The organism is Lysobacter tyrosinilyticus, assembly GCF_054779815.1.
On sequence record NZ_BAAGXN010000001.1, the window covers coordinates 569,560 to 626,505 of the forward strand.

The 56,946-nt window shown below is 66.3% G+C and carries 50 protein-coding genes and 1 tRNA gene (1 of these 51 only partly in view); 18 read left to right on the forward strand and 33 right to left on the reverse strand.

The features are described 5' to 3' along the window. Window positions 1-33 precede the first annotated feature (33 nt). Window positions 34-2,493: a spermine/spermidine synthase domain-containing protein gene (locus tag ACYVGK_RS02390; protein WP_460731623.1), complete on the forward strand. Its 2,460-nt coding sequence runs from the start codon at window positions 34-36 to the stop codon at window positions 2,491-2,493. Between the two features lie 82 nt (window positions 2,494-2,575). Here ACYVGK_RS02390 and ACYVGK_RS02395 read toward each other — a convergent pair whose 3' ends face one another. From ACYVGK_RS02395 to ACYVGK_RS02405, 3 genes are all read right to left on the reverse strand, one after another. After that, entirely contained in the window at window positions 2,576-4,780 is a 2,205-nt protein-coding gene (locus ACYVGK_RS02395; RefSeq protein WP_460731624.1) for a primosomal protein N', read from the reverse strand. Window positions 4,781-5,271: 491 nt separating this feature from the next. Continuing rightward, window positions 5,272-5,610 (reverse strand): DUF4286 family protein, encoded by a 339-nt coding sequence (locus ACYVGK_RS02400; RefSeq protein WP_460731625.1) that lies wholly within the window; start codon window positions 5,608-5,610, stop codon window positions 5,272-5,274. Next, window positions 5,607-6,773, reverse strand: a complete 1,167-nt coding sequence (locus tag ACYVGK_RS02405) for a DUF3667 domain-containing protein (protein WP_460731626.1) — start codon at window positions 6,771-6,773, stop codon at window positions 5,607-5,609. Before ACYVGK_RS02405 ends, ACYVGK_RS02400 begins: the two co-directional genes overlap by 4 nt. Before the next feature lie 204 nt (window positions 6,774-6,977). On the opposite strand from ACYVGK_RS02405, the gene ACYVGK_RS02410 reads away from it, so the two are divergent. Both ACYVGK_RS02410 and sppA read left to right on the forward strand, forming a co-directional pair. Next, window positions 6,978-8,336: an MATE family efflux transporter gene (locus ACYVGK_RS02410; protein WP_460731627.1), complete on the forward strand. Its 1,359-nt coding sequence runs from the start codon at window positions 6,978-6,980 to the stop codon at window positions 8,334-8,336. A 257-nt stretch (window positions 8,337-8,593) separates the two neighbouring features. Further along, window positions 8,594-10,501, forward strand: a complete 1,908-nt coding sequence (gene sppA, locus ACYVGK_RS02415; RefSeq protein ID WP_460731628.1) for a signal peptide peptidase SppA — start codon at window positions 8,594-8,596, stop codon at window positions 10,499-10,501. Between the two features lie 64 nt (window positions 10,502-10,565). On the opposite strand, the gene ACYVGK_RS02420 is transcribed toward sppA, so the two are convergent. Beyond that, window positions 10,566-10,808 carry a hypothetical protein gene (locus tag ACYVGK_RS02420; protein WP_460731629.1) on the reverse strand — a complete coding sequence of 81 codons (243 nt, stop codon included), beginning with the start codon at window positions 10,806-10,808 and terminating at the stop codon, window positions 10,566-10,568. Window positions 10,809-10,891: 83 nt separating this feature from the next. Between ACYVGK_RS02420 and ACYVGK_RS02425 the strand changes: the two genes are divergently transcribed. After that, window positions 10,892-11,671: an SDR family oxidoreductase gene (locus tag ACYVGK_RS02425; RefSeq protein WP_460731630.1), complete on the forward strand. Its 780-nt coding sequence runs from the start codon at window positions 10,892-10,894 to the stop codon at window positions 11,669-11,671. A gap of 92 nt (window positions 11,672-11,763) precedes the next feature. Here the strand turns inward: ACYVGK_RS02425 and ACYVGK_RS02430 are convergent, their stop codons facing one another. From ACYVGK_RS02430 to ACYVGK_RS02450, 5 genes are all read right to left on the reverse strand, one after another. After that, window positions 11,764-13,446 (reverse strand): sensor histidine kinase, encoded by a 1,683-nt coding sequence (locus ACYVGK_RS02430; RefSeq protein WP_460731631.1) that lies wholly within the window; start codon window positions 13,444-13,446, stop codon window positions 11,764-11,766. Between the two features lie 15 nt (window positions 13,447-13,461). Then, window positions 13,462-15,009 (reverse strand): ATPase domain-containing protein, encoded by a 1,548-nt coding sequence (locus ACYVGK_RS02435; protein WP_460731632.1) that lies wholly within the window; start codon window positions 15,007-15,009, stop codon window positions 13,462-13,464. After that, entirely contained in the window at window positions 14,961-15,389 is a 429-nt protein-coding gene (locus tag ACYVGK_RS02440; RefSeq protein ID WP_460731633.1) for a hypothetical protein, read from the reverse strand. Before ACYVGK_RS02440 ends, ACYVGK_RS02435 begins: the two co-directional genes overlap by 49 nt. 183 nt (window positions 15,390-15,572) lie before the next feature. Further along, window positions 15,573-15,938, reverse strand: coding sequence for a hypothetical protein (locus tag ACYVGK_RS02445; protein ID WP_460731634.1), 366 nt, complete (start codon window positions 15,936-15,938; stop codon window positions 15,573-15,575). Between the two features lie 58 nt (window positions 15,939-15,996). Beyond that, window positions 15,997-16,212: a hypothetical protein gene (locus ACYVGK_RS02450; RefSeq protein WP_460731635.1), complete on the reverse strand. Its 216-nt coding sequence runs from the start codon at window positions 16,210-16,212 to the stop codon at window positions 15,997-15,999. A 360-nt stretch (window positions 16,213-16,572) separates the two neighbouring features. Here ACYVGK_RS02450 and ACYVGK_RS02455 point away from each other — a divergent pair, with 360 nt between their 5' ends. Then, complete coding sequence (locus tag ACYVGK_RS02455) at window positions 16,573-17,388, forward strand: CHAD domain-containing protein (protein WP_460731636.1); 816 nt, start codon at window positions 16,573-16,575, stop codon at window positions 17,386-17,388. Window positions 17,389-17,434: 46 nt separating this feature from the next. Here ACYVGK_RS02455 and ACYVGK_RS02460 read toward each other — a convergent pair whose 3' ends face one another. The 4 genes from ACYVGK_RS02460 to ACYVGK_RS02475 all read right to left on the reverse strand — a co-directional run bounded on the left by ACYVGK_RS02460 (window position 17,435) and on the right by ACYVGK_RS02475 (window position 20,014). Continuing rightward, a complete protein-coding gene (locus ACYVGK_RS02460; RefSeq protein WP_460731637.1) occupies window positions 17,435-17,986 on the reverse strand; it encodes an NADPH-dependent FMN reductase in 552 nt (183 codons plus the stop codon). Between the two features lie 203 nt (window positions 17,987-18,189). After that, a complete protein-coding gene (locus ACYVGK_RS02465; RefSeq protein ID WP_460731638.1) occupies window positions 18,190-18,615 on the reverse strand; it encodes an OsmC family protein in 426 nt (141 codons plus the stop codon). 22 nt (window positions 18,616-18,637) lie between these two features. Beyond that, window positions 18,638-19,039, reverse strand: a complete 402-nt coding sequence (locus tag ACYVGK_RS02470) for an OsmC family protein (protein ID WP_460731639.1) — start codon at window positions 19,037-19,039, stop codon at window positions 18,638-18,640. Window positions 19,040-19,150: 111 nt separating this feature from the next. Continuing rightward, window positions 19,151-20,014 carry a pirin family protein gene (locus tag ACYVGK_RS02475; RefSeq protein ID WP_460731640.1) on the reverse strand — a complete coding sequence of 288 codons (864 nt, stop codon included), beginning with the start codon at window positions 20,012-20,014 and terminating at the stop codon, window positions 19,151-19,153. 137 nt (window positions 20,015-20,151) lie between these two features. Between ACYVGK_RS02475 and ACYVGK_RS02480 the strand changes: the two genes are divergently transcribed. Further along, window positions 20,152-21,057, forward strand: coding sequence for a LysR family transcriptional regulator (locus ACYVGK_RS02480; RefSeq protein WP_460731641.1), 906 nt, complete (start codon window positions 20,152-20,154; stop codon window positions 21,055-21,057). A 21-nt stretch (window positions 21,058-21,078) separates the two neighbouring features. After that, a complete protein-coding gene (locus ACYVGK_RS02485) occupies window positions 21,079-21,864 on the forward strand; it encodes an alpha/beta hydrolase (RefSeq protein WP_460731642.1) in 786 nt (261 codons plus the stop codon). Window positions 21,865-21,867: 3 nt separating this feature from the next. Here the strand turns inward: ACYVGK_RS02485 and ACYVGK_RS02490 are convergent, their stop codons facing one another. From ACYVGK_RS02490 to ACYVGK_RS02540, 11 genes are all read right to left on the reverse strand, one after another. Then, window positions 21,868-22,563 (reverse strand): DUF4124 domain-containing protein, encoded by a 696-nt coding sequence (locus tag ACYVGK_RS02490; protein WP_460731643.1) that lies wholly within the window; start codon window positions 22,561-22,563, stop codon window positions 21,868-21,870. Continuing rightward, the gene (locus tag ACYVGK_RS02495) at window positions 22,563-23,261 is read right to left on the reverse strand and encodes a DUF4124 domain-containing protein (RefSeq protein WP_460731644.1); all 699 of its coding nucleotides are present in this window, start codon (window positions 23,259-23,261) and stop codon (window positions 22,563-22,565) included. Before ACYVGK_RS02495 ends, ACYVGK_RS02490 begins: the two co-directional genes overlap by 1 nt. Window positions 23,262-23,391: 130 nt before the next feature. Beyond that, window positions 23,392-24,006, reverse strand: coding sequence for a DUF1579 domain-containing protein (locus ACYVGK_RS02500; protein ID WP_460731645.1), 615 nt, complete (start codon window positions 24,004-24,006; stop codon window positions 23,392-23,394). 91 nt (window positions 24,007-24,097) lie between these two features. Then, entirely contained in the window at window positions 24,098-24,661 is a 564-nt protein-coding gene (locus ACYVGK_RS02505) for an L-threonylcarbamoyladenylate synthase (RefSeq protein WP_460731646.1), read from the reverse strand. Window positions 24,662-24,680: 19 nt separating this feature from the next. Continuing rightward, window positions 24,681-27,167 (reverse strand): DNA topoisomerase I, encoded by a 2,487-nt coding sequence (locus ACYVGK_RS02510; protein WP_460731647.1) that lies wholly within the window; start codon window positions 27,165-27,167, stop codon window positions 24,681-24,683. A gap of 200 nt (window positions 27,168-27,367) precedes the next feature. After that, window positions 27,368-28,402: an RDD family protein gene (locus ACYVGK_RS02515; RefSeq protein ID WP_460731648.1), complete on the reverse strand. Its 1,035-nt coding sequence runs from the start codon at window positions 28,400-28,402 to the stop codon at window positions 27,368-27,370. Between the two features lie 10 nt (window positions 28,403-28,412). Beyond that, complete coding sequence (locus tag ACYVGK_RS02520; RefSeq protein ID WP_460731649.1) at window positions 28,413-29,132, reverse strand: pilin; 720 nt, start codon at window positions 29,130-29,132, stop codon at window positions 28,413-28,415. 23 nt (window positions 29,133-29,155) lie between these two features. Further along, window positions 29,156-29,914 (reverse strand): GYF domain-containing protein, encoded by a 759-nt coding sequence (locus ACYVGK_RS02525; protein WP_460731650.1) that lies wholly within the window; start codon window positions 29,912-29,914, stop codon window positions 29,156-29,158. An 83-nt stretch (window positions 29,915-29,997) separates the two neighbouring features. Beyond that, entirely contained in the window at window positions 29,998-30,486 is a 489-nt protein-coding gene (locus tag ACYVGK_RS02530; RefSeq protein WP_460731651.1) for a DUF494 family protein, read from the reverse strand. Window positions 30,487-30,570: 84 nt separating this feature from the next. Beyond that, on the reverse strand, window positions 30,571-31,737 hold the full coding sequence (gene dprA / locus ACYVGK_RS02535; protein WP_460731652.1) for a DNA-processing protein DprA: 1,167 nt from the start codon (window positions 31,735-31,737) through the stop codon (window positions 30,571-30,573). A gap of 208 nt (window positions 31,738-31,945) precedes the next feature. Beyond that, entirely contained in the window at window positions 31,946-33,094 is a 1,149-nt protein-coding gene (locus ACYVGK_RS02540; protein ID WP_460732428.1) for a LysM peptidoglycan-binding domain-containing protein, read from the reverse strand. Between the two features lie 275 nt (window positions 33,095-33,369). On the opposite strand from ACYVGK_RS02540, the gene def reads away from it, so the two are divergent. From def to ACYVGK_RS02560, 4 genes are all read left to right on the forward strand, one after another. Continuing rightward, on the forward strand, window positions 33,370-33,891 hold the full coding sequence (def, locus tag ACYVGK_RS02545; protein ID WP_460731653.1) for a peptide deformylase: 522 nt from the start codon (window positions 33,370-33,372) through the stop codon (window positions 33,889-33,891). 154 nt (window positions 33,892-34,045) lie between these two features. Continuing rightward, window positions 34,046-34,966, forward strand: a complete 921-nt coding sequence (gene fmt / locus ACYVGK_RS02550) for a methionyl-tRNA formyltransferase (protein ID WP_460731654.1) — start codon at window positions 34,046-34,048, stop codon at window positions 34,964-34,966. Further along, entirely contained in the window at window positions 34,963-36,258 is a 1,296-nt protein-coding gene (gene rsmB / locus ACYVGK_RS02555) for a 16S rRNA (cytosine(967)-C(5))-methyltransferase RsmB (RefSeq protein WP_460731655.1), read from the forward strand. The genes fmt and rsmB overlap by 4 nt, the downstream gene beginning before the upstream one ends. A 69-nt stretch (window positions 36,259-36,327) precedes the next feature. Then, a complete protein-coding gene (locus ACYVGK_RS02560) occupies window positions 36,328-37,992 on the forward strand; it encodes an ArnT family glycosyltransferase (RefSeq protein ID WP_460731656.1) in 1,665 nt (554 codons plus the stop codon). A gap of 85 nt (window positions 37,993-38,077) precedes the next feature. On the opposite strand, the gene ACYVGK_RS02565 is transcribed toward ACYVGK_RS02560, so the two are convergent. Beyond that, window positions 38,078-38,878, reverse strand: coding sequence for a glycosyltransferase family 2 protein (locus ACYVGK_RS02565; RefSeq protein ID WP_460732429.1), 801 nt, complete (start codon window positions 38,876-38,878; stop codon window positions 38,078-38,080). On the opposite strand from ACYVGK_RS02565, the gene ACYVGK_RS02570 reads away from it, so the two are divergent. Further along, on the forward strand, window positions 38,874-39,926 hold the full coding sequence (locus ACYVGK_RS02570; protein ID WP_460732430.1) for a CDP-glycerol glycerophosphotransferase family protein: 1,053 nt from the start codon (window positions 38,874-38,876) through the stop codon (window positions 39,924-39,926). The genes ACYVGK_RS02565 and ACYVGK_RS02570 overlap by 5 nt on opposite strands. A gap of 71 nt (window positions 39,927-39,997) precedes the next feature. Here ACYVGK_RS02570 and ACYVGK_RS02575 read toward each other — a convergent pair whose 3' ends face one another. From ACYVGK_RS02575 to ACYVGK_RS02585, 3 genes are all read right to left on the reverse strand, one after another. Then, on the reverse strand, window positions 39,998-41,467 hold the full coding sequence (locus ACYVGK_RS02575; RefSeq protein ID WP_460732431.1) for a PH domain-containing protein: 1,470 nt from the start codon (window positions 41,465-41,467) through the stop codon (window positions 39,998-40,000). 118 nt (window positions 41,468-41,585) lie between these two features. Continuing rightward, entirely contained in the window at window positions 41,586-42,095 is a 510-nt protein-coding gene (locus ACYVGK_RS02580; protein WP_460731657.1) for a PH domain-containing protein, read from the reverse strand. Between the two features lie 2 nt (window positions 42,096-42,097). Further along, window positions 42,098-43,027, reverse strand: a complete 930-nt coding sequence (locus ACYVGK_RS02585; RefSeq protein WP_460731658.1) for a lauroyl acyltransferase — start codon at window positions 43,025-43,027, stop codon at window positions 42,098-42,100. A 121-nt stretch (window positions 43,028-43,148) separates the two neighbouring features. Between ACYVGK_RS02585 and dtd the strand changes: the two genes are divergently transcribed. The 4 genes from dtd to ACYVGK_RS02605 all read left to right on the forward strand — a co-directional run bounded on the left by dtd (window position 43,149) and on the right by ACYVGK_RS02605 (window position 48,721). Continuing rightward, window positions 43,149-43,589: a D-aminoacyl-tRNA deacylase gene (gene dtd, locus ACYVGK_RS02590; RefSeq protein ID WP_460731659.1), complete on the forward strand. Its 441-nt coding sequence runs from the start codon at window positions 43,149-43,151 to the stop codon at window positions 43,587-43,589. Between the two features lie 180 nt (window positions 43,590-43,769). Continuing rightward, window positions 43,770-45,632: an RNA polymerase sigma factor RpoD gene (rpoD, locus tag ACYVGK_RS02595; RefSeq protein ID WP_460731660.1), complete on the forward strand. Its 1,863-nt coding sequence runs from the start codon at window positions 43,770-43,772 to the stop codon at window positions 45,630-45,632. 636 nt (window positions 45,633-46,268) lie between these two features. Next, complete coding sequence (locus ACYVGK_RS02600; RefSeq protein WP_460731661.1) at window positions 46,269-48,611, forward strand: GH92 family glycosyl hydrolase; 2,343 nt, start codon at window positions 46,269-46,271, stop codon at window positions 48,609-48,611. Between the two features lie 34 nt (window positions 48,612-48,645). Next, a tRNA-Ile gene (locus ACYVGK_RS02605) sits at window positions 48,646-48,721 on the forward strand. A gap of 243 nt (window positions 48,722-48,964) precedes the next feature. Here the strand turns inward: ACYVGK_RS02605 and ACYVGK_RS02610 are convergent. The 5 genes from ACYVGK_RS02610 to ACYVGK_RS02630 form a co-directional block, all read right to left on the reverse strand. Continuing rightward, window positions 48,965-49,618 (reverse strand): hypothetical protein, encoded by a 654-nt coding sequence (locus ACYVGK_RS02610; RefSeq protein WP_460731662.1) that lies wholly within the window; start codon window positions 49,616-49,618, stop codon window positions 48,965-48,967. Window positions 49,619-49,646: 28 nt separating this feature from the next. Continuing rightward, window positions 49,647-50,432 (reverse strand): DUF899 domain-containing protein, encoded by a 786-nt coding sequence (locus ACYVGK_RS02615; protein ID WP_460731663.1) that lies wholly within the window; start codon window positions 50,430-50,432, stop codon window positions 49,647-49,649. Window positions 50,433-50,625: 193 nt separating this feature from the next. Next, a complete protein-coding gene (locus tag ACYVGK_RS02620) occupies window positions 50,626-51,039 on the reverse strand; it encodes a GFA family protein (RefSeq protein ID WP_460731664.1) in 414 nt (137 codons plus the stop codon). A 167-nt stretch (window positions 51,040-51,206) separates the two neighbouring features. After that, window positions 51,207-51,884, reverse strand: coding sequence for an NHL repeat-containing protein (locus tag ACYVGK_RS02625; protein WP_460731665.1), 678 nt, complete (start codon window positions 51,882-51,884; stop codon window positions 51,207-51,209). A gap of 45 nt (window positions 51,885-51,929) precedes the next feature. Next, window positions 51,930-53,150 (reverse strand): helix-turn-helix domain-containing protein, encoded by a 1,221-nt coding sequence (locus ACYVGK_RS02630; protein ID WP_460731666.1) that lies wholly within the window; start codon window positions 53,148-53,150, stop codon window positions 51,930-51,932. A gap of 1,068 nt (window positions 53,151-54,218) precedes the next feature. Between ACYVGK_RS02630 and ACYVGK_RS02635 the strand changes: the two genes are divergently transcribed. Together ACYVGK_RS02635 and ACYVGK_RS02640 are read left to right on the forward strand one after the other, a co-directional pair. Next, window positions 54,219-56,351: a type I secretion system permease/ATPase gene (locus tag ACYVGK_RS02635; protein WP_460731667.1), complete on the forward strand. Its 2,133-nt coding sequence runs from the start codon at window positions 54,219-54,221 to the stop codon at window positions 56,349-56,351. A 24-nt stretch (window positions 56,352-56,375) separates the two neighbouring features. After that, on the forward strand, window positions 56,376-56,946 hold the 5' end (the start) of the coding sequence (locus tag ACYVGK_RS02640) for an HlyD family type I secretion periplasmic adaptor subunit (RefSeq protein WP_460731668.1). It continues 827 nt past the right edge of the window; only the first 571 of its 1,398 coding nucleotides appear in the window; it begins with the start codon at window positions 56,376-56,378; the stop codon falls past the right edge of the window.

Sequence of the window (56,946 nt, forward strand, 5' to 3'; positions counted from 1 at the left end):
GGGTGAGGAACAACAAACAACTGGGAATCGAGCATGCCTCCCCGTCGCGCCCTCACCCTTGCCATCGCACTGGTCTCCGCCGGTGCGCTCGCCTACCAGCTCCTGCTGATGCGCTGGCTGGCGATCGCGCATTGGCATCCGTTCGCCGTGATGATCATCAGCCTCGCGCTGCTGGGTCACGGCGCGAGCGGCACCTGGCTCGGCCTGTGGCTGCCGTCGGCGCGACGGCATTTCGACCATTGGTTCCCGGCGGCAGCGTTGCTGTTCGCGCTCAGTGCGGTGGTAGTGCTGGAGCTGGCGCGACGGGTCCCGTTCAACGGTCTCGAGCTGGTGTGGAATCCACGGCAGTTGCTGTGGCTGAGCGCGTTGTACCTGTTGCTGGCGTTGCCATTCTTCTTCGCCGCGAGCTGTTTCGGCCTGGCTTTCGTGCAGCGTGGCGACGACATCCCGCAGTTGTACGGCGCCGATCTGCTGGGCGCCGGAGCCGGTGCGGTGCTCGCGGTGACGCTGCTGTGGTTGCCGGTGGAACGCGCGGTGGTGCTGGCCGCGGCTTGCGGCGTCCTGGCCGCGGCCGCCATCGCGCCGCGCAGCGCCGTGCATGCGCTGGCGCTGGTGCTCACGACAGGCCTGCTGACTGCGTTGCTGGCGACGCGCGCGCTGGCGCCGGCGGTCAACGAGTACAAGGGATTGGCGAAGAACCTGCTGCTGCCCGGTGCACGCGTCGTGGCTGAGCGCCATGGCCCGTATGGATGGCTGACGGTGGTGGACAGTCCGCGCGTGCCGTTGCGGCATGCGCCCGGGTTGAGCCTGGCGAATACGCAGGAGCCGCCGCCTCAGCTCGGCGTGTACACCGACGGTGACGCGCTTGCGGTGATCACCCGCAAGCGTCAGGCCGATTCACTCGCCTATCTGGGCCAGATGACCTCGGCGTTGCCGTACCGCCTGCGCCAGCAGCCGCGCGTGCTCGTGCTGGGCGGCGGCGGTGGCGCGGATGTGCTGCAGGCGCTCACGCTCGGCGCGCGCACGGTCGACGTGGTCGAAGTCGATCCGCAACGTTTGCAGCTGGTGCGCGAGAGCTTCAATGACTACGCCGGACATCTCTACCGCGATCCGCGTGTGCGTTTGACGGAGGCCGAGCCGCGCGCCTTCGCGCGCGCCAAGGCGCGGCAGTACGACCTGGTCGTGCTGGGCAGCGGCGAATCGTTCGCGGGTGGCGGTGCCGGCGTGCAGGCGTCGAGCGAACAGTACGCGTTGACCGTGGAGGCGCTGAGCGACTACCTGCAACTGCTTGCGCCCTACGGACTACTGGCGATCACGCGTTACAGCAAGCAGCCGCCGCGCGACGAACTCAAGTTGTGGGCGACCGCCATCGCCGCCATGCGCGCGAGCGGGCGCGGCGACCCGCAGCGACGCATGGTTGGGATCCGCAGCTGGGATGCGAGCACGTTGCTGATCGAGAAGGGACGCTTCAGCGGCGACGAGATCGTGCAGGTGCGCGCCTTCGCCGATGCCAACAGCTTCGATCCGGTGTACGCCCCCGGGCTGAGTGCTGCTGACGCCAACCACTACAACGTGGTCGAGCACCCGTACCTGTACCAGGGCGTGCAGGCCTTGCTGTCGCAGCGCGGCGCGGCCTTCGTGCGCGACTACAAGTTCGCGATCGCGCCGGCAACCGATGACCGCCCGTACTTCGGCAATTTCTTCCGCTGGCGCAGCTTGCCGGAACTGTGGCGGCTGCGCGCGCAAGGCGGCGCAGTGCTGCTCGATTCGGGCTACCTGCTGCTGTTGGGCGGGCTGGCGCAGGCGGTGCCTATCACCCTCGTGCTGGTGCTGTTGCCATTGCTGAAGCGGCGCAGTGCGACGACGCCGAAGCCGGCGCATCGATTGCGCATCGCCGGCTACTTCATCGCGCTCGGCTTGGCCTTCCTCATGATCGAGATCGCCACCCTGTCGCGACTGACGCTGCTGGTCGGTCATCCCTTGCTGGCGGCGGCTACCGGCCTGGCCGGCTTCCTGACCTGCGCGGGTGCCGGCAGCCTGTTCGCGCAACGTGTGTTGCGGTGGATCCTCATGCACGTGCCTGCGGCAAAGCTGGAGGTCGCGATCGCACGTCGCGTGCGCATGGCGGTATTCGCGATCGCGCTAGGACTGTTGTGGCAATTCGAGGTGTTCGCCGCGGCGTTCGAACGTGGGGCGAGCTGGCCGGTGGGCGCCCGTGCAGCGGCCGGATTGCTCGGGCTTGCGCCCTTGGCATTCGCGATGGGATTGCCGTTTCCGCTCGGCCTCGCACGCTTGGCGCGCACGCAGCCGGACTTCGTGCCATGGGCGTGGGGACTCAACGGCTGCGCTTCGGTGATCGCCGCGATGGCGGCGTTGTTGTTGGCGATGGCGGTGGGGCTGCACACGACCTTGTTGCTCGCGCTGGGGTTGTACGTGGGTGCGGCGTGGGTGTGGCGGGCACCGGAAAGACGTCAGACCGACACCGCTTTGTAGAGCGGAGCTTGCTCCGCTGCTTTTTCTTCCGGCAACCCGAAGAGCAGCGGAGCAAGCTCCGCTCTACAAGGACGAGCGTGGCTCAGTACAGATCCACGGGATCCACGTCGAGCGACCAGCGCACCCGGCGCGCTTCGGGCGAAGCATGGATCGCCGGCAATGCCGCATCGAGCGCGAGATGCAGGCGGCGCCGGTCACTCGACGACAACAGCAATTGCGCGCGCTGGAAGCCGGCGCGACGCGGCATCGGCGCGGGCAGCGGGCCGTGCAGTTCGAGCGTCGGATCGGCCTCGCGCAGCGCGGCCTTGGCCACTTGCAGGAAGGCATGCGTGGCGTCGAGCTGCTTGGCTTCCGCGCGCATCAGCGCGAGGTGCGCGAAAGGCGGGAAGCCGGCCGCTTCGCGCTGCTCGAGTTCGGCGGCGGCGAAGGCGGGATAGCCGCCGCTCAACAGCGTTCCCAGCAGAGGATGCTGCGGATGATGCGTTTGCAGCAGCACCTCGCCCGCCCGTGCGGCGCGGCCGGCGCGGCCGGCGACCTGGATCAGCAGCTGCGCGAGCTTTTCCGGCGCACGGAAGTCGGCGCTGAAGAGGCCTTCGTCGACGCCCACCACCGCGACCAGGGTGAGGTTGGGCAGGTCGTGGCCCTTCGCCAGCATCTGCGTACCGACCAGGATGCCGGGCTGCTCGCCGAATTCGCGCAGCAACTGCTCCAGCGCATCGCGTCGCTGGGTAGTGCCGCGATCGATGCGCAGCACGGGGACGTCGGGAAAACGCTTGGCCAGGGCTTCTTCGATGCGTTCGGTGCCGGCGCCCTGGGCCTGCAGTGCGAGCCCGCCACAATCCGGGCAAGCATCCGGCGCGGGACGCCGCGCGCCGCAATGATGGCACTGCAGGCGGCGGCCGCCGGCGTGCACGGTCATCGGTGCGTCGCAGCGCGTGCACTGCGCGCTCCAGCCGCAGTCGTGGCACAGCAACACCGGGGCGTAGCCGCGCCGATTCTTGAACACCAGCGCCTGGCCGCCGTTCTTCAGGGTCGCGGTGACCGCATCGAACAACTCGGGCGACAGGCCCGCCTCGAGCGGGCGCTTGCGTACGTCGCACACGCGAACGCGCGGCGGCTGCGCCACGCCCGCACGGACGTGCAGGCGCAGATGCGCGTACCGCTCCGCCTGGGCATTGCGCAGCGATTCCAGCGACGGCGTCGCGCTGCCGAGCACGATCGGAATGTCCAGCGCCTTGGCCCGCACCAGGGCGAAGTCGCGGGCGTGGTAGCGAATGCCGTCGAGCTGCTTGAAGCTGCCGTCGTGTTCCTCGTCGATCACGATCAGGCCGGCGTCGGGCAGCGGCAGGAATACCGCCGAGCGCGTGCCCACAATCACGCGCGCCTCTCCGCGCAGGCACGCGGCCCAGGTGCGGGCGCGCTCGCCGTCGCCCAAGCCCGAGTGCAACGCATGTACCGGCACGCCCAGGCGTTCGCGGAAGCGCCGCAGTGTCTGCGGGGTCAGGCCGATCTCGGGTACCAGCACCAGCGCCTGCTTGCCGCGTGCGAGGCAGTCGGCGATGGCGTGCAGATAGACCTCGGTCTTGCCGCTGCCGGTGACCCCGTCGAGCAGGAACGGCTGGAAGCCGGGCGTCGCGAGGATGGCGTCGACTGCCGCCTGCTGCTCCGGATTGAGCGCGGGGGCCGGCCGCGCCGCGCCTGCGCGATGCGCCTGCCCGGCGCCGGGCAGGCCCGGCGCGACGACCCGCTCAACCAGGCCACGTTTGAGCAGGGCCCGCGCCGCACTGCGCCAGTCGTCGAGCAAGTCGGCCAGGGCGTCCTCATCGCGGGCGGTTTCGGCTAGCAGCTCCGCCAACCGGCGCGGCTTGCCACGCAGGCGCGGTACCGCGGTTTGGCCGGCTTCGCTCAGCCGCCAAGCCCACGCATGCGTGTCGGGCAACGGCTCGCCCTGGCGCAGCACCGCCGGCAGCGCGGTCGCGAAGACTTCACCCAGCGGCGCATGCGTGTAACGGGCCAGCCAGCGCAGCGAGTCGTGCAGTTCGCCGTGCAGCAACGGAGCCCCGTCCAGCCTGATGCCGGTCTTGAGCTCCGCGCTCGTGGCTTCGGCGGGGCTCACGGCGGCGACCACGCCCACCAGTTCGCGGCTGCCGAATGGCACCCGGACCCGCACTCCGACGTCGCCCGGCACTGCCTCTCCCCCATCCGGGCGGTAGTCGAACAGGCGCGGCAGCGGCACGGGCAGCGCCACGTTCCAGACGATCGCGGGGGCGGGGGAAGAGTCGGCCATCAGGCGGGCTGAAGCGGGTTCAGGACCGCATCGTCGCAGGTCGCAGTCGCGTCCGGGCGGACGCGTTCAGCCGCTCCGGTCCCCGGTCGGCCTTCACGCACATTGCAGTTGCGCGGCATTCCTTCCATAAACTTGACGTAGATCACGCAACTATCGGAAGTAAAAGGGGAATCCGGTTTATCCACATGAGTTGTGGATAAGTCTGTGGAGTCATGCTGCGAAGACGCGCGCAATGCCGTAAACACAAGCGCCCTGCGTAAGTTGGTGAAAAAAGTGCCAACGCAGTTATAAGCTTTAAAATCAGATAGTTAGGCGTGAAACACTGCGGTCATTCGATGCTGGCGCAGCAAAATCCCCGTGTGAATGACAGAGTTGTTACTGCTGTGCACAACTGTTCTGCGCGCAGGCCGCGCCACGCTTGGGAGAGCGCCAAATCGCGCGCTGTCAAGCCGGGATTTCGCCGGTTCAGCGCGTTGATTTTGTGACGGCTGTCAAGCTCGTTCGAGCCCGGCCAGGACCCGTCGCGAAGCGGTGAATCGCCCGCCGAACCGGGCCTGCCCCTCGGCACGCAGGCGCGGCGCATGGTCGGACAGATAGGCGCCCAACGCGGCCGGTCCGGACAACCGGTATTGCACACACAGGCTGGCGCGCCCGGCCTCGGCAGGGGGATCGGTGACCTCGAGAAGGCGTGCACCCAGGAAGCCGGGCAAGGCGCAGATCTCGTCCACGTGCTCCCGCAGCCACGCCAGGTACTCGTCGCGCAGGCCGGCTTCGAGGTCGATGTTGACCTCGTACACCACCGCTCCGATGGGGTCGGTTGTGGCGCTCAATGCGTGATCCCCGCCAACACCGCGCCGATGCTCGCGATCATCACCAGCACCGTATAGATGACGCCGATGATCAGATAGCGGATCGCGGCCAGTATCCAGATTTCGCCGTAGACGCGTTTCTGGGTCAGGAACAGCCAGGCGGGAACCCACAGCCATACGCCGGCCATGACCAGCGCGGTGGGTTTGTCCAGCCAAGACGACAGGTCGGACAGCGAGCTGAGCAGGAGCAGCGTCAGCATCGCGATCAGCAGGAAAGCGTGGCTGTACAGCGCGACCACCAGATGCTCGAGGTAGCGGCGCCCGGTGCCGAGGTAGCAGACCTTGAGCAGCAGCGCGAACACCGGCATCAACAGGAACAGCGAGGTCGGCAACGCTCCCAGGACGGCCTCGAGGTAAGCGCTGGGCTCGCCCTGCATGTGCCGGATGTTGACCTCGGCGCGTGCCACCTTGTGGTTGAGCCAGCGGTTGACGAACCCGGGGAGCCAGCTGATTCGATACGGATTGGTCTGTTCGTTCCAAGGCTTGCCGTTCGCGGTGAACGAGACGCTGCCCTCCTCCCCGATGGCCGGGGGGTTGGCGTCCCCCTTGCTGGCAGCGGGGGCGGGCGACACGGCGCCTGTGGCGCCCGTCTTCTGCCGGCGACGCAGGTCGTCGATGCGCGATGCCGCGGCGCCCTCGATCCGTGCGCGCGTCGCGATCAGGCCGGCATTGACCCCGGCTTCCTTGTGCGCCTCGCGCTCCTCGCCTTCCAGCTCCTTGAGCGTTTCATTGCGCAGCGCGACCACCTCGGCCTCGGTCTGCAGATTGTTGAAGGAATTGCCGTTGAACTTGAACGCGTTGTTGTCGAGGTCAATGGTGAGCCGCGCGACGAAGAACGTCAGCACGCTGAGGATCAGGAACAGCCGCACCGGCGGCAAATAGCGCGCGCGCTGACCGGCCAGGTAGTTGATCGCGATGCGCCCCGGCACCATCAGGTCGCGCAGGCTGCGGAATACGCGGCCGTCGAGATGCCAGAAGGATTCGAACAACTCTTCCACCGCGTGGCCGAAATGCCGCGTCGGACTGTGCACCGACTGTCCGCATTCGTAGCAGTAGTGGCCCAGCAGCGGTGTGCCGCAGTTTTCGCATTTGGCCGGCGTGTTTTGCGCGATCCCCTCACTCATGCCGAGCCCCTGTGCCGTCATCTGCTGCCATTGCGAGGCGGCTAAGATAGCCGCCGCCCCGCGGCTTCGGTAGAGCCGCGGAACGTTCCAAGCCGCGGCGGCGGCTGAGAACGGTGAACCACGAAGCTTGAATAGCCATCAATAGCGACAGCTTCAGTCTTGCCGCCTCAAAAGTCGCTGTAGACGTTTCCGGTTTCCTCCCCCATGACCATCGAATCCACCCTGCCGGCCACGCCGCGCTTCGCCAGCGAAGTGCGTACCACCGCTGTGCTCGCCGCGCCGCTGGTCGCCGGGCATGTCGCCTCGGGCTTGATCGGCTTTGTCGACAGCGTGATCGCCGGTCACCACAGCACCGCGACCCTGGCGTCGGTTTCGATCGGCACGGCGTTGTTCTGGCTGCCGATGATGATTCCGATGGGCACGTTGATGTCGTTGCCGCCGGCGGTGTCGGAACTGGACGGTGCCGGTCGCCGGCACGAAGTCGGTGCGTTGTTCCGCCAAGGCCTGTGGCTGGCGGCGATGCTCGGCGTGTTGCTGTTCGGTTTCCTCACCGTGCTCGCGCAGCTGCTCGAACCGATGGGCATCGCACCGGCGATCCGCCCCGGCGCGATCGCGTTCCTGCACGGCATCCGCTGGGGCGTGCCGGGTTTCACCCTGTACCTGACCATGCGCTACCTCAGCGATGGGCTGCACTGGACGCTGCCGACGATGCTGCTGGGCTTTGGTGGCCTGCTGGTGTTGGTGCCGCTGGGCTATGCGCTGACTTACGGCCTCGGCGGCCTGCCCGCGATGGGCGCGGGCGGCCTGGGCGTTGCCTCGGCCATCATGATGTGGGCGCAGGCGGTGGCCTTCGCGACCTATCTGTGGCGCGCGCGGCGCTTCGCCGATCTCGACCTGTTCGAACGCTTCGACCGTCCCCACGCCGACACCCTGCGCGGCCTGCTGCGTACCGGCCTGCCGATCGGGGTGACCGTAACCATGGAAGGCGGCCTGTTCATCGCGACCGCGCTGCTGATCGGACGCCTGGGCGCGGTTCCGGCCGCGGCACACCAGATCGCGATCAACATTTCTGCGCTTTGCTTCATGGTGCCGATGGGCGTGGCCGAGGCCACCACGGTGCGTATCGGCCATGCGCTGGGCCGCAACGACGCGTTCGCGCTGCGGCGCGCGGCGCTGGCCGGCTACGCGATCGTGCTCGGTACGCAGGCGCTGTCGGCGCTGGTGCTGCTCACCGCCAACGACTTCGTCGTCCATTTCTACACCGCGGATGCCACGGTGGCGGCGCTGTCGGCGTCGTTGCTGCTGTTTGCGGCGGCGTTCCAGTTCCCCGACGGCGTGCAGGTGCTCTCGGCCGGGGCCCTGCGTGGGCTCAAGGACACCAAGATGCCGATGCTGTTGGCGGCGCTGGCCTACTGGGGCATCGGGATGCCGGTTGGTGCGGGCCTGGGGCTCGGTCTGGGCTGGGGCCCGCGCGGGATGTGGGTCGGGCTGATCTGTGGCCTGAGCGTGGCCGCGCTGCTGCTGTGTACCCGGTTCTGGCGGTCCAGCGCCCGCGCCTTGTAGAGCGGAGCTTGCTCCGCTGTTCGCCGGGGGGCGAAAAAGGCAAAGACAGCGGAGCAAGCTCCGCTCTACAAAGCTTTCTGGTTCCCGAACGGGTGGGTTGCGGTCCCCCGCACGTTATTGGCTGGCGTCCCTGGATGGCCTGCCAAGCCGCCCATACATGACAGGGACGCCACCGGCTTGAGGTCACGATGACCTGTGGCGGGTGAAACCGTAGTGCCGGGCAGGTAACCTGCCGTCATCGTTCTGGAGTCAAGTGCATGAATACCGCTTCCCGTCGCGGCCCCTTCGCCGAGTTCTTCGTCGGCCTGTGGAACGTGATGAATTTCACCCGCCGGTTGATCGTCAACTTCATCTTCTTCGGACTGTTGCTGCTGTTCCTGATGTTCCTGCTGGCCGTCATCGGCGCCGGCGGCGGCAAGCCGCTGCTCGACGACACCGCGCTGGTGATCGAACCCACCGGGCCGCTGGTTGAGCAGTTCAGCGCCGATCCGGCCGAACGCGCGCTCAAGCGTGCGTTGGGCGATCACAACAACGATGAGATCCAGCTGCGCGACGTGCTGCGCGTGCTCGACGCGGCCAAGGACGACAAGCGCATCGAGCGCGTCGTGCTCAAGCTCGACCGCCTGCAGGGCAGCGGCGTGGCTTCGCTGCGCGAAGTCGCGCGCAAGCTGGCCGAAGTGAAGGCCAGCGGCAAGGAAGTGATTGCTTACAGCGAGACAATGGATCAGAAGCAGTACCTGCTCGCCTCGCAGGCCAGCGAGGTCTATCTGGATCCGATGGGCGGCCTGCTGCTCGAAGGCCTGGGCCGCTATCGCCAGTACTACCGCCAGGGCTTGCAGGACAAGCTCGGCGTCGACGTGCACCTGTTCAAGGTCGGCGAATACAAGTCCGCGGCCGAACCGTACGTGCTCGATGCCGCTTCGCCGCAGGCCAAGGAAGCCGATCTGTTCTGGATGAGCGATGTGTGGCAGCGCTACCTCGGTGACGTGGCCAAGGCGCGCAAGCTCGATGCGACCAAGATCGCCGAAGGCATCGACCAGATGCCGGCGGGCATCGCCGCCGCGCAGGGCGACCTTGCCAAGTACGCGTTGCAGCAGAAGCTGGTCGACGGCCTGAAGACCGCTGAGGAAGTCGGCGACCTGCTGGCCGAACGCGGCGCTGCCGACAGCGATGCCGAAGACGGCTATCGCCAGATCGCATTCGACGACTACCTCACCCACCTCAACGCCAAGCGCAGTCCGGTCGATCCGCGTCCGCAGGTAGCGGTGGTGGTGGCCGAGGGCGAAATCAACGGTGGCGAGCAGCCCCCGGGCCACGTCGGTGGCGTGTCCACTGCCGCACTGCTGCGCCAGGCACGCGACGACGACAACGTGAAGGCGCTGGTGCTGCGCGTGGATTCGCCCGGTGGCGAAGTTTTCGCCAGCGAGCAGATCCGCCGCGAGATCGCCGCGCTCAAGCAGGCCGGCAAGCCGGTCGTGGTGTCGATGGGCGATCTGGCCGCATCGGGCGGTTACTGGATCTCGATGAATGCCGACAAGATCTATGCCGACGAATCGACCATCACCGGCTCGATCGGCATCTTCGGCCTGATCCCGACCTTCTCGCGCGCGCTGGACAAGATCGGCGTGCATAGCGACGGCGTCGGTACCACCAAGTTCGCCGGCGCCTTCGACGTCACCCGCCCGCTGCAGCCGGAAGTCGGCCAGGTCATCCAGACCGTGATCGACAAGGGTTACCGCGACTTCACCGGCCGCGTCGCCGCCGCGCGCAAGCGCAGCGTGGAGCAGATCGATGCGGTCGCACGCGGTCGCGTGTGGAGCGGTGCGCAGGCGAAGGAACGCGGCCTGGTCGACGACTTCGGCGGCCTGCAGGTAGCGATCAACGATGTCGCCCAGCGCGCCAAGCTCGGCAAGGCCGCCGAGTACCAAGTGCGCTACATCGAGAAGGAGGCGCCGCCGTTCGCGCAGCTGTTCTCCAACTTCGCCAGCAGCCGCATCGGTGCGCAGTGGCTGCACGATTCCAGCTTTGCCCAGGGCATGGCCCAGGCGCTGCTGCCGCGCGTGGCGCCGCAGACCGCGCAGGACCTGCGCTTCCTCGAAAGCGCCACGCAGCCGACCCACGGCGTGCCGGTGAAATCACTGGCGTACTGCTTCTGCGGATTGTGATTTCGACGACGCACAAAAAAGCCCGGCATTGCCGGGCTTTTTTGTTGGGCGAAGAGGGTGGAGGTCAGCCGCCTTCGGCTTTGTCGATGGCTTCCTGGCGCTGCTCTTCCTCCTTCTGCATGTCGTCCCGAACCTTGCGGGCCCGGTCCACGGGCGCCTGGATCATCTCCGGCATGTCGGTCGCGCCGTTGCCCAGTCCGTCCGGTTTGGCGGATTGCGGCTCGACCGGCCGTTCCTTCTCCGGCGGTTGCGGTTTCGAGCAGGCGGCGAGCGCCAGCAGCACACAGCACAGCAGCAGTCGAAGCATCGTGGCGTCTCCGGTCGGGGCTGCGGCTATCCTACGCCGGTCGCGCGGGCGCAAGACGTGACCGCGGTAGCGAGGAGAACGGCATGGATCCCAAGCGTTGGCGGCTGGACGGACAGCTGGCCCTGGTCACCGGCGGCAGCGCCGGCATCGGGCGCGCGATCGCGCGCGAGCTTTTGGGGTTCGGCGCCGACGTGCTGCTCGTTGCGCGCGATGCCGCGGCACTGGACTCGACGCGCAGCGAGCTGAGCGAGGATTTTTCCGGTCGTGAGATCAACACCTTCGTCGCCGATGTCGCCGACGACGAGCAGCGCCGTGAACTGCTGGACTGGGTCGAGGACTACAGCGACGGCAGCCTGCACATCCTGGTCAACAACGCCGGCGGCAACGTTACCAAGCCCGCCAACGACTACACCGAAGACGAGTGGCGGCAGATCTTCGAGATCAACCTGTTCTCGGCGTTCGAACTCTCGCGCTACGCGCATCCGTTGCTGACGAAGCATGCGGCCTCGAGCATCGTCAACGTCGGCAGCGTTTCCGGCGTCACCCACGTGCGCAGCGGCGCGCCCTACGGCATGAGCAAGGCGGCGATGCACCAGATGACCCGCAATCTCGCGGTGGAATGGGCCGAGGACGGCGTGCGCGTGAACTGTGTGGCGCCGTGGTACATCCGCACGCGCCGCACCTCCGACAAGCTCGCCGATCCGGATTACCTCGACGAGGTGCTGCTGCGCACGCCGTTGGGCCGCATCGGCGAGCCGGAGGAGGTCGCCGCGGCCGTCGCATTCCTGTGCCTGCCAGCCTCGAGCTACGTCACCGGCGAGTGCATCGCGGTGGACGGTGGCTTCCTGCGTTACGGGTTTTGACGCGCACGCTCTTGAGTAACTGCGTCGGCCAGAAGCGGCCCCTCAGCCGTCAATCGCCGCGTCTGCAGAAGAAGTGCGGCATCCGTCTGCGGCTAGGCCGCGTGTTTGCGAGGGACCCGTTTGCGAGTCTGATTGCGGCCGCGACGAACCTGCGGCGGGTGTGTGTCATCCAGAGGGAGCGTGACAACGAACTGGCTGCCAAGCCCGGTACCCGCACTGGTCGCGACCACGGTGCCGCCATGCGCTTCGACCAACTCGCGCACTACCGTAAGTCCAATGCCCAAGCCCACGCCGTTGAATCCAATGGCGTGCGTGTCTTGCACGAACGGCTCGAAGATCTTGGGCAAGGCTTCGGCGGTAATCCCGATACCGTTGTCAGACACGGTCATCACAAGGGCACCGTCCCTCACGACGACCGAAAGTCCGATCTCGCCGCCATTGGGCGTGTACTTGGACGCGTTGTCGAGCAGGTTCCGCAGGATCTGAGCGAGGCGGATCGGATCTCCCTGCATTTCAAGAGCGCGCGCGGGCACATGGACGCTGAAGCGCTGCAGACGGGTGTCCATCGCAGGCCGGCAGGCATCGACCGCCTCGTCGATGATGCCGGTCATGTCGACCAACTGGTGTTCCAGCCTTAGCTTGCCGGTGCTGGCGCGGGAGACGTCGAGCAGGTCACTCACCAGTCGCACCATGTGCTCGACTTCGTGTTCGATGATGGCTTGATAGCGCGGCATTTCTTCCGCACGCACCAAGCCGAGCATTTCGGCCGCAATCCGAATGGGCGTCAGTGGGTTGCGCAGTTCGTGCGCCACGACGGCCAGGAACTCCTTCTGCTGGCGCTGCGCCAGTTCTGCGGCGGCTTGCAACTCCTGCGCGCTGAGCGCAGCCAACACGAGTTCCCCGTTCGCTTCCCGCAGTTGCACGTATCGCCGCTCTCGCTCGGCCGCTGCAACTTCGTAGTGGATAAAGGGGTGCTGCAACGACGCAAGTGCCGGCAAAGGCAGGCTTCGTGCACTTGCGGGCTCCTCGCCATGAAAGACGAAACTACCGCCCCCGAGCCGCTTGGCGCGGTACATGGCGGCGTCCGCGCGGTCAATTAGCGTGTCGGCATCTTCGCCATCATCAGGGTAGACGCTGATTCCGATGCTCGCGGTGAGGCGCAGCACGTGATCGCGTACACGGCTGGGGACGGCGAGGGCCGCGATCACCTTGTCGGCGACAATCGCTGCGTCGGGTGCGTGGGACACCTCGGTGAGCAGGATCAGGAACTCGTCGCCACCGTAGCGGCTGACCATGTCCTCGTCGCGAACCAGTGACACGAGACGATGCGCGGCCAGCCTGAGCACCTCATCGCCGGCGGCGTGGCCGAGCGTGTCGTTGATCTGCTTGAAGTTGTTGAGGTCCAGGAACAGCAGTGCCATCCGGGTGCCATGACGCTTTGCATAGGCGATGGCACCCGCGAACCGGTCAAGCAGTCGTACCCGATTAGGCAATGCCGTCAACGTGTCGAGATCGGCCGATCGCGACAGTTCTTCCAGTGCCCGCGACGCGGCCTCGGCATCGCTCTGGGCACGCAACGCGGCAAGCACCAATTGCTCGTTGGCCTGGAGCAACCGGGCCGACTGGCTGCTGTCCAGGAGGTGCTCGGCCTCGACCACTTCCCGGTGCAAGCGCGTCAGCGCCGCACGCGCCTGCTCGGCTTGCTTCCGCAACTGGGCGAGTTCGCGCTCGGCCTTCGTCATGGCGCGGGTTTTTCGGGGCGGGGCTTTGTTCATGGCGACATGACTCAGCTATTGCCCGGCGCCCTCGATCGGGCCTGACAAATCGGAGGCACGCTTTCTCGTCGGCCTGCCGCCGAGCAGACCTTCCTGGTCGGGGAGCATCTCGCCGATGCGGATGCCGTCGTCGTCGATGCTGAACTCGCGCAACTCGTCCGAATGGGGGCTCGCCCGTACCTTGACCACCGCCATCACGCGCCGCAGCCGGCTGTCGACCTCGATGTAGCGCTGCACGATGATCGCGTCGGTCAGGAAAGCGGTCCCATACGGGCTGAAGCGCAGATCGGTGTAACGGTCCTCGAGCTCGGAGGTCATCAGCACGGTGACACCTGCGCCCGTCAGAGCGGTGACCAGGCGCAACAGCGATTCGCGAAAGTCTTCTCGAAAGGTCGGCGCCAGGGCGAGCTCGAACGCCGAGAGAGAATCGATGACGACGCGACTCGCTTTGAGCCGGCGGATTTCGTTGAGCAGCAACAACACGATCTCATCGATCGAAAGATCGGGCGCGCGACTGTCCACCAGTCCCACGCGGCCGCTTTCGATCAGGTCGGTAAGCACTCGGTTGCGCGATCGGTTGGGACGCTGCTCGAAGACCGCAATGACGCCGGTTTCCCCGCAGCGCGCCCCCTCTGCCAGGAAGGCCGCCGCGAGGATGCTCTTGCCCGATCCCGACGGCCCGGCCACGAGCATTGAGTAACCGCGCGGCAAACCGCCGCCCATCATGTCGTCCAGGCGCGGCACGCCCATCAGAAGACGCGGACCGAGCGATCCCGGACTCGCTTCGGCATGCGCGGGAAGCGCCACGCGTGCGGGCGCGAACACTTCCAGGCCGGCCGTGCCGATGCGGAACGTGTGCAACCCCGGCAACGTCGGTTGCCCGCGCATTTTCATGATCTCCATTTTGCGAACCATGGAGTTGCGCTGCACGCTCTGGCGCAGCCAGATCAGTCCATCGGCTACCGTGAGCACCGGGTTGGCGTCGGTTTCGGTGTCGGTGTCGGTGAAGTACTCGCCGATCAGGAAGGTCGTGGCCTGCCAGCTGGTCATCAGCATGCCGAGCTGCTGCACGAATTGCTGCAGATTGTTGTGCGGGTTGCCCTCGCCACGGCTCGCGTGCACCACGGATCGGAAGGAGTCCACGAACACCAACGCAGGGCGGTGCGCCTCCACTTCGGCGACGATGCGCTGCAGCACCTGGTCGAGGTCGCCTGCCGATGCATCGTCCGACAGGTTGATGAAATGGATCGAGCGGTTAATCAATCCACTGTCGAAGAAATCGAACTGCTGCTGGTAGCGCAGCATCTTCAGGGGGGGCTCCCCCAGTACGGTGAAATAGAGCGCCGGGCGCTCGGGCGTCGCCAGCGCGAACATCATTTGGTGCGCCAGCGTGGTCTTGCCGCAGCCGGGTGGCCCCGCGATGAGGTTGAACGAGAACTCCGGCAATCCACCGCCCAGCACCTCGTCCAGGCCCGGCACGCCGGTGGCCAGGCGGTTGATGGTCACTTTGGAGTTCATGGCGAGGTGTCCTGCGCGGTCGGGCCGCTTGAAAAGTGGGCCCATACGGGACGAAGCAATTGCTCGGTGAGCGCGGGCCCCACCAGGCTGGCCAGCAAGTCATGGAACGTCAGCAGAAAGGCACTACCCGCCGCGGCGGCGTCGGTGCTGTTCTGCTGCGCAAAAACAGATTTCAGCGCGGCCAGATCCACGGCCGTCGGAACCCCTTCATGCATGCCCGCCAGCCACGGGTGGTCAGGACCGATGAGGTAGAGGCTGCGCTTGAAGAGCATGGCGACGCCCCGCTGTCCGACGATGGGGCTCAGGACGGCTTCAATTTCTTGCCACGCCGACACGATGGCGTCGGCAATTTGCGCGGCATTCGCACCGTTTTCGACCCGGCCTGCAAGCGTCGTTGCGATCCGATGGCTCTCTGGACTTTCCACAGGGGACCAGTCATGACCGTTTGGTACGTATTCCGATACTACGCCCTTGCACTCCCCGGCGCCCGAAAGGCTCCGGAAGAGGCGTCACCTCCGCGGCAAAAGAGCAAGCGCAATTCTTCGTTGCCTTCCAGCTGGGAGGCCATGACACCGCGAGTGGCTGCTGGTGGTGTCCATTGGCACCGCTCATTGGCTGCTGCCCTCCACGTGGAATCTGTGCAGGACGCGATGCGCGACCGGGGCGAGGATGACGCCTGCCGCGAGGATGACTGCCAAGCCGCAGTAGAGCGCATACAGTCCGGCAAAGAGCTTGCCGCCAGCGGTAACCGGCACATCGACCGGACCCATGCCCCCCAGGAGCATGGATGCGTTTAGAAAGGCATCGATCCAGCGCAAATCTTCCAGCGTGTGGTAACCAACCATGCCGATGAGGAGCGAAATGGCAATGAGCGCGATGGCAATGATGCCGCTGTGAGCAAGGCGGACAAGAAATCGTCGCAGAGGTATGACGGGTTGAGCCCGATGCTCGAAGATTGGAAGCACCTTATTCACCGATGGCTTTACGCCTGAATTAAGCCGATCCGCGAAGCGGCTCGACTTGCATGAATGCTCACGCGTTGTTCGCGGACGACCAAGCCTCTAGCTGTTCCACGGCAAATGTCGCGTTCTCGTATGCCTCAACGGCAGCTTCGGCAAGCTTCTTCTTTCTATCGCCGGATGCGCGACCACCATCTGTGTGCTTGGTGGCCAGCTCCGCCATTCGTTCCGCGACCTCGCGGTCCAGGAATCGAGCAAATACAAGCTTGTAGACTTCGTTGCGATCCACGATCGTCTCCTCGAAAAATGCCTGGCGCCGGGATTACGCCAAGCGACAAAGGTGCCTTCGGCACGAATGAGCTGTTACGGCTTTCGTCACTGACCGTTGAACCAAAAAAGTTTCCATTCACCTCGAAGCCCAGAGTCACTGAATTGGCTCTGAGCTCATTTCGCGAGTCATTTGCGCCATGGCCTCAAAATAAGTGGGCCACGAACATTGTGTTGGGCCAATGAATCCCGGAAGAGCTCAGGCGCCCAACGGTCGGCGCGAACACCAGGCCGGCAGACCGAAGCCTGACGTGTTCCAGTGCAGCCAAGTCGGCACTCCCTGGCAAATGCCTGCGATGTCCGATGGCGGTACGCTGAGGCCATGACGCCCCATTCGCCCGGACCGGTGTTGCGGGATTACGTGCTGGCGGAATTCGGCGCGGCACGGGACGCTCTGGAGCACCGCGGTGCGCGCCTGCACGCGGGTGTGCACCGCGCCCGCAAGGCGATCCGGCGGATCCGTGCGGTGCTGGCGCTTGGGGCGGACGTGTTGGATCGCGAAGGCAGTCGGCTCGAACACGGCTTGCGCCAGGTCAACCGCGGCATGTCCGAACTGCGCGATGCGCATGCGCTGGTGGAGACCCTGGAGCGATTGCTGCCCATGGCCAGCGACGACGCTACCCGGCGCCTGTTGCGGCGATCGCGGCGTGCCGCCGCGCAGCGCCGCGCCCGCCTGGGTCGCAGCACCCGGCAGGTGCGAAAGGTGGATGAGGCGTGCTCGGGGCTGAAGGCCTTGCGTGAAGTTGCGGCAGAGCTCGATTGGGAGGGCATCCGGGGGACGACGCTCGCCGCAGCCCTGATGGCGGACGAGATACGGATGTCAGCGGTCTGCGCGCAGGCCCTGGACGTGGGCGCGGACGCGGACTGGCATCGGTGGCGGCGACGGGTGCGCACGCATCTGCAGCAGCAGCGTGCGTGCGCGTTGGCAGGCGTCGGCGCCGGCGTGAGCCGGTACGAACAGAGCCTCGCCGAGCAGATGGGCGCTATGCAGGATCTGAGCCTGCTGCTGTCGCAGTGCGGACACGGCTCCGCTCTTTCCAAGCCGGACCGCAAACAGCTGCGTCATTTCGCCGAGGCGACGTTGGCCCGTCAGCGCGAACGCATCGCCTCAGTGGTGCGCATGACTTCGCCGTGCTGACGGAGTGCTTGCGACGGCCTGTCGCAGCGCAAGCGGAAATCCATCGTCAGGATTGAATGGAGTGGGCGAAGCCCTGCACGAACTCGCCCAGCATCTTGCGCGTGGCGTCGTCGGCGAGTTCACCGTTCGCATCCATGAGCGTATGCGCGCGCGACACCTGCAGGCGGCCACCGGACCAGTAGCGCACCCGCAGCGTGCGCAGCACCGGCAGCCACGCGTTCTGCGCGAGGATCGTGCCGAAGCCACCGGGCGAAGCGCCGATTACCGCGAACGGTCGGTCGCCGAACACGCGCGGAATGTCGTCGGCGGGACGCGACAGCCAGTCGATCGCATTCTTGAACACGCCGGGGATGCCGTTGTTGTACTCGGGCGTGCACAACAGCACGCCATCGCTGGCGACGACGCGTTCCTTCAATGCCGTCACCGTCGCGGGCAGGCCTTCGCGTTGCTCGAGATCGCCGTCGTAGAGCGGAATGCCGTGCAGGGTGGCGATGTCCAATTGCACGTCGGGACCGGCTACCGACTGCGCCGCGCGCAACAGCGCAGTGTTGAAGGAGTGGGCGCGCAGGCTGCCGGAAATGCCGAGGATTCTGATCATGGGGAGGCTCCTGTAGAACTTCGTCGCGTCAGGCTGACGCAAACGCAGGCTGGATTGGCTACATGGCTCTCCTTCTCCCCGCGATGCGGGGAGAAGGTGCCCGAAGGGCGGATGAGGGGCGCTTTGCCTTTTGGCGCAGCCCGCCCCTCACCCTGCATTGCTACGCAATGCTGTCCCTCTCCCCGCAAGCGGGGCGAGGGATGCTACGTCGTGGTCGTCGGTGCAGACGCAAGCGCCGTATCGATACGCACTTCACCGACCAGCACGTTGTGGATCGGACAGGCGTTGGCGACCTGCAGCAGGCGCGTGCGCTGTTCCTCGCTGAGTTCGCCACGCAATGCGATGCGACGGGTGATGTCGGTGCCGGAGGCGGGCTTGCCCTGCGGGTTGTATTGCAGTTCGACCTCGACGCCGGCCAAGGGCCATTGCTTGCGTGCGGCATACATCTGCAGCGTGATCACCGTGCAGGCGCCCAGGCTCGACAGCAGCAGCCGTGTGGGATCGGGACCGACGTTGCCGCCACCCTTGTCCTGCGGTTCGTCCGCGGGCCAAGCGTGGCCGAGGTCATCGCCGAGGGCGACGCTGTAGGGCGTCGCGCCGCTGCGTGCGGTGACGGTGGAAATGGCCATGCGTGAAAGTCTCCTTGTGTGCTCAGGTGCCGCGCGCGCTGGTAATCACCGCGCCTTCGCGCATCGCCTTGGTGACCGGGGTGTTGGCGACGATCTCGAGCAGGCGGCTCCATTGCTCGTCGCTCAGCGGCTGGTCCGAATGCAGGGTGCGATGCACGTGCGGCTTGCCGTCGTCGTCGAAGCTCAGGGTGAGTTCGGCGCGGAATTCGCCCAGGTTCCAACCCTTGCGCTCCGCATACATGCGCAGCGTGATCGCGGTGCAGGCCGACAGCGAGGCGAGGTAGTAGTCGAACGGCGCGGGCGCCGCGCCCTGGCCGCCCAGGGCCTTGGGTTCGTCGGTATCCAGGTCGAAGCGGCCGACATGGATGTGATGCAGATAGTGCGTATCGGTGGAGGCCACCGTGGCCGTGTGGGCTTTGTTCACTGGTTGCTCCTGCGGCCGCGTAGCCGGAACGCTACGCCTTCTGCGCGTGTTGGGGAATCGGTGCTGCGATGACGCCGGTCTTGCGACCGGCGCCTCGCAGCGTTGCAGCAGTTACTGCATGCGACCGAACTTGCCGCCGTTGAAATCGACGATCGCCTGGCTGATCTCGTCCTGCGTGTTCATCACGAAGGGACCGTAGCCGACGATCGGCTCGTCGATCGGTTCGCCGCTCAATACGAGCAGGGTCGCATCGCTGTTGGCTTCGATGTGCACGTCGCGGCCATCCAGGCTCAGCGTGACCATCTGCGCCTCGCGCGCGACCTGGCTGCCGTTGACCTGCACCGTACCCTTGAGCACCACCAGCGACAGCGTGCGGCCCTCGGGCAGGGTGAAGTCCACGGCGTGACCCTGGCCCAGACGCACATCCCACACGTCGATCGGAGTGAAGGTGCGCGCGGGACCGCGGTGGCCGGCGTATTCACCCGCGATCACGCGGACCTTGCCGGCACCTTCGGCCAACTCGACGCTGGGGATCTCGACGTCGAGCAAGGTCTGGTAGCCCGGTGCGGCCATCTTGTCCTTGGCCGGCAGATTGACCCACAGCTGCACCATTTCCAGCGTGCCGCCGGCGCGGGTGAACTCCTGCGAATGGAACTCCTCGTGCAGGATCCCCGAGGCCGCGGTCATCCACTGCACATCGCCCGGGCCGATCTTGCCGCCCGCGCCAGTGGAGTCGCGGTGTTCGACCTCGCCTTCGTAGACGATCGTGACCGTCTCGAAGCCGCGGTGCGGATGCTGGCCGACGCCGCGCGGCTGCGCGGCCGGTTCGAACTTGTACGGGCCGGCGTAGTCGAGCAGCAGGAACGGGCTCAGGTGCTGGCCGTGGCTGCTGTAGGAGAACAGCGAGCGGGCCGGGAATCCGTCGCCCACCCAGTGCGGGCGCGGGGCGCTGTAGATGCCAAGAATCTTCTTCATAGCGACTCCAACCTTTGCGCGGGGGCTGCGGAATGCGGCCCTTCAGCGTTGCGGAAACGATATGACTGCAACGATGGCGCCGGTAGATCGGCGGATTTATCCTCAGAGTCCTATTTGGTGAACACTGGGCCGGGGCGATGCAGGACCTCAACGACCTCTATTACTTCGCCCAGGTGGTCGAGCACGGCGGCTTCGCCCCGGCCGGACGCGCGCTGGGGATGCCCAAGTCCAAGCTCAGCCGGCGCATCGCCCTGCTCGAGGAACGCCTGGGCGTGCGCCTGATCCAGCGTTCGACCCGCCACTTCTCGGTCACCGAGATCGGCCAGACCTTCTACGCGCACTGCAAGGCGATGCTGGTCGAAGCCGAGGCGGCGCAGGAGGCGATCGAGGTGACGCGCTCGGAGCCGCGCGGGATCGTGCGCATGACCTGCCCGGTGGTGCTGCTCGACGCCACGGTCGGACCGATGCTCGCAGAGTTCATGGTCGAACACCCGCATGTCGAGATCCATCTGGAGTCGACCAATCGCCGGGTCGATGTGATTGGCGAAGGCATCGACGTCGCGCTGCGCGTGCGTCCGCCGCCGTTGCAGGACAGTGACCTGGTGATGCGCGTGCTCGCCGAGCGCAGCCAATGCCTGGTGGCGAGTCTGGCTCTGATCGAACGCTACGGCATGCCGCAAGGCCCGGCCGATCTGTCGCGCTTTCCCAGCCTCGACCTCGGCGTGCCGCAGAACGAGCACGTGTGGAACCTGATCGGTCCCGACGACGCGCACGCGTCGATCTATCACCGGCCGCGCTTCATCACCCGCGGCATGCTCGCGCTACGCGATGCGGCGGTGGCCGGCGTGGGCGTGGTGCAGCTGCCGACCATGCTCATCCAGGCGCAGTTGGCGAGTGGCGAACTGACGCGGGTGACGCCGGAATGGCGGCCACGGCGCGAGATTGTGCATGCGGTGTTCGCGTCGCGTCGCGGGCTGCTGCCGTCGGTGCGCGCGCTGATCGACTTCCTCGCGGCGCGTTTCGCTACGCTGGACAATGACTGAGTCGCCACACCCGGGAACGACATGCCACGGCTTGCCGTACTGCGAATCGCGTTGAAGATCTTCATCCCGCTGGCATTGATCTATGCCAGCCTGATCGTGCTGTTGTACGTGCGACAACGCGACATGATGTATTTCCCGCAGCTCACGCGGACGGCGGCAGCGGATGCTGATTTCGTGCTCGAAAGCGACGGATTGCAGTTGCGAGGTTGGGTAATCAATCCCGGTCGTGCGCAGGCGATCCTTTACTTCGGCGGCAATGCGGAATCGGTGGAGCGCAATCGCGACGATTTCGCCCGCTGGTTCGAAGGCAGCACGGTCTATCTGTTGCCCTATCGCGGCTATGGCGCCAATGCGGGGACGCCGGAAGAGCGCGGGCTGTATCGCGACGCGCTCGCCCTGTACGACCAGGTGCACCGGCAGCAACCGCAGGCGCGCATCGCCGTGATCGGACGCAGCCTCGGGAGCGGGGTCGCGAGCTATGTGGCCGCGAGTCGGCTGGCGTCCCGGCTGGTCCTGATTACGCCGTTCGACAGCATGGCGGACGTGGCGCAAGCGCATTACCCGTGGCTGCCGGTGCGGCCGCTGGTGAAGGATCGTTACGACTCGGTCGCGCACCTCGCCCGCTATGGCGCACCGGTGCTCATCGTTCGTGCCGGTCGCGATCAGGTGGTGCCGGCGGCGAATACGCGGCGGCTGATCGCATCGTTGCCTACCCGGCCACGTGTGCTCGACTTGCCCGAAGCCGATCACAACACGGTGCAGGACTTTCCCACCTATGGCGCGACCCTGGCCGCGTTCCTGCGGTAGGAATTACTGCTTGCCGCAGGTGCTCTCGCGCACCGCGCGGGTCAATCGCTGCACTTCGGCCTGCGCCTTCGCGCGGTCCTCGCTCGCGCCGAAGCGCAGCGCCGATTCGGCCGCGCGCAGGCGTCGGTGCCAGGCATCGCACAGCGCGCCATCAGGCACGCGCTGGCATTGGTCGATCTTCATCTCGCAGGCCGCGGTGTTGTTGCCGCCTTCGATCACGCCACCCAGCCCCGTGGTGTTCAAGGTGACGCAACGCGGCTTGGGCTCGCCGTCCTCGCTGAGGTAGGTGTCGTTGTCGCTGGTGCGGCACTCGTACAACCAGGGCGGCGGCAGACGATCCTCGTCGGTGATGGTGGTCTCCGGCTCCTGTTCCGGCTCCGGCGCGGCCGGGCGTGGCGCTACCGGCGGCGTGCGCAGCGCCGGTGGCACGTGCACCGGCGTGGTTGGGGTTGGCGAAGTCACGAACGGCGGCGGCGCCGACGTCGGCGCGGCTTCCATCACGCGTCGTTCCTGCTTGCTGCCTTTCGGGCAGGGCGTGCCGTTCTGGATGGTCAGCGCACCGCTGGCGTCGGTGCAGCGATAGATCACGACGCCCTGTGCTGAAGCAGGCATCGGTGCGGACAAGACGAGGGCGAGGGCTGCGATCGCGCCGCTCCACCACTTTGTTGCGGTGGCACGGCGCAGAGGAATAACGGGCATCAACTGTCTCCGCAGTCGTTGGCCAGGCGCGCATCAATGCCGCGGGTTTCGCGGTCGATCTGCGCGCGTTCGCTGGGTTGGGCGATGTTCCAGCGACGGTTGAGCTCAAAACGCTCGTCGCGCAGGCGGTCGCAGACTTCGGCCTGCGGCAGACGATGGCATTCGTCGTGCACCCATTGTCCCATCGGCACCGCCGGTACGATCACGCCCGCCGGCGGCGGGTTTGGATTTGGCTCGCCGATGCGCACGCGGCCGCTGACGCCGCCGTTGCGGAAGCCGACGTTGGCGCTGAGGCCACCACCGGAGCGGATCGGCACTGCCGGATAGCCGAACGTCCACAGCGGCTCCCAGCGCGCGCGGCCTTCGCCGGTATCGCTGGTGTAGCGCTCACCATCGGCGCCGAAGCATTCGTAGAGGGGCTGCGGCGGCGTCACCACGATGTAGCGCGGGGCCGGTTCGCGTGCAGGCACGGCGGGCGCGGAAGCAGCGGCAGCCGGCAGCGCGCGCGGCGGCGGGTCGGTGGGCCGGACCATGCTGCGCGATTCCTGCTTCTCGCCGGCGAGGCACGGCGTGTCGCGCAGGGTGAGGTGGCCCTTGGTGTCGGTGCAGCGGTAGATGGTCACGTCGGCGGCCTGTGCGGATCCCTGCGCCAGTAGCGCGAAGGGAAGCAGCAGCAACACGTGGCCGGGACGTTTCATGGCGGCATCTTGCGCCCGACCGTGCGTGCAGGGAAGTCGATACCGGCGGATGTTGCTGCGGGTTCAGCGTGTCGGCCCGCAATGGAGAAGGGCCGCAGGCGCGGCCCCTTCTCGACGTACATCGCGTGGCTTACTTCGCCCGCACGTATTCGATCTGCATCGACTTGCGTTCCTTGCCGTCGCGCGTCTCGTACATCTCGAAGTTCACATGGTCCGCATCGACGACACGCACCACTTCGCGGATCGGCACCAAGGCGCCGTTCTGCATCGGATCGGCCATCTGCGCCTGGTAGGCGTAGGTCTTGCTCGCCGGATCGTAGTCGCCATGGGCGACAAACAGGCCGGTCGACATGTTGTCCGACCAGGTGCTGAAGTACTTGCCGGTGACGTTGTCGTAGCCGATGTAGCCCACGCCTTCGAACGGCTGACCCATGGCCTGGCCGGTGTAGTCCATGCGCAGCTGGCGGCCGCCGAGCACGGGGGTGTTCACCGACTTGCCGGTCTCGGTCTGCGGCTTGGCGGACGGATCCATCCACGAAGTCATCTTCGTATTCCAGGTGCCTTCGAAACCGGCGATCAGCTGCTGGTGCTTCTCGTTGGGAGTGGCAGCCTTCTGCCAGGCTTCCATTGCCGCCTGCTGTTCCGCGCTCATCGGCGGCGGCGCGGCGACCTTCTTGTCCTTGGCGAAGGTGGGCAGCGCGAGTGCTACGCCGAGCGCGAGCACGGCCAGGTGACGGATCTTCATGTGCTTCCTCTCCTTTGGAAACGGCCAGGTACGGCCGACGGCGCAACCTACGCCGCGCGTCGTTAAGGGAGCGTGCGTCCAGGAAGGGGAATTACAGGCGCAGTACGGCGCCGGTCGCGGCGTCGCGGATCGCAGTGGGCGCGGCCTGGCCGCCGGTTTCGCCTTCGCACACGCCATCGAGCTGTGCGAGCAGCAGCGGATCGAGTTGTCCGCGGTCGTACGCGGGTGGTTCGCCAGCGCGATTGGCGCTGGTCGAGACCAGCGGGCCGCCAAAGGTTGTGCACAAAGCCGCCACGATCGGATGGGCGCTGACGCGTACCGCCACGCCTGCATGGGCGCCGGTGATCCAGCGCGGCACGCGTGCGGTGGCCGGCACGATCCAGGTGTTGGGACCCGGCCAGCTGGCTTCGACGAGGGCACGGCGTTCGCCGGCGAGCGCATCCCAGTCGAGCAGACCGTCGAGTTGCGCACGCTGCGCGGCGATCAGGATCAGGCCCTTGGCGACATCGCGCTCCTTGATCGCCAGCAGGCGTTGCACCGCCGCTTCCTGCAAGGGATCGCAACCCAGGCCCCACACGGCTTCGGTGGGATAGGCGACCACGCCGCCTTCCCGCAGGACGCGGGCGGTGGCGACGACAGTGAGCGATGCGGTCATGCGGCGAAGGCGCGGCGGGTTACGCCTTCGCCTTCTTTGCGACCTTCTTCACCGCCTTCTTCGCGACGGCCTTCTTGGTCGTCGCCTTCTTGGCGGCCTTCTTTGCCACCTTCTTGGCGGTGGTCTTGGCCGGCTTCTCGGCTGCGGTCTTCTTGGCCGCTGCCTTCTTCACCGCCGGTTCCTTCTTCGCCGCCGTCTTCTTGCCGAAGCGGCCGCGCATTGGCTTGCCGGTTTCTTCCATCAGCTTGATCACTTCCTCCAGCGTCAGCGACGCCGGTTCGCGATCCTTGGGAATGCGGCCGTTGAGCTTGCCATCGCTGATGTACGGACCGAAGCGGCCGTTGAGCACCTGGATATCGCTGCCCGCGAATTCCTTGATGATCCGGTTGCGCGCGATCTCTTCCTTTTCTTCGATCAGGAACACCGCGCGGGCGAGGTCGATCGCATACGGATCATCTTCCTTCTTCAGCGAAGCGTAGGTGCTGCCGCGCTTGGCGAACGGGCCGAAGCGGCCGATGCCGACCGTCACCAATTCGCCATGGGATTCGCCGAGCTTGCGCGGCATGTCGAACAGCTTCATCGCATCTTCGAACGAGATCGAATAGATGCTCTGGCCGGGCTGCAGCGAGGCGAACTTCGGCTTGTCCTCGTCCTCGACCGTGCCGATCTGCACCATCGGGCCGAAGCGGCCGATGCGCGCGCTGACTTCCTTGCCGCTGTCCGGATCGACGCCCAGCACGCGTGCGCTGCCGGCGTCGGTGCGGTCGACCGATTCGGTCTTCTCCTCGACCAGTTCCTTGAACGGGATCCAGAACTTCTCCATCAGCGGCACCCATTCCTCTTCGCCGCGCGAGACGGCGTCGAGTTCGTCTTCCATCTTCGCGGTGAAGTCGTAGTCGACGTACCGGGTGAAGTGGCTGCTGAGGAACTTCGATACCGCGCGGCCCACGTCGGTGGGACGGAAGCTGCGGCCTTCCATCTCCACGTACTTGCGGAACAGCAGGGTCTGGATGATCGAGGCATACGTGGACGGACGGCCGATGCCGTATTCCTCGAGCGCCTTCACCAGCGCGGCTTCGGTGAAGCGCGGCGGCGGCTGGGTGAAATGCTGGTCGGCGTGGATGCGATCGAGCGGTACGCGGTCGCCGATCTTCATCGCCGGCAGCTTGCGGCCTTCGTCGTCGTCCTCGGCGGTCTTGGTGTCCTTGCCTTCCTCGTACACGGCAAGGAAGCCCGGATCGACCACGGTGGTGCCCGATGCGCGGAAGCTGTGTTCGGAACCGGCGGCGAGATCGACCGACACGGTGTTGAGCGTGGCCGGCACCATCTGCGAGGCGACGGCGCGCTTCCACACCAGTTCGTACAGCTTGCGTTCGTCATCCGAGAGGAAGCGCGCCACCTGCGAGGGCGTGCGCAGCGCCGAAGTCGGACGTACGGCTTCGTGCGCTTCCTGCGCGTTCTTCGACTTGGTGGTGTAGGCGTTGGGCTTGTCCGGCAGCGCGCGGGTGCCGTAGTCGCGCGCGATCACGTCGCGGATTTCGCCCAGCGCGTCCTGCGACAGACTGACCGAGTCGGTACGCATGTAGGTGATCAGGCCGACCGTGCCTTCCTCGCCGATCGCCACGCCCTCGTACAGTTTCTGCGCGACCTGCATGGTCTTGCGCGTGGTGAAGCCGAGCTTGCGCGCGGCTTCCTGCTGCAGCGTGGACGTGGTGAACGGCGCCGCGGGGCGGCGCTTGCGCTCCTTGCTGGCGACGTCGGTGACGTGCAATGCACTGCCGGCGGCCTTGACCAGGCGCTGGCGTGCAGCTTCGGCGTCGTTGCCATTGGTGATCGTGAACTGCTCGAACTTCTTGCCGTCGAGCTTGGTCAGCTTGGCGGTGAAGGCTTGGGTTGGATGCGCGCACTCGGCTTCGACGCTCCAGTATTCGCGGGCGACGAAGGCTTCGATCTCTTCCTCGCGCTCCACGATCATGCGCAGCGCCGGCGACTGCACGCGGCCGGCGGACAAGCCGCGCTGCACCTTGCGCCACAGCACCGGCGACAGGTTGAAGCCGACCAGGTAGTCCAGCGCACGCCGCGCCTGCTGCGCGTCGACCAGGTCACTGGCGATGTCGCGCGGCTGGGTCATTGCCTCCTTGATCGCGCGCGGGGTGATCTCGGTGAACACCACGCGCTGCAGCGTCTTGCCCTTGAGCAGACCGCGCTCCTTGAGGATCTCGGCGATGTGCCAGCTGATCGCCTCGCCCTCGCGGTCCGGGTCGGTCGCCAGGTACAGCGCGTCGGCGCCCTTGGCGGCCTTGGCGATGGCGTCGACGTGCTTCTCGTTCTTTTCGATCAGGTCGTAGCGCATGGCGAACCCGTTTTCGGGATCGACCGCGCCCTCCTTGGGCACCAGGTCGCGCACATGGCCGTAGCTGGCCAGGACGGTGAAGTCCTTGCCGAGGTACTTGTTGATCGTCTTGGCCTTGGCGGGCGACTCGACGATGAGGAGATTCTTGGCCATGGGGATTCAGATCCGGGCGTTCCGAGACTAGGGGGAGGAACGCCAAACGACAGCAGAGAAGGCAACGCCCGGGGCCGGGGCCACGGGCGTCAGGGGGATTTCCTTTTTTAGTGGAATCACGACGCGACCCAGCCTGTCAAGCTGAACCGGCCGGAGCGGGACACGTGTCGCGTCTCCTGGTGTGAAGCCGGCCGCTCCGGTTAGTGCGCGCCGGCGGCGATGCCGAAGGCGATCAGGGCGGCGATCAGCAGGAAATAGCCGATCATCAACACGCCCGCGATCACGATGATCACCACCGTTACCGTACCCAGCTCGCGGCGCTGGCGCTCCGGGTGGGCGGTGAACGCCCACTGGTCGACCACCAGGGTGCTGGCGACAATGTCGTGCAGCGCACGCTTGCGTTCGGTGAAGCCGGCCATGATGTAGCCGATGCACAGGATAATGCTGCTGAGGATGGTGGCGAAATAACGACCGATACCCCGGGCGAAACTGATCCGCTGCCCATCGTCATCGGTCACCTTGATGCCCACGGCCATCTTGCCCAGGGTGGCCTGGCGTTCCGACGAATGCATCCACGCGTAGTACACCGCCTGCATGGCGATCGGCACCAGCAACATGCCGAAAATGAAGCCGAACAGGCCCGCACCGGCGATCATCGCGCCGGGATCGCTGCGCGACGCGAAGCCCGCGCCAACGCCGAATCCGGCCATCACGATCATCTGCACCACCCAGGTGACGATGCCGACCACGATGGAGTCGATGAATACGGCGGCGAAACGCTTCCAGAAGCCGGCATAGACCACTTCACCCCCTGCGACGTAGTCGCTGCCGACGTGGATGGCGGCCCGCGGCGGCGCGTAGGGCGACTGCGGTTCGGCCACGGCATACGGGTTGGAGCCCGATGCGAGCGTGGCGGTCACGGCAGGGTTGGAAGAGAGCGTGCCCAGCGTCGGATCGGATGCCGCGCCGACTGCCGGAGCCCGGCCGATCGGTTCGGCCATCGCATACGGATTGACGCCGGCCGACAGCGGCTTGGCCTCGGCGGGCGTCACGCCGGCGGCTTCATTCAGCGCCAGGGTCATGACTTCACGCCAGGCGCGCCACTGCGGCATGCCTTCGCGCCACACCAGGGTGTCGGGCTGCATCTGGCCGGCGTGATGCAGCTCGGCCAGGTCGCGCGCTGCGACAGGGCCGAGGCGGTTGCGTTCGTAATCGCTGTAGTACCACTGGCTCATGTCGACTGACTCAGTTGGAATTCGGGTTCGCGCGGCATTGCGGTGGGCGGAGACGGTTGGGCAAATCGCCGCCGCTGCAATCCCACTCTGAGGCATCCGCATCGGCGGCCTCGAACAATAGCGTCTTGCCGTCCAGTGCGCCGGGACCGCGCAGGCTGATTTCGAACGCGCAATGGCCGCCTTCCAGCGCGCCCACGCGCACGCTGGCTACGCGCGGGCTCTGGGTGAGCGGGGTCAATGCGGACGCGATGTCGGTGCTGTCGTTGTCAGGGCAGCCGTCCTGGCTGGCGGCGTGTTCGGCAATCGCGATCTTGAGTGGCGTGGCGAGCGAAAACACTTCACTGAGCTTCGCGCGCTGCGTGTAGTCGTTGTACGCCGGGATCGCGATCGCGGCGAGGATGCCCAGCGTCGGGATCGCCAGCGCGGCGCAGACGATCAGGGCGATCATGCAGCCGGACATGCCCTTCTTCGGTGGTGCCGCGCGGTAGGCCGCAGCCGGCGCCGCGGGAGCGCTCGTCGGCATCGGCGGCGGCACGCTGGCGTCGGGGATGACCGAATCGATGTCGAGTTCGAAGGCGACGCGCTCGAGTGGCAGCCACTGCACCATGCCCTCGCACCAGACCAGGTTGTCGCGGCGCAGGCGGCGCTGGCGGTAGTGCTCGCGCAATTCATCCGCACTGATCGGGCCGATGCGATTGCGGGCGTCGTCGGAGTAAAACCATTGGGTCATCCGGAAAGGCTCCTGGGTGGTCTTCAGCCGCCACGGCGGCATTCGTAGGGACGGTAGCGTTCGGGCATCGAGCCGCCGGTGCACGTCCACTCGAAGCGGCCGGCATCGGGATAGCCCTCATAGCGCAAGGTCTTGCCATCGATCGGTTGGCCGTCGACGTTGAGCGCGAGTTCGAAGGCGCAACCGCCCTCGATAGTGGCGAAGCGGACTTCCGCCGAGGCGCGGCGAAGCAGGTCCTGGCGCATCTGCACGACGCGCGGGTCCTCGTTGTCCGGGCAGCGACCGGTACGCAGCGCGTAGTCGCCCACGACCCGCTTCAAACCGATCGACATTCCGGTCAATGTGCCCATGCTGTCGGCGCGACGCGCGTAGTCCTTGTAGGCGGACTGCATGAACGAACCCACGACGAGCAACGCCGGAATGCCCAGCGCGCCCAGTGCGATCAGCACGATCGCGGTGGTGGAGAGGGTCTTCTTCTCGCGCAGCGGCGCGCGCGTGTATTTGCCGCGTGGCACCGCAGCGCTCACTGCAGGCGCACGTGGCGCGATCAGTGGCGGAGCGGCAGAGGAGGGCAGCGATGGCGGGTGGGACGAATCGGTCTCGAGGCTGGCGAGGCCCAGTTCCGGCGCCATGCGTTCCAGCGGCTGCCACTCACGCAGGCCGTGGTGCCAGACCAGGGTGTCGCGCTGGATCCGGCGGTCGTGAAAGCGCTTGCACAATTCTTCGGCCGACAGCGGGCCGACGCGACCCTCGCTGGGGTCGTGGTAGTACCAATCGATCATTGCCTCCCCCCGAGGCCCGTCCCTGAAGCGGATTGGTTACCGCTGCAGGGACCCAGCCCAGGCGTCCGGCGGCAAAACCGTGACTAATGTACCGGTTCGGGCTCGTCGGCGAACATCTGGGTCTCCATCCAGGCGTACGCCGCTTCGCTGCCGGGCTGGTTGAACAGCACCATCAGCACGACCCACTTCAGGTCGTCGAGGTCGAGCTGGTCCTGGTCGAGCGCCATCGCGCGGTCCAGCACCAGTTCGCGCTGGTCGGCGTCGAGGATGCCGTGCTGTTCCAGGAACAGCAGGAAGCCCCGACATTCAACGTCCAGTTTGTCGAGTTCCGGTCCGAAATAGACGCGGGTGGGGCCGCCGACACGCGGGGTGGCCGTGCTGGGGCGCTGCGAAGCCAGCGCGTCCAGCCATTCAAAGGCCTTGTTGATTTCGGCGGGACTGAAGCCGGCCTGGCCGAGTTCCTCGAAGAGGGGGCCGCTACGGAGCGAATCGTGGTCGCGGACGAGATCAGCGTCCTCGGTGAAGTAGTGCTCGAACAGGTACAGCAGGACGTCCAGGATGCTCTCTTTCATTTCCCTCGGCCTGCGCCGCTAGCGGCGCGATGGGCGGGTTGGGGCTTACAGGGGTGCCGCAAGAACCGTGCCTCGCAACGCGGATCAACGACTCCGGTGGTACCGGCCGTGCAGCGTGGTTATCCGGCCGTCAAGCTCCATGAGCAGCAGCATGGAGGACAGTTCGGCAGGCGTCAATCCGGTGCGTTCCACGAGTTGGTCCATACCTGTAGGGTCGTAGCCGAGCGCCTTCCACAACTTCTGGTAGTCGGCGTCTTGGGATGAGAGGTCGCTCGGAAGTGCCCTGGAACCATCGTGGCCGGCCGGTGTGACAGCGACTTGGCAGCTCTCGACGCCAGATATGGGGTGGCGCAGGCGCTGCCGCAAGTCGGCCGCCAGCTCTTGGGCCATGGGGGCGAGCGCGGTAACCACATCGCTGGCCGATTCGACCAGGCTGGCGCCGTCGCGGATCAGCCGGTGGCAGCCACGCGTCAGCGGATTGTGGATCGAGCCCGGCACCGCGAAGACCTCGCGTCCGGCTTCGACCGCCTGACGCGCGGTGATCAAAGCCCCGGAACGCTCGGCAGCCTCGATCACCAAAGTGCCCAGCGTGAGTCCGGCGAGGATGCGGTTGCGGCTGGGAAAGTGTTCCGCACGCGCTCCGGTGCCGGGCAGGTGCTCGCTGACGACGGCGCCGCCGGCGGCGATCCGTGCATGCAGTTCGGCGTGAGCACGTGGGTAGGCGATGTCCGGACCGGTGCCGACGACGGCTACGGTCAGCGCCTCGGCGACGAGCGCGGCTTCGTGCGCGGCGGCATCCACGCCGGCGGCCAAGCCACTAGCCACGCCGAACCCTGCGTGTGCAAGGGCACGGGCGAAGCTGGCGGCGTTGTCGCGGCCCCCCGGCGTCGCCGCGCGACTGCCTACGATCGCCACCATGGGATGCCACAGCCGGGTTGGATCGCCGGCGACAAACAAGGCGACGGGCGCGTTGGGCGCGCGCCGCAACAGCGGCGGATAGTCAGGATCGTTCCAGCCGAGCAGGTGATGATCCGGCTCCATCAGCCATCGCCGCGCCAGCTCCAGGCGCGCGAGATCCGGTTTCCGTAACGCCGTGACTTGCGCCTCCGAAAGTCCGTGGGCGCGCCAGGACGCGGTGCCTGCGGCGAAGGCGGCCGCTGGAGAGGGATGGTGATCGAGCAGAGTCTTTCGCGGCGCGCCTGCGCCGCCTGCGGCGGCCAGGCGCAGCAGCGTGTCGATGTCGTCATGCATCGCCCCAGGTTAGGCGACCGGCCGTGGCGATGAAGCCGGACGATGCCGCAGGAAAGCGTAGGAACTTTCCGATCGCGGGAAGGCGACCGCGACGCGCGCCGCTTCGTCGGCGCGGCGGGGGCGAGGAATTCGTTGAGGAAGTTCAGCCGGCTTCACAAACAACAACGGCGCCCGTGGGCGCCGTTGTCAGGAGCAAGCTCCGTATCGGTCAGTCCTTGGCGTCCGGATGCTTCACTTCGTAGCCGATGCGGGTGGGGCGGATGCTGTCCATCACCAGCGCATAGCTGACCTTGTCGAAGGTGCGGAACACCATCATGTGGCCGGCGAATTCGTCAGGCAGGCGGACCTTGTTGCCCTGGCCGACGGTGTCGTGGCTGCGATCGTCGCCCACGGCCACGCGGTCGACCTCATTGCTGCCCACGCGCCAGCTGGAGAACACGGTGCCGTTGTCGACGCCATCGCGAGCACCGACCGACAGGGCCACCACATCGCGCGGACCGCCGCTGGTGAGCATGTCGGCCACGGCCACTACCTTGGCCTTGCCGTACTCGAATTCCTGCTTGGGCGGATGCGGGAAGAACTGGAGGTCGTAGGCCTGCGCCTCGACCGGGATCAGGCGATCGCCGACGCGCACTTCGCGACCGGTCTGGTCGACCACCAGGGTGCTGGCTTCGACCTGGCCACCTTCGCTGCGGCTAACCGTGGCAGTGGTGACCTGCATCAGTTCATAGCCGAGGAATTCGCCGCGCGAGGCCGGCATCTGGTGGTTCCACAGCTGCTCGGTGCCCTTGGTCATGCGACCGCGGAAGTCGAGGTCGTCCGGCTTCTGGGTCGTGACGTCGCAGCAGCGCTTGGGGTTGATCGCGGTGTAACGCTGGGTCGGACGCACGATGGCGTAACGCTGGCCTGGCTGGGCATCGGCGAGACCACGCACATAGACGGCCTGGTTCAGCGAGCTGCGCAGACGGTCTTCTTCCAGGCCGACCACGTAGGGCAGGTCCTCGAATTCCTCGACCACGCGCAGGTTCTTCAGGAACGGCTCGACGTCCTTCAGCGGCACGCCGGTGACCGGGCCTTCTTCGCGCGGGCCCGGAGTGACGGCAACGCGGTCGAGATACGCCAGCGAGATCACGTCGCCGGGGTAGATGAGATGGGGGTTCTTGATCTGCGGGTTGGCCTGCCAGATTTCCGGCCACAGCCACGGACGCTTGAGGAACTTGCCCGCGATATCCCACAGGGTGTCGCCGCGCCGCACCGTGTAGGTGTCGGGGTGATCACCGCGCATTTCCTGCGCGACGGCCACGGTGGCGATGGTCAGAAACGCAGCGGTCAGAACCGTGCGGATTGGTTTAAGCATGGTGGCCATGTATCTGATTCCCCTTGCCAGTTTTCCCCACGGGCCCGGGCACTATAGCCCAGAAGATGCGCGCGTTTGCAAGCGTTCGACGGGCATTGCGGGGTTACAATCCAACCTGTGTTTGACGATGTGACCGCGGCCCCCTTTTCCCCGGAGGCCCACTTGCCGGAGCGCACAGCGCTTCGGTGACCGGTTGCATGTTTCCCCCCACCGCCGGGCGTCACGCGACCACCGGCAGCCCCTTCGACCCGAAGGGGTGTACGAGAGCCCGAATCATGGCCCTGCTCCCCATCCTCGAATTCCCCGATCCGCGACTGCGCACGAAGGCGGTGCCGGTCGACCCCGCCAAGATCGCCGATCCGGCGTTCCAGCGCCTGCTCGACGACATGTTCGAGACCATGTACGACGCCCCGGGCATCGGCCTGGCGGCCAGCCAGGTCGACGTCCACCAGACCTTCATGGTCATAGACGTCAGCGAAGACAAAACCCGGCCGCTGGTCTTCATCAACCCGATGATCACCGCCCGCGACGGCGATCAGGTCTATCAGGAAGGCTGCCTGTCCGTGCCGGGCATCTTCGCCGACGTGACCCGCTCCAACCAGATCACGGTGCAGGCACTGGACCGCAATGGCCAGGCCTTCGAACTGCAGGCCGATGGCCTGCTGGCGGTGTGCGTCCAGCACGAGATGGATCATCTGATCGGCAAGCTGTTCGTCGACTACCTCTCGCCGCTCAAGCGCGAGATGGTTCGCAAGAAGCTGGACAAGCAGCGGCGCCTGGCGGGCGACGCGGCCTGATCGCGGACGCGCGGATTCGCCGAGGCAGCTCCGCCAAGGCGAGTTCCGCTTGTCCTCGCGCAACACTGTTCAAACGAAGCGCAGGCAGTGATGCCCGCGCTTCGCGTGTTTTTCTTTTCTCGCATTCCGATCAGCGCCTCCCCGACCCGACCCGATGAGAATTGTTTTCGCCGGAACTCCCGACTTCGCCGTGCCCTGCCTGCGCGCTGCCGCGCAGCGCAACGAAGTCGTGGCCGTCTACACCCAGCCCGACCGTCCCGCTGGGCGCGGACGCGAACTCACGCCGTCGCCGGTCAAGCGCGAAGCGCTGCTGCGCGGCATCGAAGTGCTGCAGCCGGAGAACTTCAAGTCCGCCGTATCCAAGTCGGCATTGCGCGCGCTCAAGCCGGACCTGATGATCGTGGTCGCCTACGGCCTGATCCTGCCGCAGTCGGTGCTGGACATTCCCACCTACGGTTGCTGGAACGTGCATGCCTCGTTGCTGCCGCGCTGGCGCGGCGCCGCGCCGATCCAGCGTGCGATCGAAGCGGGCGACGCGCAGTCCGGCGTGTGCCTGATGCAGATGGAAAAGGGCCTCGACACCGGTCCGGTGCTGCTGGCGCAGTCGCTCGACATCGGTGCCAGCGAAACCGGCGGCCAGTTGCACGATCGCCTGTCCGCGCTCGGTGCGCAGGTGCTCACCGATGGCCTGGGACTGTTGCGTGCCGGCATTCGTCCGGTGCCGACGCCACAGCCCGAAGCGGGCGTGACCTACGCGCACAAGCTCGACAAGGCCGAGGCGAAACTCGACTGGTCGCAGCCGGCGCACGCGCTGGCCGACAAGGTGCGCGCGTTCAACCCCTGGCCGATGGCCGAAGCGATGGTGGCCGGCGAACGCCTGCGCCTGCACGGGGCCATCGAACTTGATGAAGCGCACACCGCCACGCCGGGCACGCTGCTGCGCGCCAGTCGCGAGGGGCTCGACGTCGCCTGCCGCACGGGCGTATTACGCATCCGCGTCTTGCAGCGCGAAGGCGGCAAGGCGATCACCGCTGCCGATTACCTCAATGGTCGTCCCGACCTGAGGAGTGCATGAGCACCGGCGCCGCACCGCGTGTCACCGCCGCGCGCGTGCTCGATGCGGTCTTGCATCGCGGCCGTTCGCTCAAGGCCGAACTGGCGGCGCAATTGCCGGCACTCGCCGACCCGCGTGATCGCGCGCTGGTCGAAGCGATCTGCTTCGCCGTGCTGCGCCAGCCAGCGCGCTTCGAAATGGCGCTGAAGGCCTGGATCCCGCGCCCGCTCGGCAAGCGTGATGAGGAACTGCGTGCGCTGCTGTACGCCGGTTTCGCCCAGCTCGATCCGCTCGGTTTGCCCGCGCATGCCGCGCTCGCGTCGACCGTCGATGCCGCGCGCGCACTCGGTCGCGCGCACCAGGCCGGCATGGTCAACGCCCTGTTGCGACGCGCGCAGCGCGAGGGCCTGCCCGCGGCCGATCCGGCCGCCCATTGGCCGCAATGGTTGCGACGCCAGCTGCAGCAGGATTGGCCACAGGATCACGCACGCATCCTCGAAGCCAGCGCGCAGACGCCGCCGCTGTGGCTGCGCGTCAATCGACTCAGGCAGTCGCGCGATGCCTATCGCGTGCGACTGCACGAGGCCGGCATCGAAACACAGGTCGAAGCCAGCGCCGTCGATGGACTGCGGCTGGATGCGAGCATCGCCGTCGCCCAGTTGCCCGGCTTCATTGAAGGCGACGTCTCGGTACAGGACCTATCCGCGCAGCGCGTCGCCGACGCGCTCGCGCTGCCTTCGGGTGCGCGGGTGCTCGATGCGTGCGCCGCGCCGGGCGGCAAGTCCGCGCATCTGCTCGAGCGCGATCCCGCGTTGAACCTGATCGCGCTCGATGTCGACGCCGCGCGCCTGGATCGCGTCCGCAATACCTTCGCGCGCCTGCAGGTCGGCGCGAATGCGCATCTGGTCGCCGCCGACGCGATCCAGCTACAGCAATGGTGGGATGGCACGCCGCTGGACGCGGTGCTGATCGACGCGCCGTGTTCGGCCACCGGGATCGTGCGGCGACAGCCCGACGTCCTGCTGCACCGGCGCGAGTCCGACCTCGCATCGCTGCTCGCAACCCAGGCGCAACTGCTCGACGCGTTGTGGACGACGCTCGCGCCGGGCGGCGTGCTGCTGTACGCGACCTGCTCGGTGTTGAAAACGGAAAACGAAGCCCAGGTGGATGCCTTCCTGACGCGCAGGCCCGACGCGCGCGCCGAGCCGCTCGACGACAGCTTCGGCCATGTCAGCGGTGCGGGTCGGCAGCGCCTGCCGGGCGAGCAGGGCGGCGACGGCTTCTTCTATGCCCTTCTGCGCAAGGTCGGCTGACGCCGGCACATCGCGCAATCGCGAAGGCGTTCCGACATCGTCCCCACAGCGCGCGGCTATCATCCGCGCATGTTGAAACTACCCCGTACCCAAGCCTCCCGCGACGCCTGGCTGTTCTGGCTCCTCGCCGTGCTCGTGCTCGGCGCCGGCCTGGGCCTGCGCGATCCATGGCCCGCCGACGAGCCGCGCTTCGCCCTCGTAGCGAAGCAGATGATCGAGAGCGGGGACTGGCTGTTCCCGCATCGCGGCGCAGAGCTGTATTCGGACAAGCCGCCGCTGTTCATGTGGTTGCAGGCGCTGGCCTACAGCGTCTTCGGCAACTGGCGTGTCGCGTTCCTGCTGCCGTCGTTGCTGGCCGCGCTGGGCACGCTGTGGTGCGTGCTCGATCTGGGCAAGCGGCTGTGGACGCGTCGCGTTGGCGTGTATGCCGGCTACGCCGTGCTGTTCGCGCTGCAGTTCACCTGGCAGGCGAAGAAGGCGCAGATCGATCCGCTGGTGGTGTTCTGGATCACCTTGGCCAACTACGGCCTGCTGCGGCACCTGTTGCGCGGACCGGACTGGCGGATGTGGATGCTGGGCTGGTTTGCCGCCGGACTGGGCGTGATCAGCAAGGGTGTGGGGGTCATCGCGCTTTTGATGCTGATTCCCGCCGGCATCGCTTCGCTGCGCGGCTGGCCGGTGCGCGTGCATGTGGGCAAGGCGAAGTTCTGGCTCGGCCCGCTCGCCTTCGTTGCCGCGATCGCGGTGTGGGCGGCGCCGATGATCATCGCGGCCATGGGACATGGCTCGGCCGACTACCGGGCCTACATGGACGACATCCTGCTGCGCCAGACCGCCAAGCGGTACGCGGCGTCGTTCGATCATCATCAACCCGTGTGGTACTTCGTCGAAGTCGTCGCGACGATGTGGCTGCCGACGATGTTCGCGTTGTTCTGGGCGGTGCCGGCGTGGAAGCGCCGGCTGCAACGGCGCGATCCGCGTTATCTGCTGCCGCTGGTGTGGTGGGGACTGGTGCTGGTGTTCTTCTCGATCCCCGGCGGCAAACGCGACATGTACATCCTGCCGGCGCTGCCGATGGCCTGCCTCGCGCTGGCGCCGCTGCTGCCCGGCATCCTGCGCAAGCTGTGGGCGCGCCGCGTGGCGTACGGCTTCACCGCGATCCTCGCCGGCGTGACCTTGCTGGCGGGCCTGGCGATGTGGTTCGGCGATCCGGGTTTCGAAAAGCGGTTCGTCGCCGAACGCAGCATCGAGGATGTCGCGCAGGCCCTGGCCGGCGCGCTGGTCGCGATCGGCGCGTGCGGCGTGGCCAGCCTGCTGTGGTTCGGTCGTCGCCGGCCGATCGCCGCGATGGTCTCGACGCTGACCGGGTTGTGGGTGCTGGTCGGCCTGGTGGTGATGCCGCTGCTCAACGATTCGTCGTCGGCGCGCGGCCTGATGCGCGAAGTCGGTCAGCGCATCGGCCCGCAAGCACAGCTCGGTCTGGTCGCGTGGCGCGAGCAGAACCTGCTGATGGCGGATCGGCGCGTCGCCGAATTCGGCTTCAAGGTCGCGTTCGACGAACAGATGCGCCGCGGCCTGACCTGGCAGACGCAACAGCCGCAGCAGCGCTGGCTGCTGGTGCAGGACGAGGCGCTCGCGTCGTGCATCGATCAGCGGCAGTCGCAGTTTCTTGGGAATGCCAATCGACGCGGTTGGTGGCTGGTGCCGGGGAGTGCGTCAGCGGCGTGCCGCTAACGGCTTTGCCTTGTAGAGCCGAGCTTGCTCGGCTCTGACGCGGCGGAAAAGGCAGCGGAGCAAGCTCCGCTCTACAAGGCGATGCTCACGCCACGCGCTGCCCGTTCTGCAGCATCCACAACATGATCGTCTTCTGGCGCACGTAGTTGGCGCGCACGTAGGCGTAGACCAGCCCGTGCCAGCCATCGAGAAAACCGCCGCGCAGCACGTAGCCGCGCCAGAACCGCCACGCCGGCGACACGATCAGCTTGCCCAGGGTCGCGCGCTTGCCGCGGGCGAAGTCGTGTTCGGCCATCATCCGCGCGTACTTCTGCGTCTTGAGCAACTGTTGTTCGAGCGAGCGGTAGGGGTAATGGATCAGGTCGCCGCGCAGGGTGCGCACCGCGCCATCCACGCTTGCGGCTTCATGTACCTCGCGGGTGCCGCGCCAGCCGCCGCGGCGCCGGTCGAACAGGCGCAGCACGCGGTCCGGATAGGCATTGCCGTGGCGCAGAAATTTGCCGAAGTACTCACTCAGGCGGGCGAAGCGGTAGCCCGCCGTACCGCCAAATTCACCAATACGCTCGGCCTCGATCGACGCGCGCAGCGTGGCGTCGACGCGTTCGTCGGCATCGAGGCAGAGCACCCAGTCATGCGTCGCCTGCTCGATCGCGAACTGCTTCTGGCTGCGGAAGCCGTCGAACGGACGCTGCAGCACGCGCGCGCCCAGTTGCTGCGCGATCTCTACGGTGGCGTCGGTCGAATACGAGTCGACCACGACGATCTCGTCGCAGAACGCCAGCGAGGCGATGCAGTCGGCGATGCGATCGGCCTCGTTGAACGTGATAATGCATGCTGAGAGCGGGCAGGCCGAGGCCGGCTTCGTGGTAGATGAGGAAGCGTTGATGGCGGATTACCTGTTGTTCGCGACCGAGCGCTATGCGCTGCCCATCCTGCAACCGCTGGCCGATGCGCTGCAAGCCGGAGGCCATGGTGTGCATGCGCTGCTGGTGGATGGCGCCGCCGGCACGCACTTGTCCGGGCCGGTGCGCAGTGTAGGCGTGCCCGACGCCGTGGCGTTGCGACCACGTGCGGTGTTCAGCGCGGCCAACTGGGTGCCGACCTTCATTCCCGGACCCAAGGTGCAGCTGTTCCACGGCTTCAACGTCGAGAAGCGATCGGACGAACGCGGGCACTTCCGCGTGCGCGGGTTGTTCGATCTGTACTGCACGCAGGGGCCGGCGACGACCGCGCCGTTCCAGGCGCTGGCGGCGCAGGAACGGCACTTCGCCGTAGTCGAAACCGGCTGGCCGAAACTCGATCCGCTGTTCCGCGATGACGATGGCAGTGCCGCGATGTTGCGCGCGGCGGCGGGTGCGCGGCCGGTGGTGATGTTCGCCTCAACCTTCACCGAGCGTTTGAGTGCTGCGCCGCACCTGTTCGAAGCCATCGCCGCGGAAGTCGCCCGTGGTGATCGCTACTGGCTGTTGACGCTGCATCCCAAGTGCCCGGCCGAGCTGTTCGCCCGCTATCGCAGCCTGGTTGGCCCGAATGCCGCATTCGTGGAAACCGAGCAGCTAATCGCCGCAGAGCGCGCGGCGGATGTGTTGGTCGCCGACACGACGTCGGTGGTGTCGGAGTTCGTGGTGCAGCGCAAGCCGGTGATCACGTTCCGCAATCGCGCGCCCAAGCCGCACATGCTGGATTTCGTCGAAGCCGAACGCCTGCCAGAGATGCTGGCGCAGGCGTTCGCGCCGCCGCCGGCTCTGCAGGCGGCGCTGGCGTCCTACGCCGACGCGATTCATCCCCGGCGCGATGGACGATCGTCAGAACGCGTCATCGCCGCGACGGAAGCGTTGTTGCACGGTGAACTTGGCACGCTGGCACGCAAACCCTGGTCCTCGCTATGGCGGGGACTGCAGATCCGGCGCGAGCTGGGCTATTGGGGGCGGTAGGGCGGGTCTTGAACCCGCCGTACTCGAGACGCGAAATGGCCGGTCAAGATCCGCCTTACCCGCGATCAACATCACCAGCGCAACGGCCGCTGCGCCAGCGCGCGGCTTAGGCGCGCGTAGAGCGCCTGAGCATCGGCCTCCGGCAGGAAGCGCACGCGTAGCGGCGGCGCCATCGCACCGGCACCGGCGGTGTCGAGCCACAAGGTGGCGGTGCCGCAGCGGCGATCGAGCGGATTGCGGGTCAGTTGCAGGGTCTGGAGCTTGTCGATTTCGGCGAAGCGCCAGTGCCGACTCCACCAGCCGCCGCGCACGGCGATCAGCGCGTCGTTGATCGCGTAGCCTGCGGCGCGCATGTGGTGCCGCGCGACATAGGCCGACCAGGCGAGCCACAGCATGGCCAACAGGCCCCATGCACCCACGGCCCACACCGCCGCGGCCGTCAGCAGCACGGTGAAAGGTACGCTCGGCAGCGTCAGGCGCCACCAGGCATCGCGCGCCAGGCTGCGCCATTCGAGCTGCGTCCATCCGGCGCGCGGGAGCAGATGCTCGATCAACGCATCGCACTTCGCCGGCTCGGCGACCGGTGCGAGTTCGCGCAGGGAGCGCTGCTGGTTCTGCTGCTCGGCCACTGCCGTATCGACTTCGAGGCTGCGTCGCTTGAGCAGGCGGTGCATGAAGCCCTCGCGTAGTGTCCACGCCTGGATGCGCCGACGCGATGCGCTCGTGCGCCAGCGCGCGAGCAGGCCGCGCTCGACGGTGAGGCGGCGGCCGCTCTCGCTGAGGCTGAAGCCGTAGTACTGCAGCAGTGCCAGCAGGATCGAGAAGGCGCGCAACAGGGCGAGGGCGAGCAACGCCAGGCTGACGCCGGCAATCGCGAACTGCGCCGGATGTTGCGCGCCGTTGTTGGTGAGCCAGCCGAGCATCCATTCGCCCCAGCGTTCCACCAGATTCGGCAACAGGCGCGGACTGAACTGCGAGAGGCCGCCGACCGCGGCGCCGAGCACGATCAGGCCGCGGTTGGATACCAGGCCGAGCCGTAGGATTTCGCCAGGCGATAACGTCAGCAGCGGTCTCGCCTCGACTGATGTTGCGGCCGCTTCGGCGCTCACGCCGCGCCGGCGCACCAGTGCTTCCAACGCCAATGCGTCGGAGAGCTTGAGTACGCGCATTTCCGCCTCGGGCTTCTGCCCGCCGGCCGATTCCAGGCGCACTTCCGCCACATCGAACACGCGATGCAGCACCGATTGCTGCAAAGCGACGTTGTGGATGCGCGCGAACGGGATCACGCGCACGCTGCGTTCAAGCACGCCGCTGCGCACGACCAAGGCTTCACCCGCCACGCCGTAGCGATAAGTGAAGTAGCGCCACACCGACAACGCAGCGAGCACGCCGACGCCGATCAACGGCCACAGTTCGTTGCGATCGCCGCCGAAGAAGAACGCCACAATCAGCGGCACGACGAACTGCTTGAGCTGCTGCATCAGCACGAACAGCCACGACATGGGATGCAGGCGCTGGTCGGCCTGCGCGGCTGCGACCATGGGAGTCTCCGTGCTCACGGTTGCGACTTCCGTGTGCAGCGCGTAATGGCCGGCGTCGGAAAACGCAGGTGGTTTGCCACCGTCGGCCGCGCGCGCGGCATGAATATTTCCGGGGTCGTCATTGGAGTTGCGGGCGGGCGTCGTCATCGCGATCGACCTGACGCCCCAGTACATCACGTAGCCGTTCGGCGTCCGCGGCGTCCAGATACGGCAGCGTGACCGCGCTATGGCGCGTGCCAGCGGTGTGTACCACCAGGGTCGAGAGCTCGCGCTTGCGCTGCCAGGGCCCACGTTTCAGGTCCAGGTGTTGCACGCGCGTCGCCGGAACGCGGGTTTCGCGCTGGAACATGCGGCCCCGTCGGATCGCCAAGCCATCGTTGTCGAGGCGCCAGGCGATATGACGGAACTGGCGGAATCCGACCCACAGCCCCAGCATCGCCATCAATACGGCCGCGCCCAACGCGCCGACCAGGCCGGGAAGATCGAGTGCCTTCGCCAGTACGAAGCCCGCTGCCGCGGCCGGCACCGCAAAGCCGACGCGCGAGATCGCAAACAAGGTGCGCGCACGCGCTGGCAGCGGCTGCCAGCCGGCGTCGAGTGCCGGAGTGTCCCTGAGGCTTTGGTCCATGCTCAACGTATTCCCCGATACGGATTGTCGTAGCCGCTGCCCGAGGGCCGCAGCGTGTAGCGCTTGTAGGTCCATTGGTACTGCGACGGATCGCGACGTGCGATGCGCTCCAGCGCCTGGTTGAGTGCGGTCACCGCAACGACCGGATCGGCGTCGCCGACGGCCTCGGGCGCGGCTTCGATGCGCAGGGCGAAGCCCGGCTCGCCATCGCGACCGCTGTCGATGCGTTCGCAGTAGGCGAATACCACCGCCGCACCGGTGCGATGCGCCAGTCGGCCGAGCAGGGTCATGGTCAGCGCGGGCACGCCGAAGAACGGGGCGAATTCGCCGTCGCCCTGCTTGGGCTGCTGGTCCGGCAGGATCCCGACCACGCCGCCGTCCTTGAGCAGCTTGAACAGCTGGCGCACGCCGGGGCCTTCCGCGCGCACCTGGGTGACGCGCGCGGCGTTGGCGTCGTCGGCGCGCACGATGCGCAGGAACGCATCGCCGACCGGTGATTCCGGCGGTGCGTACAGGATCGCCAGCGGGGTGTGCGCGGCGAGCCACTGGTTCAGCAGTTCCCAGTTGCCGTAATGCGGCGCGGCGACGATCACGCCGCGCCCAGCCTGGATCGCGGCGTCGAACATCGCCACACCGTGCTCCTCGCGGATCAGGGCCAGGTTCTCCGCATGCGGCCGCGTCCACAGTCGCAACGTTTCGAGCGTCTGGTGCGCGGTGGTGCGCACGATGCGCTGCTGCAACTCGATGCGTTGCGCTTCGCTGTCGTGCGGATGGATCAGTTCGAGGTTGCGTCGCGCCACCCGCGCTTCGCGCATGTTCCGACGCAGCATCAGCCCGGCGATGCCGTCGCCCAGGCGCAACAGCCAGGGCCAGGGCAGGCGGGTGAGCAGGGCGGCGAGGAAGTAGAGGAGGCGGGCGAGGAGGTCGGCCATTGGGCGCGAGTTTAGCGGGTGCATTCGACCGGACTTGCGAGGCGCATCGATCGCACACAGTCTGTGCCGTCCAGCTGCGGGCACTGCGCCCCGCCCATCATCGCGATCGCGAACACCGCCAATGCTTGCCCTGATCCAACGCGTCACCGAAGCCCGCGTCACCGTCGACGGTGAAACCGTCGGCGCCATCGGCCCTGGCCTGCTCGCCCTGGTGGGCGTCGAGCCCGGCGACGGCGAGCCCCAGGTCGCCCGCATGGCGGAGCGCCTGCTCGGCTATCGCGTGTTCGCCGACGCCCAGGGGCGGATGAACCTGGGCCTGGGCGACACCGGCGGCGGTCTGCTGCTGGTCAGTCAGTTCACCCTGGCGGCCGACACCCGCAGCGGTATGCGCCCCGGCTTCTCGACGGCTGCCGCGCCGGAACAGGCTGAACCCGTGTTCAACCGCCTGCTGGCAACGTGCCGGCAAAAGCATGCGCCGGGGGTGGAAACCGGGCGGTTCGGAGCCCATATGGTGATCAGCTTGGTCAACGACGGCCCGGTGACCTTCCTGCTCAAGGCGTAGTCGAGTCCTGACCCGGACCGTTGTCCGCCACGGCGGTCCAAGCAGGCAGCGCATCCGGTCCAGCCAACCCGTTCCGGCCTTTCGGGCGGCGATGGCGCGTTGAACCAGTCATACAAGCCAAGTATGCCGCGGCGCAGTATAATGCTTGGTTCCCTTAGTACCCCTTCCGGTGTCCAGTCCATGGCCAACGAACGTTCGGCGCCTCAGTCCGACATCAAGCAGCTAATCAGCAAGGGCCTGGAACAGGGCTATCTGACCTACGCCGAAGTCAACGATCACCTGCCCGACGACATGGTCGACGCGGAGCAGATCGAAGACATCATCGGCATGATCAATGGCATGGGCATCGAGGTGCACGAAGTTGCGCCTGATGCCGAGACCCTGCTGCTTGCCGGCGAAGCGAGCCCGGGCGGCCGCGACGTCGACGAAACCGCCGCCGAAGAAGCCGCGGCCGCGTTGACCTCGCTCGACGGCGAAGGCGGTCGCACCACCGACCCGGTGCGCATGTACATGCGCGAAATGGGCACGGTCGAGCTGCTGACCCGCGAAGGCGAAATCGCCATCGCCAAGCGCATCGAGGAAGGCCTGAACCAGATGCAGGCCGCGCTGGCCTCGTTCCCGGCCACGATCCAGACCATCCTCGCCGATTACGAAACCCACAAGACCGGCAAGAAGCGTCTGGCCGAGATCGTGGTTGGCTTCCTCGACGCCGAGCCGGAGCCCGAGCCGGTGCCGGTCGCCGCTGCCGAAGTCGCCGATGAGGAAGACGAAGACGATGACGTCGAAGTCGCCGGTGGCGATGACGAGGCTGCCGACGAAGGCCCGACCGGTCCGGATCCGGTCGAAGTCGCCGCGCGCATGGAAAAGATCGCCGACGCCTGGAGCCGCTTCGAGAAGGGCTACGCCAAGCACGGCCCAAGCCACAAGACCGTGCTCAAGGCGCGCGAGGAAATGGCGGAAGTCTTCGTCACCCTGAAGCTGCCGCTGGGCCTGACCGACACGCTGGTGAGGAACCTGCGCGAGGTGCAGAACCACGTCAAGGACCACGAGCGCCGCATCCTCGACCTGTCCACGCGCGTCGCCAAGATGCCGCGCAAGGACTTCATCCGCGCCTGGGAAGGCAACCAGACCAACCTGGGCTGGGTCGACGACGTGCTCAAGCGCAAGCAGAAATGGTCGTCGGGCCTGCGCGACGTCAAGGATCAGATCGTTTCCGAGCAGGAAGCGACCATCGTCATCGAGCAGGCGAACTTCCTGACCCTGGGCGACCTCAAGGACATCACCCGTGCGATGGCCTACGGCGAAGCCAAGGCGCGCAAGGCCAAGAAGGAAATGGTCGAGGCCAACCTGCGCCTCGTGATCTCGATCGCGAAGAAGTACACCAATCGCGGCCTGCAGTTCCTCGACCTGATCCAGGAAGGCAACATCGGCCTTATGAAGGCGGTCGACAAGTTCGAGTACCGCCGCGGCTACAAGTTCTCGACCTACGCGACCTGGTGGATCCGCCAGGCGATCACCCGCTCGATCGCCGACCAGGCGCGCACCATCCGTATCCCGGTGCACATGATCGAGACGATCAACAAGCTCAACCGCATTTCCCGCCAGATGCTCCAGCAGTACGGCCGCGAGGCCACGCCGGAGGAGCTGGCCAAGGAAATGGACATGCCGGAAGACAAGATCCGCAAGGTCATGAAGATCGCGAAGGAACCGATCTCCATGGAAACCCCGATCGGCGACGACGAGGATTCGCATCTGGGCGACTTCATCGAGGACACCAATGTGGAGTCCCCGGTGGATGCGACGACCAACATCAACCTTTCGGAAACCGTGCGCGACGTGCTCGCCGGCCTGACCCCGAGGGAAGCCAAGGTGCTGCGCATGCGCTTCGGCATCGACATGAATACCGATCACACGCTGGAAGAAGTCGGTAAGCAGTTCGACGTCACCCGCGAGCGCATCCGTCAGATCGAAGCCAAGGCGCTGCGTAAGCTGCGTCATCCGAGCCGTTCGGAACAGCTGCGTTCGTTCCTCGATATCGACTGATCTGCCGTCGACTCGCAAACTCCGAAGGCCCCGCTTCCGCGGGGCTTTCGCTTTTTTGGGGGGCGTGCTTCGCCCCTGCTCGTCATCCCGGCGCAAGCCGGGATCCAGCCTTCGCTTTTGCCGTTGTCCTTTGGGCAAAGGTCAAAAATTTCTGCTGCCGAGCCCTCGTGCCGCCTTTGCTCGTCATCCCGGCGCAAGCCGGGATCCATTTTGCTGTTGCCTTTGTCTTCTCGTCGCCGTACTAGAGAAGCAGAAGCAAAGGCAAAAGCAAAAGCTTCCGCCTCACGGCGGGTCACTTTCTTTGCTGGCCCAAAGAAAGTAACCAAAGAAACGGCCGTCCTTAACACTGCACATCCATGGCTTCGTTGCTGCGGGGATTTTTCGACACGCCATCCATGGCGTGGTCGAAAAACGGCGCGCATCCATGCGCGCCGCCCTTCGGGTCTACGAGTTCATCGGTGCGCAAACGAATATGCGACGAAACATTGCAAGACACTGCTGAGGTCTGGAGGACAGAGGCTAGGCAGGATCCCGCTTTGCGTCGGGATGGCGAGCAAAAAGCGGACGCAGAGCCTCGCGCCCCGGGATTCGGACGTCGTGCTAGGTTCCGTCAACCGGCAAACCACGGAGTGCGTCATGTCCCACGGGTTGCGAACACTGCTTGTCTGCCTTGCTGTATCACTCCTCGCGACGGCCGCCGCGCAAGCCGCACCCAACGCGAACACACAGGCCTACACTGCCGTCGATCCCTTCATCGGCACTGGCGGTGAAGGCCACACCTTTCCCGGCGCGACTGTGCCCTTCGGCATGATCCAACTCAGCCCCGACACCCAGATCAAGCCGCGCAAGGAGGCCTACGGCTGGGCGGCGGGCTATCGCTACGACGACCGCACCATCGTCGGCTTCTCGCATACGCATTTCTCCGGCACTGGGCATTCGGATCTCGGCGACGTGCTGCTGATGCCGATCGCCGGCGAGGTGAAGCTCGAACGCGGCGACATCACCAAGCCTGGCAGCGGCTACACCTCGCGCTTTACCCACGCGAGTGAAAAGGCCGAGCCGGGCTACTACGCGGTGACCCTCGACGACTATGCGATCCGCGCCGAACTCACGGCGAGTGCGCGCATTGGCGTGCATCGCTACGCGTTTCCCAAGGGCAAGCCCGCGCACGTGCTGGTCGATCTGCGCACCAGCGCGTACGACTATCCAGGCAAGGTGCTGTGGTCGCGCCTGCGTCTGCGCACGGACGGCACGGTGACGGGCTTCCGCGAAACGCGCGGTTGGGCACCCGGACGCCAGTTGTATTTCGCGATGCGATTCTCGCGTCCGCTCAGTGGCCATCAGTTCCACGACACCGAGCAGGACGTGATCTACAAGGGCTTCCCGCCGCCGGGCGAAACAGACCCGACCCAGCGCGCGCAGATCGAAGGCCGCCAGTTGGTCGGCGCATTCGACTTCGCCGAGGCGGTTGGGCAGTCGCTGATCGTGAAGGTCGCGATTTCGCCGGTGAGCGAAGACGGCGCGATCGCCAACCTCGATGCCGAGATGCCGCATTGGGATTTCGATCGCGTGCGCGCGCAGGCACGCTCGACCTGGGCAGACGCGCTAGGTGCGATCGAAGTCGATGCACCGGAACCGATGCGTCGCAGTTTCCACACCGCGCTGTACCACGCCTTGCAGGGCCCGAGTCTGTTCATGGATAGCGATGGTCGCTATCGCGGGCCGGACAACGCCGTGCATCGGGCCCACGGTTACACGAACTACTCCACGTTCTCGCTCTGGGATACTTATCGCGCGCTGCATCCGTTGCTGACCCTGGTGCAACCCGAGCAACGCACCAGTGACATCGTCAACTCGTTGCTGGCGGCGCGTCGCGACAGCCCGTATGGCGTGTTGCCGGTGTGGGCGTTTCATGGTCAGGAGACCTGGTGCATGATCGGCTACCACGCCGTGCCGGTTATTGCGGATGCGTACCTTAAGGGCATCCGCGGCTTCGACGCAGACGAGGCGATGCAGGCGATGGTGGCCAGCGCCGAATACGGGCCTTATGACGGGCTCGCACAGTACATGCAGCTGGGCTACGTGCCGATCGACGAAGAAGGCGAAGCCGCGTCCAAGACGCTCGAATACGCCTACGACGACTGGACCATCGCGCGCATGGCCGAAGCGATGGGGCGTGCCGACATCGCGGCGCGCTTCGGCAAGCGCGCCGCGAACTGGCGCAACGCCTTCGATCCGGCGACTGGCTTCATGCGCGCGCGCAAGCGCGACGGCCAGTTCCGCGAACCCTTCGATCCGACCACGAGCGGCTACGGCAGCGACTACACCGAAGGCAACGCCTGGCAGTACTCGTGGTACGTGCCGCAGGACATCGCCGGCCTCGCGCAGGTGCATGGCGGTGACGACAAGCTGCTGGCGAAGCTCGACCAGGTGTTCGATGCCAAGGTCGATCCCAACGTCTTCGCGCACATGGAAGACATCACCGGCCTGATCGGCTGGTATGCGCACGGCAACGAGCCCAGCCATCACGTCGCCTACTTGTACGCCGTCGCCGGCCAGCCTTGGCGCACGCAGCAACGGCTCGGCGCGATCATGGCCACGCAGTACGCGCCGCGTCCGGATGGCCTGGCGGGCAACGACGACCTGGGCCAGATGTCGGCCTGGTACGTGTTCACCGCACTGGGTTTCTACCCGGTCACGCCGGGTAGCAACGAGTACATCATCGGCCGGCCGTTCCTGCGCCGGGCGACGTTGCGCTTGCCCAACGGCAAGCGCTTCACGGTGAGCGCCGATCGCATCGACGATGCGCATCCCTACATCGGTCGCGTCACCCTCGACGGCAAGCCGCTCGATCGCGCCTTCCTGCGCCATGACGAGATTCTCGCGGGAGGCGAACTCCGCTTCGTCATGCAGGCCGCGCCCAATCGCGCATGGCCTGGCGCGAATGCGGTCCGGCCGTACTCGATGTCCGCGCACTGAAGCAGGGGCGGCGCTGATAAACTGCGCCGTCCGCGGGCCTATAGCTCAATGGTTAGAGCAGAGGACTCATAATCCTTTGGTTCCAGGTTCGAGTCCTGGTGGGCCCACCACACATGTGCAGCCGACGCTGTTTTGTGTTCGTTAAAGCATAAATTGGCCGCCCATTTAAAGCATAAGTTGGCCGGCGCTGGAGCCGGCCTTCAGACGCCCAGGAGGGCAAGGCTTGAGGGTCGCGGCCTTTGAGGCGCTGCTGCTGATACTTTCTCTGCGGATAGGGCAGAAAGCTCGCCCGCCATAGGAGGTTATCTATGCAGCCGCCCGTCGAATTGCCATTTGTTGAGGAGCCCGCGGTCCTAGCGAAGTGTCACCAACAGCACGCCGGTGATGACCAGTGCGGCCGTCCATGCATGGCGCAGCGCGGCGCCGCGTAGTAGGCGGGGATGCAAGTGGACGACGCGGTATACGCCGGTGGCGATGGCGCCGGTCGTGACCAGCATGGCCGCCATGTGGATGCCGACGGCCGCCAGTGCAAGGACCAGGGAGCCGGAGGCGGTGATCGCGCGCGCCGGCGTGTCGCTCATGCATAGCGGCACCAGCGCCGGGACCAGCATCAGCCCGGCGCCGTGGGCGGTAGCCATCAGGCAGGACCAGAGTGCGATGCCGGCGTGGCTGGGGCACGCGCGGATGTGGGTGCTGGCGACGTGATGGCTGGTTGTGCGCTGCCCGGCGCCACACAGCCAGCGATACGACGCCACGCCTATAAGCAGCGCGCCGGCCAGGCCCTGGACCAGGGGGCGGTCCATCAGGATGCCGTGCGCCACGGCGCAGACAACGACCGCGACCGATGCGGCGTGCCCGATCGCGATGGACAGCAGTGCACGTCGCGCCTGCGTCCCGTCACCTGCGCGCACGCCGCATGCGGCGGCGAACATCCAGCCGTTCGCCGGGCTCAACCCATGCAGGGCGCCGAGCCCGGCGATAGCCAGCCATGGCGACAATGTTTCCACGACGTATTCCCGATTGGGCGCGGCAGGCTCATGCCTGCGACGCGCAGCAGGCGGCGGCCGATGTCGCCTTCGCCGATACTTCCGGCTCGTAGCGGTCGTGGTGGCGCACCCACGCCATCGGATAATCCAGCTCGTCCTCGTCGCGGCCCTTGGGCGTGAGCTCCAGCAGGGCGTACGCATGCATCATTACTTCCACGCCGCGGCCATAGCGTGAGTAGGTGTGGAATACCTCGCCCGCATCGTCGCGGTAGAACACGCTGATGCCGGGCGCCTCTTCATGCGGGAAGGGTTGCGTGACGTAGTTGTAGTCCACCTTGCCATTGGACATCTCGCCCTGGGTGAAGTTGACGCCGAAGTCGTGGTTGAAGTCGGTACCGTGCGAGGACACCCACTTGAACTGCCAGCCCATGCGCTCGCGGAAGCGCTCGATGTCGGCGAGCGGCGCGCGCGAGACGGCGAGCAGCGTGACGTCACGCTGCGCCAAGTGGACGTTGGCGCCGTCGTTGTGGTCGGCCATGTAGGAGCAGCTCTTGCAGCCCTGCTCCCAGCCCGGCGCGAACATGAAGTGCTGCACCAGCAGCTGGCTGCGGCCTTCGAACAGGTCGGCGAGTCTGCGCGGTCCCTCGAGCGTATCGAAGATGTAATTCTTGGCGACGCGCACCCACGGCAGCGCGCGGCGCTCGCGTGCGATCTGGTCCTGCAGGCGGGTGAGTTCCTTCTCGCGCGCCAACAGCGTCTTGCGTGCGGCAAGCCATCGATCCTTGGACACGACGGGATGGTCGACGGCGTTCAATTCAGCAATCGCGGTATTCATGTGTGTGCTCCTCGGCCGATAAGCCATCGTGGGTGGTGGATGCGCGGGCAAGGCGCGCCCGTCTCCGGCCGACAGACCGGAAGTGAATGGGTAGACAAAGGACCGTTTCGTGCCCGGATTCGCGCCTGCGTCGCGGGCGAATCGCGCCTCAGCGCATGGGCGGGCTCAAGCCCGCATTACGCGGCTTGCACTTTCACATCGGCGGCATCTTGTCGAACTTCGGAAGGCCTGGATCAACGTGATCCCATGCGTAACCGCGCACGCCGTACATCACCATTTGCGGTTTGTATCGGCCTGGATCGTCAAGACTCGCAGCGTGCACGGTGAAAATAGCCGGCATGGCCGCAAACGTCATGTAGACCGGTGAACCGCAGGTGGGGCAGAAGGCGCGTGTCTTTACATTGCCGCTATCGCCAACGATGTCCCAATGCATGGCTTCACCTTTGAGTTGTACGCCCATGCGAGGGAAGGTCAGATAGGATCCGTGCCCGGTGCCGCTCTTGCGCTGACAGTCGCGACACTGGCAATCGCTCATCACCATCGGTTCGGTGGAAATTTCATAACGGATCGCACCACAGGCACATCCGCCGGTGTAAGCCTCACTCATATCCTCTCTCCAGCAACAGCCCTGTTGGGCCGCCAATATTTCGGTGACGGGGCGCGTGTTGGTTCAGCCGGCATCCTTATCGATTGCCGCTGTTGAGCTGAGCTGACGCTGGTGCCATGCATCAGCGCCAAGCGCTTGAAACTGCGCTGCTTGAACGTTCTCGGCGTCTACCGCTTCGGCCGACGCACAGCGCGAACCTTTCCGCTCGGTCCGCCGCCGCAATAGAACAGGTCGGCGCCGTTGGATTCGAGCCCGCTGATTCCCGTGCCCCGGGGCATCTCGATCCGCTCGAGCACGGTGCCGCTGTCCGGGTTGATATGGCGCAGTTCACTCTCGTCGCCATCCCACACGCCGTGCCAGAGCTCGCCGTCGACCCAGGTCACGCCGGTGACGAAACGGTTGGACTCGATGGTGCGCACGATGGCGCCGGTGTCGGGGTCGACCTGGTGGATCTTGCGATCGCGGTACTGGCCCACCCACAGGCTGCCTTCAGCCCAGGCCAGACCCGAGTCGCCGCCTGCGCCCGGCGCGGGAATCGACGCCACGACGTCGCCCGTGGCCGGATCGATCTTGTGGATGCGCGCTTCGGCGATCTGGTAGAGGTGCTTGCCGTCGAAAGCAGTGCCGGCGTCTGCGGCGCAGTCGAGCGTGCGCGCGACCTCGCCGCTGTCGGGGTCGAAGGCGAGCACGGTCGGGCCGGTGGCCGCCCATACGTGGTGGCCGTCGTAGGTGACACCGGCGACGTTGCCGGAGCCCTCGAACGGGCCGTACTCACGCACGATCTCTGCAGCGCGGGCCGGTACCCGCTCGGTCGTGTGGTCTGTCGTGACGGGTGTGGGGGACATTGCCTGGCTCCTGTTGGGCACCGGTCTTGGCGCCGTGGGGTCAATCTACTCAGGCGGCATCGCGGCCGGGAGTAACAAGATCGTCGTGAATCCAACCAGCGGCGGCGACAGCCAGCGCTGCGCGCGTGCGCGGCCGATCGAGCGCACCTGCCCGGCAGTCTCCAGTTCGACAAGCGCACGCTGCACCGTGCGCTGGCTGTCCCCGAGCGCCAGGGCGAGCGCCGAGGTCGACCAAGCCGCGCCATCGCCGAGCAGCGCCAGCAGCGACGCCTGATCGCCATCGATCGGGGGCACCAGCACGACGACGGCGCGCCCGTCGCGCGGCACGAGTGCAAAACCGCGCGCACTGGCCTCGATGTCCACCAGCGGCGCGACCAGCGCGCGCAAGCGGCCGATCTCGACGCGCAGGCGCGCGCGGTGCGTATCGTCGGGGCGGCGTGTGCGGAATACGTGCGCGATCAGGGTGTTGCGATCGACGTCGCCGGGCCAGCCCTGCGCGAGCGCGCGCAGCAATGCGAACAACACCGGCCGTCGCGCCAGCGGTTGCCAAAGATCGCCTGCGCGCAGGCCGCGACGGCAGGCATCGACCACCAACGCACCCGAGACCCGCAGCGCTTCGACTTCATCGAGGCGCAACGGCTGCTCATGACCGGCGTGGATGAGCCGCGCGGCGGAACGATCGAGCGCGGCGCTCGCCTCGGTCACCTCGGCGAGCAGCGCGGGCACGCGTGAGCGTTGCGCCGCATCGAAGGCGCGACCGAGCGCCAAGCGCGCCGCCGCCGTGCGAAGCGAACGCAGCGCCACTTCGGCAGTGGCCAACTCAGCCACCGCCGCCAGCGATGGCGGCAGTCCAAGGGCGTCGAGGCCGGCCAGCGAAGAAGCGGCCTCGTCGAGGCGACCGAGCAGGAGCAGCCGGCGCACCGCGATCAGACGCGCTTGCAGCGCGTTGGCGTGATCGGCACGCGCCGCGAGCGCGGCCGCAGCCTCCGCGAGCGTGCGCGGCGAGCCGCCCAAATCGCGCATGGCAAGCGCCACCTCGGCCTCTGCGACGACACAGCGAGCGCGCGCCAACTCCTCGCGCGCACCGAAGCCGCGCGCGGCGCGCCGGAGAAGCTCGCGGGCACGCGGATACTCGCCAAGCTGAGCCATGGCGATGCCGCGCAGAGCGAGCGCCGGCGGGTCGTCGCGCAGCGCGACGCGCTTGAGGGCGCCGAGCGCATCGCCGGCGACGAGGGCGCGCCCGGCGGCGGCGATCAGGGAGTCCATCGCGACAGGCTACTGCGCGGCGGCAGAATTCGAACAGGGACCAGGCAGGTGACCTTCTTGAATGTCTACCTTGGGTCGGCACCTAGCACTCGCTTCGAAATCAGCTCCCGCTGGAAACCAGACGTTCGCCCGGAAGCTCGGGCACCGTGGAGCGTAGCGGCGGATGCGGCCAATTTATGGTCTAACGCACAAGCATTTGTGAGCATAAAATGGCCGCCCGCTGAGATGGTCCTGGCGCGGCCGCCAATGAGGGCAGCGACCGCTCCAAGCGAGTCCTGTGCTGTCTCGGATGGCCTTGATCTGCCCGGTGGTCAGTACGCGCGTCGCTAGTGGTTGATCGTTATCCGGAAGGTGATCGAGCCCGGCAGACCCTTCTCGAAACGTGAATCGCCACGCGTGCTTCGGCCGCAACCTGGGCGACCAACCGTCGTGTAGTCATTGATGGGAAAGCGAAGCGAATCCGGCGGGCGCATTCAGCGGCTCGCTTTTCCGCGGCAACTTTGTCTGCTTCCAGCCATTGATGCCGCTTATTGGCGAGTTCCGGCAAAGCTCGGAATGGAACCCGAAGGCCGAGTATGGGGAGTAGTCATGTTGGCGGCAGAACGCCCGTAAAGATGGATGCAGCGGAGGGCTATCGATTGCTGCACAGAGCACATTCCTGAACCAATCGGACCTCTTCTTGCCCAACGCCGCAAACGGACGCTTACCCCGCTTGGCTGCCATCGGAGGGATCTCTAGTGAGGTCTGTCGAGCTGCTTCCTGCGGGTCGGTGAGAATCGAAACCACATCCGATCCAAAGTACTCGGCTACAGCCAGGAGCGAGTTGAGCTGAGGCTGCACGGATCCTTGTCAGTCAATGCGTAAGGACACTCCGGATCGATCGGTTCGTAGAGGCGCATACGACCATTTGCAACGACGCGGGTCATCGTAGGCAGTGAAATAGTCGCAGGAGGCGATGTGTAGGCTTTGAGGCAAAGGGACGTGGAAAATGCGGTGCCGCGTGTTACCTTCTGTCGTCGCTTGGGGAAGCGGCACAAGGAATCGATTTTCAGTATGTTGAATGACGTCATGGACGACGGGGGGCTCGAATGCCTTGTCGCCCTCTTGGGTTATCTCGACCGGCCGGCGGAACCGGACCAACTCCGTCACCTGCTCGGCAAGGCCGGCGAAAGCGTCACTCCCACCGACCTGTTGCGTCTGGCCAAGCGGCTGGAGGTGAAGGCGCGCCTAGTGAAGGCACGCGCCAGCAGCCTCACCAGCTACCCGCTGCCGGCGATCGCCTGCCTCAGCGATGGCCGCTATACGCTGCTGCTCAAGGCCGATGACGAGCGCGCGTTGCTGTTCGACCCGATCGAACAGCGTCCAGTCACGGTGCCCATCGGCGAGTTCGAAGCATCCTTCGCCGGCCAGTTGATCGTCATGACCACGCGCGAACGGATCGCCGGCGTGGCGCGGGCGTTCGACGTCACCTGGTTCATTCCCGCGATCGTCAAATATCGGCACCTCCTGCGCGATGTGCTGGTCGCATCGTTCTTCCTGCAGATCCTTGCCTTGGTCACGCCCTTGTTCTTCCAGGTCGTGGTCGACAAGGTGCTGGTGCACAAGGGCATCAGCACGCTCGAAATCCTGGCGCTGGGCCTGCTAGTGGTATCGATGTTCGAGGTCGTGATGGGCGGCCTGCGCACCTATCTGTTCTCGCATACGACCTCGCGAGTCGACGCCGAGCTTGGGTCCAAGCTGTTCGCGCACCTCACCCATCTGCCATTGGGATACTTCCAGGCACGCCGCGTCGGCGATTCCGTTGCACGTGTCCGTGAGCTGGAGACCATCCGCAGCTTCCTGACCTCCTCCGCACAGACCGTCGTTCTCGACCTGTTCTTTGCGGTCGTATTCCTGGCGGTGATGTGGATCTACAGCCCGAGCCTGCTGCTGGTCGTGCTGGTGACGCTGCCGCTGTACGCGATCGTGGTGGCCGTGGTCGGCCCGATCCTGCGGCGGCGATTGGATGAGAAATTCGTCCGCGGTGCCGAGAACCAGTCGTTCCTGGTGGAAGCCGTTACCGGCGTGGAAACGCTCAAGGCTATGGCGGTCGAACCACAGATGCAGAACCGCTGGGACCGCCAGCTGGCCGGCTACATCCAGGCGAGCCTCAAGGCCTCGATGCTCGCCAACTGGGGTTCGCAGGCGATCCAGTTGATCAACAAGCTGGCCACCGTGACGCTGATGTTTTTCGGCGCACGCCTGGTAATCGGCGGCAAGCTGACGGTAGGCGAGCTGGTCGCCTTCAACATGTTGGCGGGACAGGTGGCAGGACCCGTACTGCGCCTGGCGCAGCTGGCGCAGGACTTCCAGCAGGCCCGCATTGCGGTCGACCGGTTGGGTGACATTCTCAATTCGCCGACCGAGCCCGTCGCGTCTGCTTCGCGCTCAAGTCTTCCTGCGATCAAGGGCGAGATCCTGCTTGAGGCTGTGAGCTTCCGCTATCGCCCCGATGGCCCAGAAATCCTGCGCGGGCTCGACCTGCGCATCGCACCCGGCGAGGTCATTGGTGTGGTCGGCCCGTCCGGTTCGGGCAAGTCGACGCTGGCCAAGCTCGTGCAACGCCTGCATACGCCGGAACGTGGGCGCCTGCTGATCGATGGCGTCGATCTGTCGCTGGTCGATCCCTCATGGCTGCGCCGGCAAGTCGGCGTGGTGTTGCAGGAAAGCCTGTTGTTCAACCGCACTGTGCGCGAGAACATCGCTCTGGCCGACCCGGCCATGCCGATGAGCAAGGTCGTCGAAGTCGCGAAACTGGCAGGCGCGCACGACTTCATCCTGGAACTGCCCGAGGCGTACGACGCGCGCATCGACGAGCGCGGCGCGAACCTGTCGGGCGGACAACGCCAGCGTATCGCTATCGCGCGAGCACTTGCCACCGATCCCAAAGTGCTCATCTTCGACGAAGCGACCTCCGCACTGGACGCAGAGAGTGAAGAAATCGTCCAGGCCAACCTAAGGCACATGAGCAAGGGCCGCACGGTGATCATCATCGCGCATCGCCTTTCGGCCGTTCGCCAGGCTGACCGCATCATTACGCTGGAACGCGGTCAGATTACTGAAACCGGATCGCACGAAGATCTGCTGCGGCTCGACGGGCGCTACTCCAGCCTGTACCGCAAACAGATGGGGCTGCAGCAGCAGAGCCCGGCCCTTTCCTGATCCAACGCCTGAGGAAGGCAATTGATGTTCAAAGGATGGAAGCGGCACTTCGACGTGCTGCGAGAAAGTCTCGCCATTGACCGCGAGGGTCGCGCCAACCGCCAGCTGCATGCCGAGCCGGAATTCCTGCCGGCCGCTCTGGAGATTCTGGAGAGCCCGCCCAATCCGATGGGTCGCCTGGTGCTTTGGCTGCTGTTGTCGTTCCTGCTCCTCGCCTTGCTCTGGGCCTGTCTGGGCAAACTCGATGTGGTGGCCGTCGCGGAAGGCAAGGTCATCCCGCGCGGCAACATCAAGCTGATCCAGTCGGCCGACCTCGGTGTCGTCAGACAGATCTACGTGGTCGAAGGCCAGGTAGTGGCGAAGGATGCACCGCTGATCGATCTGGATCCGACGGTCAGCAAGGCCGAAGTCGCACAAGCGCGTCAGGCGTTGTTGACCGCGCAGATCGATGTGGCCCGTGCGCAGGCCCTGGCGGATCACGCTGCGGGCAAGCCAGCGCGATTCATTCCCCCCGAAGGCACCTCAAATGCGATGGTCGCCATCCAGACTGCGCTGGTGGCGGCAAAAGTGCATGAGTTTGAAACCGCGCTGGCCG

Excerpts from the sequence above, each read along its gene's own strand:
- sppA (WP_460731628.1), top strand. The coding sequence starts at position 8,594 with ATGAATACCGCTTCCCGTCGCGGCCCCTTCGCCGAGTTCTTCGTCGGC.
- ACYVGK_RS02510 (WP_460731647.1), bottom strand. The coding sequence starts at position 27,167 with ATGGCCAAGAATCTCCTCATCGTCGAGTCGCCCGCCAAGGCCAAGACG.
- dtd (WP_460731659.1), top strand. The coding sequence starts at position 43,149 with ATGCTTGCCCTGATCCAACGCGTCACCGAAGCCCGCGTCACCGTCGAC.
- ACYVGK_RS02465 (WP_460731638.1), bottom strand. The coding sequence starts at position 18,615 with ATGGCCATTTCCACCGTCACCGCACGCAGCGGCGCGACGCCCTACAGC.
- ACYVGK_RS02540 (WP_460732428.1), bottom strand. The coding sequence starts at position 33,094 with ATGCTTAAACCAATCCGCACGGTTCTGACCGCTGCGTTTCTGACCATC.
- ACYVGK_RS02455 (WP_460731636.1), top strand. The coding sequence starts at position 16,573 with ATGACGCCCCATTCGCCCGGACCGGTGTTGCGGGATTACGTGCTGGCG.
- dprA (WP_460731652.1), bottom strand. The coding sequence starts at position 31,737 with ATGCATGACGACATCGACACGCTGCTGCGCCTGGCCGCCGCAGGCGGC.
- ACYVGK_RS02520 (WP_460731649.1), bottom strand. The coding sequence starts at position 29,132 with ATGACCCAATGGTTTTACTCCGACGACGCCCGCAATCGCATCGGCCCG.
- ACYVGK_RS02500 (WP_460731645.1), bottom strand. The coding sequence starts at position 24,006 with ATGAAGATCCGTCACCTGGCCGTGCTCGCGCTCGGCGTAGCACTCGCG.
- ACYVGK_RS02460 (WP_460731637.1), bottom strand. The coding sequence starts at position 17,986 with ATGATCAGAATCCTCGGCATTTCCGGCAGCCTGCGCGCCCACTCCTTC.
- ACYVGK_RS02405 (WP_460731626.1), bottom strand. The coding sequence starts at position 6,773 with ATGAGTGAGGGGATCGCGCAAAACACGCCGGCCAAATGCGAAAACTGC.
- def (WP_460731653.1), top strand. The coding sequence starts at position 33,370 with ATGGCCCTGCTCCCCATCCTCGAATTCCCCGATCCGCGACTGCGCACG.
- rsmB (WP_460731655.1), top strand. The coding sequence starts at position 34,963 with ATGAGCACCGGCGCCGCACCGCGTGTCACCGCCGCGCGCGTGCTCGAT.
- ACYVGK_RS02495 (WP_460731644.1), bottom strand. The coding sequence starts at position 23,261 with ATGAAACGTCCCGGCCACGTGTTGCTGCTGCTTCCCTTCGCGCTACTG.
- fmt (WP_460731654.1), top strand. The coding sequence starts at position 34,046 with ATGAGAATTGTTTTCGCCGGAACTCCCGACTTCGCCGTGCCCTGCCTG.
- ACYVGK_RS02410 (WP_460731627.1), top strand. The coding sequence starts at position 6,978 with ATGACCATCGAATCCACCCTGCCGGCCACGCCGCGCTTCGCCAGCGAA.
- ACYVGK_RS02530 (WP_460731651.1), bottom strand. The coding sequence starts at position 30,486 with ATGAAAGAGAGCATCCTGGACGTCCTGCTGTACCTGTTCGAGCACTAC.
- ACYVGK_RS02505 (WP_460731646.1), bottom strand. The coding sequence starts at position 24,661 with ATGACCGCATCGCTCACTGTCGTCGCCACCGCCCGCGTCCTGCGGGAA.
- ACYVGK_RS02515 (WP_460731648.1), bottom strand. The coding sequence starts at position 28,402 with ATGAGCCAGTGGTACTACAGCGATTACGAACGCAACCGCCTCGGCCCT.
- ACYVGK_RS02600 (WP_460731661.1), top strand. The coding sequence starts at position 46,269 with ATGTCCCACGGGTTGCGAACACTGCTTGTCTGCCTTGCTGTATCACTC.
- ACYVGK_RS02630 (WP_460731666.1), bottom strand. The coding sequence starts at position 53,150 with ATGGACTCCCTGATCGCCGCCGCCGGGCGCGCCCTCGTCGCCGGCGAT.
- ACYVGK_RS02420 (WP_460731629.1), bottom strand. The coding sequence starts at position 10,808 with ATGCTTCGACTGCTGCTGTGCTGTGTGCTGCTGGCGCTCGCCGCCTGC.
- ACYVGK_RS02580 (WP_460731657.1), bottom strand. The coding sequence starts at position 42,095 with ATGGACCAAAGCCTCAGGGACACTCCGGCACTCGACGCCGGCTGGCAG.
- rpoD (WP_460731660.1), top strand. The coding sequence starts at position 43,770 with ATGGCCAACGAACGTTCGGCGCCTCAGTCCGACATCAAGCAGCTAATC.
- ACYVGK_RS02390 (WP_460731623.1), top strand. The coding sequence starts at position 34 with ATGCCTCCCCGTCGCGCCCTCACCCTTGCCATCGCACTGGTCTCCGCC.
- ACYVGK_RS02435 (WP_460731632.1), bottom strand. The coding sequence starts at position 15,009 with ATGGGCCCACTTTTCAAGCGGCCCGACCGCGCAGGACACCTCGCCATG.
- ACYVGK_RS02425 (WP_460731630.1), top strand. The coding sequence starts at position 10,892 with ATGGATCCCAAGCGTTGGCGGCTGGACGGACAGCTGGCCCTGGTCACC.
- ACYVGK_RS02490 (WP_460731643.1), bottom strand. The coding sequence starts at position 22,563 with ATGCCCGTTATTCCTCTGCGCCGTGCCACCGCAACAAAGTGGTGGAGC.
- ACYVGK_RS02625 (WP_460731665.1), bottom strand. The coding sequence starts at position 51,884 with ATGTCCCCCACACCCGTCACGACAGACCACACGACCGAGCGGGTACCG.
- ACYVGK_RS02480 (WP_460731641.1), top strand. The coding sequence starts at position 20,152 with ATGCAGGACCTCAACGACCTCTATTACTTCGCCCAGGTGGTCGAGCAC.
- ACYVGK_RS02475 (WP_460731640.1), bottom strand. The coding sequence starts at position 20,014 with ATGAAGAAGATTCTTGGCATCTACAGCGCCCCGCGCCCGCACTGGGTG.
- ACYVGK_RS02620 (WP_460731664.1), bottom strand. The coding sequence starts at position 51,039 with ATGAGTGAGGCTTACACCGGCGGATGTGCCTGTGGTGCGATCCGTTAT.
- ACYVGK_RS02615 (WP_460731663.1), bottom strand. The coding sequence starts at position 50,432 with ATGAATACCGCGATTGCTGAATTGAACGCCGTCGACCATCCCGTCGTG.
- ACYVGK_RS02575 (WP_460732431.1), bottom strand. The coding sequence starts at position 41,467 with ATGGTCGCAGCCGCGCAGGCCGACCAGCGCCTGCATCCCATGTCGTGG.
- ACYVGK_RS02430 (WP_460731631.1), bottom strand. The coding sequence starts at position 13,446 with ATGAACAAAGCCCCGCCCCGAAAAACCCGCGCCATGACGAAGGCCGAG.
- ACYVGK_RS02560 (WP_460731656.1), top strand. The coding sequence starts at position 36,328 with ATGTTGAAACTACCCCGTACCCAAGCCTCCCGCGACGCCTGGCTGTTC.
- ACYVGK_RS02485 (WP_460731642.1), top strand. The coding sequence starts at position 21,079 with ATGCCACGGCTTGCCGTACTGCGAATCGCGTTGAAGATCTTCATCCCG.
- ACYVGK_RS02395 (WP_460731624.1), bottom strand. The coding sequence starts at position 4,780 with ATGGCCGACTCTTCCCCCGCCCCCGCGATCGTCTGGAACGTGGCGCTG.
- ACYVGK_RS02525 (WP_460731650.1), bottom strand. The coding sequence starts at position 29,914 with ATGATCGATTGGTACTACCACGACCCCAGCGAGGGTCGCGTCGGCCCG.
- ACYVGK_RS02585 (WP_460731658.1), bottom strand. The coding sequence starts at position 43,027 with ATGGCCGACCTCCTCGCCCGCCTCCTCTACTTCCTCGCCGCCCTGCTC.
- ACYVGK_RS02635 (WP_460731667.1), top strand. The coding sequence starts at position 54,219 with ATGGACGACGGGGGGCTCGAATGCCTTGTCGCCCTCTTGGGTTATCTC.